This is a genomic window from Paenibacillus riograndensis SBR5, assembly GCF_000981585.1.
GTDB classification, from domain to species: Bacteria; Bacillota; Bacilli; order Paenibacillales; family Paenibacillaceae; genus Paenibacillus_AQ; species Paenibacillus_AQ riograndensis.
In genome coordinates this window covers 2,379,534-2,437,204 of sequence record NZ_LN831776.1, presented here as the reverse complement: position 1 = coordinate 2,437,204, position 57,671 = coordinate 2,379,534, and the positions used below count along the sequence as shown (strand labels likewise).

The window sequence follows — 57,671 nt, the reverse complement described above, 5'->3', positions numbered from 1 at the left end:
GGGCGTTGATGAAGCGCTACAGCCACTGGCCCGCGAGCCCAAGGTCAGCGCCTGGAAATGCCCTTACCATAACAGCAGAGCCTGCTTCGAAATGATCGGGCGGCTTACCCTACATCCCACCATAAAGGAGACAAAATAATGACTACAATCTTTCAAGAACGCAAACAGAAGCTGACTGAACGCTATGAGGCGCTGATCGGGCGCAAAAATGAGAAGGTTCCCTACGGCAACGGCATCTACGACCGCTACCAATATCCGCTGCTCACTGCTGAGCATGCGCCGCTGATCTGGCGCTACGACTTCAATCCGGAGACCAACCCTTATTTCGCGGAAAGAATCGGGGTTAACGGCATCTTCAACCCTGGTGCCATTGAACTGGACGGCAAGTTCTATATTGTGGCCCGGGTAGAAGGCAATGACCGCAAATCCTTCTTTGCCGTTGCCGAGAGCGACAGCGGTGTGGATGGCTTCCGTTTCTGGGATCATCCTGTAGTGCTTCCCGAAACGGAGGACCCGGACATCAACGTGTATGACATGCGCCTCGTGAAGCATGCCGACGGCTGGATCTACGGCCTGTTCTGCACCGAACGCAAAGACCCGGATGCCCCGCATGGCGACCTGTCCAGCGCAGTAGCCCAGTGCGGTATTACCCGCACCAAGGATCTGAAGACCTGGGAACGCCTCGCTGACCTGAAGACGGGGTCCGCGCAGCAGCGCAACGTCGTGCTGCACCCTGAGTTTGTAGACGGCAAATATGCCTTCTATACCCGGCCGCAGGATGGCTTCATCGACGCCGGTTCCGGCGGCGGCATCGGCTGGGGATTATCCGACACGATCGAAAATGCTGTAATTACCAGCGAGACCATCATGGACCAGCGCTATTACCATACAATCAAAGAAGTGAAGAACGGCCAGGGTCCGGCCCCTATCAAAACGCCTCGCGGCTGGCTGCACATCGCCCACGGCGTCCGCAACACCGCTGCCGGACTGCGCTATGTGCTGTATGCCTTCCTGTCCGATCTGGAGGAGCCTAACAAGGTCACGCACACGCCAGGCGGACACTTCATCGCTCCGGACGGTGAAGAGCGCGTCGGCGATGTATCCAACGTTGTCTTCTGCAACGGCGTGATCGCGCGCGACAACGGAGACATTTACATCTATTACGCATCGTCCGACACCCGTATCCATGTCGCCACCACAACGGTTGACCAGATGCTGGATTATGTCCTTAACACCCCGGAAGACCCGCTTCGCTCCTATGCTTGCGTGCAGCAGCGGATTGCTCTAATCGACAGGAATTTGCAGTTGAAGTAGTTGTGGAGTGAACTTGAGGGGGAAGCATTTGGATGTTGGCGTAGCTGCGGGGAATGTTTGGACTTCCGGCCGCTGTTGTATTCAGATGTTTTTGATTATACCGCTTACCGGATAACATCTGAATACAAAGGCGGACGCTATTGCTCCTCCAGTTCCAAACTTCCCCTCCGTTACTTCACCCTTAATGTTGATTTCTCAAGTTCTTTTATAGGAGAGTAAGAAGTAGTAAAAGGCGGCCCCTGTGGAATTCCACGGGGGCCACCTTTTTATGGGAGTCAGAAGCTATAACTGCATTTCATACAACTAAAGAGTTCATTTTTAGGGTTAGAACTGAGTTAGTTGTATTCTGTACATCTAAATGAATAAAATTTCTGCTAAAGTAATCCCTTCGCCCATTTTAAGTGTACGCAATGCAATTAACGTATAAAATACAGTATTATTCCATTTTTTAATTGCACAGAATACACCTATCCGGTTTGCGGCGGCAGAAGCAGCAAAACCGGACGTTTCAATTGCACTTTCTGCAGCAGATCGGCTATCCGGCTCCCATAATCTTAAAGGCTAAATCAGTAAATCTCTCCTTCGTCGCCCTGAACGATAGCTTTCAGCTCATGCGCCGCTTCCTTCATCCTGCCGATTGCGAAATCATCTGCTCCAGAAACGGTAATTCGTCCCTCTTGATAACGGAACGGTACTTTCATGCCCTCACTTTTCCAGATGAAAAAATCCCCGCCCATAGCCATACTTCCAAAAGGGGTCTGCTGCAAAAGTTCAGGCCTGTACTCAAAATCAGTTTTTGTCGCGAAATAGTTTTGGGCATCTTTCAAAGTAATCGGTTTTTCCGCACTATTGCTCCAATGATCCGCCCGGGTGATATGTACCTCATAACTCAAAACTATCCGTCCTCCTTTAGTTCTTTCCCTTGAACTTCCACCCCCCTGCTACTTCCCCGGTCCCGCCACCGAATCCCGGTGAACAATATCGGCGGCGATCAGAATCTTCTCCAGCGGCGCAGACGGATTCTGAATCCGGTTCATCAGCTTCTCCACAGCGGTACGGCCCATTGCCTCCTTCGGTACATGCACGGTAGTGAGCGGCGGAATCCCCCGCATGGCATCCTCAATATTGTCAAAGCCCGTTACCGAAATGTCAGCGGGGATGGCTACGCCTTCTTCCCTCAGCACTTCACAGACGATGAGCGCCGTGGAGTCGTTGGCACAAACGAGTGCGCTGGGAATGGTTTTGGCTTTTTTGCGTTTGGCCAGCCAGAGCCTAAAATCGTCACGGAACGTGCCATCCTCCATCCCCTCCAGCACCAGCATCTCATCATCGCCAGCCGGAGTTTTCATATCATTTTCCTCCAGCGCACTGCGGAAGCCGATCCAGCGGTCACGGAAGCTGCGCGAGTAGCGGATATTGCCGATAAAATGAAGCAACGTATGCCCGATGCCCATCAGATGGTTGCTCAGCCGGGTCATGGAGTCGATATTGTTGGCGAACACGGTATCGCTGGGAATCAGCGGGTCCTCATGGTCAATGAGCACCATCGGCAGCCCGATGCGGTGAACCTCCAGCAGGAGGGAAGTGGAAATCTGCCCCACCCCTACCAGACCGAGCAGCCCGCTAGGATTAAGAATATTGATAAAATTATCAGCACGGTGCTCCGAGACAATCACCATCCCCAGACCCACCTGATCGAGCGCCAGCGCAATGCCGTCGACGATTTTGCCCCAATAGAGGGAATCCTGGGTCTGCGACCGGATATTCGGCATCAGCACAAGCACCGACTGCTTGTTGCGGTCACTGCCACCTGCCGGGGACGGGCGTTTAACATTTTGCACATAAGCATTTTTCTGCGTGAAATATCCCAGCTGCGATGCAGCCTGAATGACCCGCTCCCGGGTGGTTTCGTTGACGCCTCCTTTGCCGGAGAGTGATTTGGAGACAACAAACTTGGAGACGCCGAGATGGTCGGCGATTTTTTGCATGGTCACTTTTTTTGCCACTATACATACCTCCAGAATTTATCTTGATTGCACGGCAGACGCCTGCGGCACGGAAGAAGCCTGCTGTCCCTCCCGCGCTTCCTTCCATTTCTCATTTAATTCGTCAAAAGATTTCTGCAAATCCGGCGCGGCGAGCAGCTCCTGAATATAATCGCCCGACCAGAACGACAGCTTCGCCCGGTTCGCCATGTCGATAAAAGCATCCGTCTGTACAGTAGCCTCAACCAGCTTGGGATGATAGGAGAGAAACTCGCTGTATTGCGGCAAGGCTGGCTCTTCCGAGCTGTCAGAGGGGAGGAAATTTGCTGTATAGGAGGTTTTTTTCAAAAAATACTCCACCCAAGCCATGGCCAGCTCCTTATTCTTGCTGAATTTGCTGACCCCTATGAACCAATCCGGATTCAGCGCTGCGTAGTGGGTAGGCTTGTTATCATAAGGAAACGGGAAGAAGCCGATATCCTCGGACTTCGCACCGGCGTCAAGAATCTGGCGGATTGTCCAGTTCCCCTGCAGGTACATCCCCGCTTCCCCTTGGGCCAGCTTGGTTTTGGAAATCTCCCAATTGTTGGAGAAGAGCTGGTCCTCCACGTACCCTTTGGCAACCATTGTCCGGGCGATCGCAATGGCCTGGCCCCATTCATTGTCAATCTTCCAGGGATTGTTCTCCTGCACCATGTTGTTCAGATAATCCGGATTGCCCGTCATATAATTTACAAGATTGTTGCCCCATTCCCGCAGGGGCCAGACGGCACCGTAATTCATGTACAGCGGGATGATGCCTGCCTGCTTCAGCTTGGCACTGGCTGCGTAGAATTCATCGAGTGTCTGCGGCACCCGCTCAATCCCCGCTTTTTTAAAAGCCTGCTTGTTGTAGACGATACCGCTGGTAGTCGAGCCTGTCGACAGCCCGTATCTTTTGCCGTCATAGATGTTGAAGGTCGTAAATTTCTCCTGTGCAGCCAATTCTGGGGTCAGCGGTTCAAAAAAAAGCTTAAGCTCCTTTGCCGGCAGATTCACCGGAAGCAGCAGCACATCTCCGGCATCCTTGGTGGACAGGCGGACCAGTATGTCGGTGGCATAGTTGGACAGACCTTCGAATTCCACATGGGCTTCCGGATATTTCTTCGTGAACTCATCGGCATAGCTTTTGAAAGTCCCATCCTCAATCAGATCAATCCGGTTCGTCAGCATCACGATGGTCCCGGACAATCCGGACGGGCTCGCGCCGGTGCCGGGAAGCGGCGAAGGCAAAACCTGATTATTGCTGCGGCTGTCACAACCGGCCGACATCAGGAGCAGCACCAGGATGGTAAGCATGGGCCAACGTAACTTCATCCGTTTCAAGCGGATTCCTCCTTATTCTCTTCCCTTCAATCCATAGCGCTCTGGACCTGCAGGGGCAGGGACAAAATAACATCCGTCCCCTCGCCAGGCCTGCTGAAGACCTCAATGCCATAGGCCGCCCCATAGTGAAGCTGTATCCGCTGATGCACATTTTTCATGCCTATCCCCCCATTGATGCTCTTCTTCGGAGGCATCTCATGCTTCAGGCTGTCATTCAGCTTGTCCAGCGTGGCCTGCTCCATTCCGCAGCCATCGTCGCGGATATGGAACAGAAGCTTCTGCTCTGTGACTTCGCATGCGATGCTCAAATGCATCCGGGGTTTCGTGTCATCCAGTCCGTGATAGGCCGCATTCTCAATAATCGGCTGAAAAACCAGCTTAATCATGGAGTAGTTGTCCAGCGCCGCAGGAACATCGATATCCAGGACAAACCTTCCGGGATAGCGGCAGCCCAGCAGTTCAACATAATTGCGGACATACAGCAGCTCCTGCTTCATGGTTGTAGTCCCGGACAAATCACTGGTGCTGTAACGCAGGAGCTTGCCCAGAATGGAAACCATATCGGCAGCCTCCACGTCATCATTGATCTCAGCGGTCATACGGATAGACTCCAGTGTGTTGTAAATAAAATGCGGATTGATCTGGCTCTGCAGCGCCTGCAGCTCCGCTTCCTTCTTCTGCTCTTCAATCCGGTAGATATCCTGAATCAGCTGCCGGATGCGGGCAAGCATCCGGTTGAACTGATGGCCCAGCAGTCCGATCTCATCCCGGCGTCTGACGCGGAAAGTCACATCCAGGTCGCCGTTCTGTACCCTTTTCATCAGCTGGATCATTTGGGTCAGCGGCTTCGTCAGGGCAAAGGACAGGATGATCGAAATGATCAGCGCCAGCACAATAATAATCAGGGTTGCGGCAAAGGTCGCATTGCGGGTAAGCTTCACCCCGCGGGTCAGCTCATCCACAGGAATAGATATGATGACCTTCCAGTTGGTCTTGGCAGAGCTTGAATAAATATTAAGCTGTTCCTTGCCGGATACGGTATCATAAAAGCTTCCGGCATTGCCCACAGCCTGCCGGAACAGGCTCGTGCGGGAAATATCGGTGGTCAGGAGCTTCCGGCCGCTGTCATAAATCACTTTGCCGCCCTCATCCACAATGATTGATTTGCCATGGGTTACGGTATCCAGCTCAGCCACTTGATTTTCCAGATTGCTGATGTTGGCTTCGACTGCGATAAGTCCGATCGGATTCCACAGCCCGTCGACAATTTTGCGGACCACAGTAAAGGCATAACGGGTGCTCTGCAGATTGCTTGTGTACGCCTGAGTGCCAAAGAGCAGCGCCTCGCCGCTGGAATCCCTCGACTGCCCGCTCCAGAACTTGTAGCTCTGCTCCAGGTCCAGCCGGACACCGCCGTCTTTGGCAGAATAATATCCGTTGCCGTACCCGTCAAAAATATACACGGAGTTGGTGCCCCGCTTAATATTGTTAATAAAAGAAATATTGCCTTCAATGCCCCGCTGAATGGACAGCAGCAGATCGAAGTCCCCCGGAGCCACGGGGGTGCTGCCTCCCTTGCTATCCATCATCTGCTTTTGTTCATAATAGCGGTTCGAGCGGATCAGGTTCTGCTTGATATCGTTAACATATGCCGGCATGGACGAAATCCGTTTCATATCCTCTATATAGTCATCAATGGAATCCATCATCTGATCAATCAGCTTTTCCGAATAGGCTACGGTGTTCGCCTGTATCGATTCGGAGTAGCTTTTGAAGCTGATCACACTGATGACTGAAAGCGGAAGCGTAATAATAATCAGAAAGACCAGGAGCAGCTTGCGTTCCATGGCCATGTCTCCGATGTAGGACCACCAGCTGTGACTGCGTTTTGCTTTCATTGGGTCCTTCTCCTCGTTTCAGCATTAACCTAACTTTTCCGCAGAACATAACAATTACCTAACAAAATAATTATACTTGTTAGTCTGCCGATGTACAAGGAATTTGCTTCAGCACATATGGCGATCCTGTTATCCAAAAGCGCCCCGCTGCCAGTTGCTGGCTGCGGGGCGCTTCAGGACAAGAGTTCCGGACTCCTTGACTTCTATTTGATCGTAAACAGTGACAGCTTGTCTTTGAGTTGGGTCGAGGCGCCTTCCAGTTTGCCGGACAGTGCAACGAGCTGGTCACTCACATTCTGCTGTTCATTGCTCAAGGAAGCAACCTCTTCCGAGGTGGCTGAAGATTGCTGTGCCACCGCGCTAACATTGCTCATGGCATCGGACAAGACACCCTGGGAATGATTCAGGCTGTCGATAGCTCCGGTAACCGACTCCAGGCTGGAAATGAAATCATCCATTTGACCTTGTACGGATACAAAGATCTCGCTGGTGCTCTTCACCGAGTTCATCTGCTGCTTAAAGAGCGGTGCAACCTCAGACAATACAGCCACTGTCTCATTCATTTCAGTAATAATCTTATCGGTAATTCCGGCTACAACGGCAATGGACTGTTTGGACTGGTCGGCCAATTGGCGGACCTCATCGGCAACGACCATAAATCCGCGTCCCGCTTCACCAGCTCTTGCTGCCTCTATCGTGGCATTCAGCGACAGGATGTTCGTCTGCTGCGTGATGTTCTTCATCACGTCCAGCACCTTAATGACCGAGGATACCGTTTCTTTCAGATTATTGACCCGGTCCACCAGCGCAGTGGTCATCTCTCCGGTGCGGCTGGTCTGCGTCAGCAGCTCTTCGAGCTGCTTCGCCCCTTGGCCGCTGGCTTCTCCCACGCCGCGTGCGGCTTCGTCCATCTCGGCATTTGCGGCGATTACGCTCTGCATCTGAGTTCCAATCAGGTCGGTAAGCTCATTGCCGCGCTCGGCCTCCTGAGCCAGACTTCCTGCACCGCCGGCAATCTCTTCGGTCGCTGCAGCGATTTCCTTCGCGGAGATTGCTGTCTTGCGGGAAGCATCGCCAAGCTCGCCTGCAGTTTCCAGCACCTCACGGGCCGTATCCGTTGTCTGGGCAACGAGCTCCGTGATCCGCTCCATCATCGTATTAAAGGAAGCAGACAATTCACCGATCTCATCCTTGGATACATATTCGGTACGTACGCTCAGGTCGCCCTTTGCGCCTTCGACCATCAGATCCTTCAATCGGGCCAGCGGCCGGGCGATCATCCGCACCATCACAAACCCGACCAGAACGGCCAGCACCGCTGCAGCTATGGCAGCCAGGAAGGTGGTGAACAGGATTGGAGTAGCCGCCTTCACCAGCTCACCGGTAGGAACAATGCCTGCCAGCTTCCAATCCGCTTTGACCATGGGACTGTAGACCGCCAGAACATCTTCTCCGTTGGCATCTTTGGCATCCTGGCTCTTATTGTTAATTTTGCTCTCCTTGATAAACCCAAGCTCTGATGCTTTGCCATCCTCTTCAGGATTGGACGAAGCAACTACCGTCCCGTCCGGAGAAACAAGCTGGATCCGGGAACCATCACCAAGGGTAACACTCTCAAAAGCTTCCTCCAGCAGGGAATTCTTCAGCTCAAGCATAATGACATAACCTGAATTGGCTCCGAGATTTTTAAGCGATCTGACCATCGCAAAATTTTTCCCGTTGTCTCCTGCTACAGCCGTAGGGAACCAATAATTCTGTGCGGATTTGGCTTCTTTCGAATAGTAGCTCTGGTAGTTTTCAGCATTCGCAACCGCTGTCTTGTACCATTCCTGGTCTCTGACGTTGTCCAGCTTCATGCCGGAGCTTCCGCTTGAAACGATATCGTAATCTGCGGATGTTGGAACCAGAGTAATCGCAACGATATTAGAATCCGTAGTCGTTTGGCTGGAAAGTTTCTTACTGATCGCATCCGTAGCCACGAATTTATCATAACTTGACGATGCAGACACCAGGTCTGTCAGATTATTCTGCATTTGCGGATCAAAAAAGAGCTGCATCGCCAGGCTCTCATATTGTTTGAGCGTAATATCAAGCTTCTCCGAGGTCTGAATAATGGTCTGTCGGTTCGCTTCCGACACATTTTCTTTAATCGTGTTTTTAGCCTTATTATAGGACAACAGCCCTAGAGCCAGTACAACTACTACAATTGAGGATAAAAAGATCAGGAACAGCTTCACCCCAACCGACTTATTCGGATTCACTCTCTTAACCTGACGAACCGAGCCATGCAGCACGCCCTTGAAGGACAAGGCAGACCCTTTTCCATTGGCTGAAGCCGCTTCCTTAACTGCTGCCTGTCCTACATCTGCCTGGTTTGCCTCAGATTTCTGGACGTTTGACGGCGGTTTCTTGCTGGTTTTATTTTTCTTTGTCAATTTCATCCTTCTCTCTTTCTTCTCTTCCCCATTGCTGTCCCGTTTAGGAGCAACCATTATAATCACCTGCCAGTTAGATTAAAAGACATATGTAAGCGTTCGCTCTTCTTTATATCGGCAGACTGGGTATAATTACTTAGATTTCTTTAGAAATTACCACAGATTCTTTATATATTTTAGCGATTTCCCATTTTATTCTATATGCAAAAAGGAGTGCCCCTCCTCTCAGAGGTGCACTCCTGTAACGAACGTAAAAAGCACTATTTTTTCTTGCGCATCATGTCGAAATAGGCAACCGGCTGGTCCACCTTCATGCGCACCCGCTGCAGCGGATGGCGGGCCGCATCCAGCGGCTGGCCTTCCTCATCCCAAATTTCGCCTACCGTCTGCTTGAAGAACGTGTTGTCAGGACCAAAGAACTCCACTTCCTGTCCCGGCTTGAAGTGGTTGCGCTGCTGAATAAGCGCGGTTCCGCCAGCAGCATCATACTCCAGCACCAGTCCGGCAAAGTCATAAGGGGCCGCCTTTTCCTCAGGCTCATAAATATGATCCTCGTGATCCGGCGTATCATAGAAAAACCCTGTATTCAGCGGGCGGTTCGCCGCTTTCTGCAGCTCTTCCAGCCATTCGGGCTTCAGCACATACCCTTCCGGGTCGGCCATATAAGCATCTATCGCTTTGCGGTAAGCGTTGACGACTGTTGCGACATAGTGGATGGACTTCATCCGCCCTTCAATCTTGAAGCTGTCAATGCCGGCTTCGATCAGCTCCGGGATACTCTCCAGCATGCACAGGTCCTTCGAGCCCATCGAGAATGGATTATCCTCCGGCTGATGCAGCGGAAGCTGGGTGACTCCCGGCTGCAGCGGCAGTGGCGGCTGCTGCGCCTGGGCCTGGTCTTCTTCGGATACCCATGTGCCTTCAGGCCGGGCATCTTCGAACAGGTCGTATTTCCAGCGGCAGGACTGGCAGCAGCCGCCGCGGTTCGAATCGCGGTCCGTGAAGTGGTTGGACAGCACACAGCGGCCGGAGTAGGAGGAGCACATCGCTCCATGGATGAAGCTTTCGATTTCGATATCGACATGCTGCTTAATTTCAGCGATTTCCTCCAGGCTCGTTTCACGGCCAAGGACCACGCGCGGCAGCCCTTCTTCCTTCCAGAAAGACACTGCCTGCCAGTTGAGTGTGGACTGCTGGGTGCTCAGATGCACCTCAAGGCCCGGCACCAGCCGGCGGGCGGTATCCACTATGACCGGATCGGCCACGATAATGGCGGCGATCCCCACTTCATAGAGATTGCGCAGGTATTCTTCAATCCCGGCGATATCTTCATTGTGGGCATAAATATTCGTGGCGACAAAAACCTTGGCGCCGTATTTTTTGGCAAACTCCACGCCCTCGCGCATTTCCTCGAAGCTGAAATTATCCGCTCCCGAGCGCAGGCCGTATTTCTGTCCTCCAATATATACTGCATCCGCACCATAATGCACGGCGAATTTCAATTTCTCCAGATTACCCGCCGGAGCAAGGAGCTCCGGTTTGTCCAGACGGTAACGTTTGCCCTTGAATTGCGGCTTGGTCATGGTTCCCATTCCTGTTCTCCCCTCCATTGTCTCAGCTCATAAAAAGCTTGAATGCTCTGCATTTAGGTGTTGCACGCAGCTGCGGGGAATGTTTGGACTTCCGGCCGCTGCTGCACCTTTAATGTAAACTTCTCAATCTATTTTAAAAAAGCTGAGTCATTGCTTATTTATATTTTAATACACCTGCTCCTTATAAAAGAAGCCAAAGGACAGCTCGCGCTCAGGGTCCTGCAGCGCACGGATGCCATCCATCCAGCTCTCCTGGAAGGCATAGCCCTCCGGGTCAGCCGCATAGAGGTCAATCGCATGACGGTAAGCCTTGACGACGGCTGCGTTGTAGGCAACCGGCTTCAGCAGCCCTTCAATCTTCAGGCTGTGCACACCGGCCTTCAGCAGAAAATGCAGATCCTCCAGGATGCAGATATCATCGGAACTCATAATATGCGTGCCGTTCTCATCCTCATAGATCGGGAACTTTTCATTCGGGCGCTCTGCCTCGATCAGGAACAGGCCGCGCTCCTTGCCCAAGCTTCCACCATCGCTCGGACGGCCCTGATGAGACATATAGCTTGCGACCAGCTTGCGCTTGGAGTGATAAATATTCGTCATGCCATGGACCTGCACCTGGGCTTCAACTTCCAGCAGCGGCACCATTTCCGTCATTTCGTCCATGTTCAGCTCACGGGCCAGAACGACCCGCGAAGCGCCCTTGCGGCCCCAGTAATTGGCTGTAGCGTAGTTGGTTGAGGTCATTTCCGCGTTCCAATGCAGCTTCAACAGCGGGGCTTCCCTCTTTACGGCGGCAAGCACTGCCGGATCGCCGAATTCAACGCCGTCTACACCCAGCTCCCCAATCGCTTTTACATAAGCGGGAAGCTCGTCCAGCAGGCGGTTCGGCATCAGGCCACCGAGGCTTGCATAGACCTTGCATCCCTGCTCATGAGCCAGCTTAACGGCCTCCGCAGTATCTTCCAGCGAGAAGTGGCCTGCCAGCCGCATGCCAAAGCGGTCATCGCCAATCAGCAGCGCATCGGCCCCGGCCTTCAGCAGCACAGCCGCTTCTTCCAAGGAAGCCGCTGTCGCCAGCAGCTCCGGTTTGTTATTCATGTTGCATCCTCCTACTTCACGGTTATGTTATAACCGTATCACACTCTATTTTAATGGGTTACCAGCTAATTTTGTTCACTTTTTTTGATATTGGCTAAATGTTCCTTGTAGGTTTTGCCGAATAAATGGCCTTGTGAGCCGTCCTTTTTCGTCACGTAGAAATAATAATCCGAAGCTTTCGGCTCAAGCGCAGCCTTGATGGAAGCAAGTCCGGGGCTGCTGATCGGCCCCGGCGGGAGACCTTCATTTTTATACGTATTATAAGGGCTGTCTACCTTCAGATCCTTCTCATACAGCCGCTCCTTCTGCTTATCCAGGAGGTACTGGACAGTTGCGTCGATCTCCAGCTTCTGCCCTTTATCCAGCCTGTTATAGATCACACCGGCCACAATCGGACGCTCACGGTCCACTACAACCTCCCGCTCCACAAGCGAAGCCACCGTCAGCAGCTCATGCAGGGAGAGTCCGCGTTCCTTGAGCTTGGCCTGCCAGCCCCCGACCGAGTCCAGCTTCTTCTCAAGCTGCTCCAGCATCGCTTCAACAACCTGCTCCGGGGTGCTCTCCTTCACCAGCTCATACGTTTCCGGGAACAAGTAGCCCTCCAGGCGGTGGCGCAGCTGGCTGTTCTCAGGAATCCCCAGCCTGCTTACGGCTTCAAGCCCCGCCCCCGAATCTATTATTTTCAGGAATACTTCAGGCTTCTGATTCCAGGCGACAGCAAGCTTGTCGGCAATCTGCCTGGCGGTATATCCTTCAGGAATCGTAAAGACCACTGTAGCCTTCTTCACCACGTCCCCTGCATTCAGACGGGCAATAAGTGCATCATAGGTATCCCCGGGAGCAGCGGTATACGTGCCGGCCTTGAAGCTGGAGCCTTCCTTGACCCATTTCAGGTAGCCTTTAAAAAACAGCCCTTTGCGTATAATGCCGTTGTCTTCGAGCAGATCAGCAATTTCCGAGCTGCCCATCCCCTTCTCTATCGTAAACGTTACCGGTTGACCCGGCTTCGCGGGCTGCATGCCATTCCAGACGTACCAGGCTCCCCCTCCCCCCAATGCTGCCAGCAATAGGATGATAATGAGCACAGTACGGATTGCGGCTTTCAAATGTCACTCCTCACTTTCCGACTATAAAGTATAAAATTGTATTGTCTCAAATTCAACATATATTTTGCGGACATACGCTTTACAAGCAAAAAGAGCGCGGAAAAATCCCGCCCTCTTCCGTGCCAAACTTTGATAAAAGCCTATCCAGCTCCAGCTTAATCGCTCTCGTCAGCGGGAAAAGTCAGCTCGTCGTACAATTCGGAGACATCTTCCCATTCCTCGTCATCCACGATACTCTCCAGCTCAGGAAGCCCGTCAGGAGACACCACAATCCGCAGAATCTCCTGTTCGGCACCTTTCCCGGAACCGGCCAGCACCGCATACGCGCGGCTGCCGACTTCAAACTCGGCAATAATATCGTAAATGGAAGATTTGCCCTGCTCGTCTTCCAGTTCTACTGTTTCTCCATATGCTTCTTTCAGTTTGGAAGTCCAAACCACCTGATCGGCGGAAAAATCAGTCATTCCCCGCTCCTCCGTCCAGCTCATCCACCAATGTATTGAAGGTCTCCTCAACAATCGCCCATTCCTCGTCATTCTCGATCATAAAGAGCTGAAGATCGTCACCGTCTTCTTCATAACGGAACGCGTACACTTCATCGCTCTCTTCATCCTCGGAATCCAGCGGAACCACCATCATATACTTGGCATCCGAACCGTCAACTTCAAACTTCATAATGACCTCAAATTCCTCTTCATTACCTTCCTCGTCGGGAATATAGATAATTTCCGGTTCTTCTTCTTGGCCAATCTGCTCGTTTGTCAATCCAACACACCCCTCACCTTTTACTGTTAGCATCCAAAAAATTTTGCAAAATCAGGGCTGCGGCCATTTTGTCCACAATCCCTTTGCGTTTCTTCCGGCTGACGTCCCCTTCAATCAGCATCCGTTCGGCGGATACCGTCGTCAGACGCTCATCCCAAAGGTGTACGGGCATTTTGAGCTCTTCCCGCAGCTGATCGGCAAATTCGATACAGATCTCACCACGGGGTCCTACTGAGCCGTTCATATTCTTCGGAAGGCCGACCACAATCTCTCCAATCTCATGCTCCTTGACCAGTTCGCGGATACGCTCAAACTCATTGCCGTTGCCGCGCCGTTCAATCGTCTCCAGAGCTTGCGCCGTCCAGCCGAAAATATCGCTTGTGGCGACTCCGATTCTACGGTCGCCGTAATCCAGACCCAGCATCTTCATCATTTCGGATTATCCACCCGGTGATTGACGAGGTAGAATCGAACCAGTTCCTCAATCAGCTCATCACGTTCTTTTCTCCGGACCAAACTTCTCGCATTGTTATGGCGCGGAATATAAGCCGGATCTCCGGAAATAAGATACCCTACGATCTGATTGATGGGATGATATTCCTTCTCCACCAGCGCATCGTATACTGCGAGCAGGATTTCCTCGGAAGAAGCTTCCTTCTCATCGCCCTTCACATTGAATTTGACCGTTTTGTCCATGGAGTCCATTTGTGACACCTTCCTTCTGCAAAATCACCCGCTTCTTGGGCGGCTTCGCAAAGTTGCTGCTGTACAGCTGACTTGCTGCCCTCATCATAACATATTCATAGCCCAACCAGGAAATCCCACAACTGTGATAACGCTTTTTTTGGCATTTCGTCTACAAAATTAGTGATTTTTTTGGTTTTTAAGCTATTGCAGATTATCGCTGAAAGTGAATATTACCAAAAAATATACATTTCCCCGCTTCTCCTGAACAAAGCAGCGGTACCGAGAAATCACCCTCAGTACCGCTGCGGCAAACCTGCAACTCCCGTCGTCTTCATCCCTTGATCCAAAGCTGCAAAACCCCGTAATTCCTGGTGTTATGCAGCAGCCTCAGAAGCCTGCTTCAGCAGCTTTAAGCCAATGCGGCTACAAGCTCTTCTGCCTTCACAAGGGCTTCGCCCAGCTTGGAAGCGTCCTTGCCTCCGGCTTGCGCCATATCCGGACGTCCGCCGCCCCCGCCGCCGCATACTGCGGCGATTTCCTTCACCAGCTTGCCGGCGTGGAAGCCTTTTTGGACGAGGCTCTGCGGAACCGATACGACAAAGTTGACTTTGTCGTCCATAGCTGCGCCCAGCACCAGCACGGCATCCGGCAGCTTGGATTTCAGTTCATCGGCCGTGGAGCGCAGTGCGTCCATATTGCCGGCTTGAACGGCAACCGCGAGCAGTTGTGTTCCGCTGCCTACTGTTTTCACACTGCTGGTTAGCTCGGCTGCAAAGGTAGCGCTCAGCATGGACTGCAGGGATTCATTTTCGCGTGACAGTTCACGCACCTGGGCATGCAGGGCTTCAATCCGCTTCGGTACATCGTTTAATGAAGATTTCAGCAGTCCTGCCGATTGCTTCAGCAGATCCAGCTGGCTTTCGGTGAACTGGTACGCATAACGTCCGGTGACCGCTTCGATCCGGCGTACACCGGAACCAATGCCGCTCTCGCTGACCAGCTTGAAGATACCGATCTGTGAGGTGTTCAAGACATGGATACCACCGCACAGCTCCAGGCTGTAATCGCCTACCTGAACCACGCGGACGATATTGCCGTATTTCTCACCGAAAAGTGCCATCGCCCCCATAGCTTTGGCTTCGTCAATCGGCTTGTTCTCAATGACCACATCCAGGCCGCGCCAGATTTGCGCATTTACCCGGTGCTCGATGTCGCTCAGCTCTTCCGGCGTAATGGCTCCGAAATGCGAGAAGTCAAAACGCAGACGTGCGCCTTCTACTAAAGAACCGGCTTGATTCACATGACCGCCGAGCACTTCTTTGAGCGCTTTGTGCAGCAGGTGTGTTGCCGTGTGATTCTTCACAATGTCTTCGCGCTGCTCACGGTTCACTTCAGCACGGACGCTGTCGCCCACTCTCAGCTCACCGGCTTCCACAGTGACCAGGTGAACATGCTGGCCATGCGGAGCCTTGAACAGCCCGGTTACCTTGGCCGTGACCGAACCTCCGGTCAGAAGGCCGGTATCGCTGACCTGGCCGCCGCTTTCGGCATAGAATGGCGTTGATTCGAGAATAACCTGGCAGTCGGTACCTTCGCCTGCGGTTTCCGCCAGTTCCCCGTCTACCACAATAGCCAATATTTTAGACTCTGCTACGGTGTCATTATATCCAACAAATTCACTTTTAACCGTCAGCTCAGCCAGCGGTCCGCCTTGAACCTTCATGCTGCCGCCGTCCTGGCGGGCGGCTCTGGCACGGTCGCGCTGCTCCTGCATTGCAGCGTCGAAGCCTTCCCGGTCCACGGTAAGGCCTTGCTCGGAAGCAAAATCCTCGGTGAGGTCAAACGGGAAGCCGTAGGTGTCGTACAGCTTGAACGCGTCTGCACCGGCGATGGCACTCCGCCCGTCAGCCTTAGCCTTGGCGCTGATTTCGCCCAGAATCGCCAAACCGTCGGACAGCGTTTCGTGGAAACGCTCTTCTTCCGTGCGGATGATTTTGGCGATGTATTCGCGGTTCTCGACTACGGACGGGTAGTAGACCCCCATCACTTCGCCTACGGTTTCGGTAAGGCCGAACAGGAATGGACGGTCCAGACCCAGCGTCTTGCCGTAGCGCACTGCGCGGCGGAGCAGACGGCGGATAATATAGCCGCGGCCTTCATTGGAAGGAAGCACACCGTCACCCACGGCGAACGTTACCGTACGGATGTGGTCGGCAATGACCTTCAGCGCAATATCCTGCTCCAGATTGTCCTTATAGGTGACACCGGCAAGCTTCGCGGTCTTCTGAATAATCGGCTGGAACAGATCGGTGTCAAAGTTAGAGTCCACATCCTGCAGAATGGATGCGAAGCGCTCCAGACCGGCACCGGTATCAATGTTCTTGTTCGGAAGCGGCGTATAACTGCCGTCTTTGTTGTGGTTGAACTGCGAGAATACGAGGTTCCACACTTCGAGCCAGCGTTCATTTTCCCCGCCCGGATACATTTCCGGATCGGATAAGTCGCTGCCGTAGGCTTCGCCGCGGTCATAGAAGATTTCCGAGCAAGGGCCGCAGGGGCCTTCGCCGATATCCCAGAAGTTGTCGTCGCCCAGCTTGATAATGCGCTCGGCAGGCAGTCCGACTTTTTCATTCCACAGCTTGAACGCTTCTTCATCCTCGGCATATACCGTTACGGAAATACGGTTCGGATCAAAGCCGATCCATTCCTTGCCGGTCAGAAATTCCCAAGCCCAGGTAATCGCTTCTTCTTTGAAGTAGTCGCCGATGGAGAAGTTGCCCAGCATCTCAAAAAACGTATGGTGGCGGCGCGTTTTGCCGACATTCTCGATATCATTGGTACGTATGCATTTCTGCGAGTTGGTCAGCCGCGGATTCTCCGGAATTTCCCGCCCGTCAAAATAAGCCTTCAGCGGCGCCATCCCGGCGTTGATCCACAGCAGCGACGGGTCATTATGCGGCACGAGCGATGCGCTCGGCTCGATGCGGTGGCCTTTGCTCTCAAAAAACTGCAGCCATTTGGAACGGATTTCACTTGCTTTCATCATGTACAACCCCTGTCTTATAGTTATTGAAAACACAAAAACGCCCCTGAATAAATTCAGGGACGATGATTATCGCGGTACCACCCTGGTTATCGCCATGATCCGTGATGTTACGGAGATGAAACAGACGATCGCCTTGTGCGGCTGTTAACGGGCGCCCCCGGCGGGATTTCCCCGCACTCCGAAATCAGCTTTCCGCCGGCCTGTCTTCAAGGTTCTCACAGCCATTGCGGCAACTGCCGCAAAGGAACCTCTTCTCTGATCAAGCCATTCTCCGGCGTACTCCATTTCATCAATGTGTTGTCCGATTTGCATTTTAACATTTCAAGTATAGCCAGCGCCCCTATATCTGTCAATCTCGGGCAGACAAACCGCACATAAAAAGATTATTTACAGCGCTTCCTTACAGGCGTATAATGTGGATTGTTTAGAACCCTTCTGCGGTTAACAACGGGTGAACCCGTACTGACGAGACGTGGCTCAGCTTGGTAGAGCGCTTGCTTCGGGAGCAAGAGGTCGCAGGTTCAAATCCTGTCGTCTCGATTATTAAAATGCTAGAGCCGCAAGGGTGTATAACCTTGCGGCTCTAGCATTTTAATCGAACTTTCCGAAAGTACACAAATTAGTACACCGAGTATCTAATAGACGCTAAATCCCCAAAAATAGAGAGCCGGAACATGATTGTATCTGGCTCTCTTTCGTAGCTCGCGAGGACTACTTATCAGCATAAGTATCAGTGATATAAACTCATCTATATTTTCACTATTAAATCTAATTTTATTCAATCAAAATTAACATTAGCAAAAATAACCATTGTATTATCTATCAAGGGAAATTATAATAAAACAAAAATTTGATTAGGGAATGATTGTATGGAAAAGCAACAAATGGAGAAAGAATTATTAGTTGTTTTAGAACAATTCGAAAACCTTTTAAATAATAAGCTGAAGTCTAATTACATGCCTATTTTAAAAAATACTTTTCTTCCTTGTCTAGTTAGTGCTCATAGTGAAATAAGTAATATCGACGAATTATTTATGCACGAAATAACCCGTGCAAATATAGTTCAAGCTGGAATTCAATACGTAGATACCACTAAGAAGGTCAAAAGCGTTGCAGCAGTCAAAAAATATTTGACTGCTGTAGCCGAATTTCACAAACGTGTTATTATAAAGAAATATCCTAACACACCATTGAACAGTATTAATGAGTTCCAAGGACTATTTGAAGAAATTGTTGAGAAATCACAGAAGAACCTGATGCCTAAAATCTCTCATGATCAGATAAAAGACAAAGAAGCTAAGTTCATATTAGAGTACTTGAGTTCGCTTTCTAAAAATTCTTATAAAGAACAAGTTATCTGTATTGTCTTTGAATTAATGCTTCTCTATGGATTTAAAATAGGTACTATAGCTAGCTTAAAAAAAGATGATTTTTCACAAGAAAGGCGCACATTAATGATTTCACTTCCATCACTACATTCCCCCATAAAACTTGAATTGCCTTATAAGCTTTCAAAACAGATAAGTGACTTAGAAGCTAATTATATGAATGAAAGTGAACTGCTTTTTCTTGCAGATGATAACAAAAAACTTGATTCATCTTACTTTTTTGAATTTTTGAAGAATCTTGAAAAAGATACAACAAAAACTCTTGGTACACAGTGTACACACTTAACATTGTCAGGATTGTCAAAATACGCAGTTACAAATATGTTCATCAAGGGTATGAATCCTATTACAATTAGTAATATTTCTGGCATGAAGGATGTAGATTTGAAAAATTGTCAGCAAGCAGCAAATAGAGTGCTTAACAGCGATAACTTTGGAAACTCATATATTAACTCAAATTTTAGAGGGATGGAATTTTATGAATATTTAAACTAAGTCACTTAAAACTTGCTGGCTTGCCTTCCATGTTTAAAAGCAGTAATTATGTATGTAGAGCCATCCTCAGATGGCTCATAGGAAACGATATAACGATCAATACGAATATAGTAAGTATCTTTATAAGTTCTTGACGGAAACAACTTTCCTGACCGAATCACCTTTTCTTCAATCCGCATGAACAGCTTTAATTTATACTCTGCTGTTTCCTGTGGTGAGAAGTGGATGCTTTCGATCTTGGAAAAGCTCTGAGCTGCACTTTTAGTCCAGACTACCTGCATCACAGTTCTCCGTTTCTTATCATCTCGATCATTTGCTTAGAAGAAATTATTGAACCATGCATAATATCCCGTTTGGATTGCTTGATCATTTCTGCAATTTCAGGATCAGTATCAAGCTCAGCAATTTGCGCAGCCGAAAGAGCATCTGAGTTGTCCTGAGACTGGATTAATTCGAACACTTCATATTCTGTGTCATTGATTACAATTACAGGTTTCTGACGGTCATTCATAAAAGAACGATACACTTTTCCGCTCTTATCCTTTAATTCCAGATACATGCTCATCAACTCCTTTGTTCAATATTATACCCTGAATTCAGATAAACGGATACAACGTCATGATATAGCAAAAGACTGATAATCCCAATGTAGCACATGTAGTAATTATATAGTAACGCCGATAATACTGAACAACACACCTTACTACTCAACAGCAATAACAACTTTGTTTTTATACTATATAATACCATTCAAGACCCCTTAACACGCCAAAAGACCCCCGCCCCACACTTCGGGAGCAAGAGGTCGCAGGTTCAAATCCTGTCGTCTCGACCATATTACTTATTGGAGTCCCAACTATAATGTTACTACCATGGCGGATTTCGCTAATGCGTTTGGTTAGGGGAGCGTAATCTTGCCATAAGATTGGGCACCGATTTTGTGAAGTCCATCGTACGTCCCATAATGATCGATGCCAAGAAAGTGTAGAATGCCGTCGTGATATCCATGACCACCGCTCCAAGTATAAGCACAAAAAAATCAAATCCAATATGAATCGTCCCCATCTTTAGTTTAGGATAATGAAGTTGAATTAACCGCGCCAGTAGCCCTACGCCCCCGCTAGTCAGCCCTTGCCGAAACACGATTCCAGCCCCCAATCCCATAAAAGCCCCTCCAACCACAATGCCTAACCATAAAGGCGGATGCACCCAGTTCCGAATGGGATACAAAAGGTCAAGGAAGACCGACAAAACTCCTGCAACAATTATCGTCTGGATAACGAAGGAACGCCCAATACTTTTCCAAGCCAGTAAAAACAAAGGAACATTAAGAGCAAATACAACTATACCTGTATTCCAGTCTAAAACATAGAGAGCAAGAACCCCGATTCCCGGAAATCCTGTGCTGAACAGATGAACAGGAACATAGCCGAGATTTACACCCAACCCCATAATAAAACACCCGATGAACGAAATCATAATGTTGTTCAGCTTCAATATTAAAGAACCTCCGTCTTGTCTAGGCCAACTGGTTATAGGAGATCAGTCTGTGAATATGCACAGCCAGATAGGTGAGCTCCTCGTTAGGAATGGTCTTTCCATACACTTGGTTAATATACTCCTTGATCTTGAAAGCCCCGTCCATCGCCTGCGGATACAGGCTGGCGATTTGCTCAAACAGGATGTTGTCCGTAACCTCCAGCATTTTATCCGTATACAACCGCTCCACAAAAAACTTCACATGAGTTACAAAGCGGGTATAATGGACGTTTTCTGTATCCATGTCGATATTCATCGAATACCTCACCAGATTGACGATGCTGCCGATCATTTTGGCCATCTTCATGCCGTCCTTGGATTCCTTCTCCCCGCTTTGGGCATTGATCAAATGAAAAGCGATGTTGGCCGCTTCCTCCTTGGGCATTTCGATCTGCAGCTTTTCTTTGATCAGTTTCAAAGCAAACAGTCCGATCTCGTATTCCTCGGCATAGTAATTTTTAATTTCCCAAAACACTTTGTTGGTAATCGCGATTTTTTTGTAATACCGTTCCACTGCAAAAAGCAAATGGTCCATTAGGGTAAAATAGATCCCCGTGTTGAGTTTGGTTTGCAGTTTTCTTTCCGCGTAAGCCACAATCCGCCCGGTCAGTTCCGCGTATACCGGAGGAGTGGTATCCAATACACTGAGATACTCTTTGACTTTAACATTTTCGACGGGCACGAAGACTTGGTCGGCTTTATGTTCCTCGACGATATTGCCTTCTTTTTGGCCGTAACCAATGCCTTTGCCAAACAGAATGTATTCTTTGTTCTGCTCATCCTCTACCAAAACTACGCTGGAATTCAACACTTTTTTGATTTTGATCACACGGGTCACCTCCCTAACCGTAAGATGGGGAACTAATCCAAATCTTCGCCATTGCTTTCAATCACTTTTTTATACCAGTAAAAAGAATCCTTGCGGCTGCGCTGTAAACTGCCGTTCCCTTCGTCATCCTGATCGACATAAATAAATCCGTACCTTTTGGACATCTGGGACGTGGAGGCGCTGATGATATCAATCGCTCCCCAGCTTGTGTAGCCAAACAGGTCAACGCCGGCTTCCACTGCTTCCTTCATTTGTTTAAAGTGTTCTCTAAAATAATTAATCCGGTAGTCGTCGTGGATGGAGCCGTCGCTTTCCACCCGGTCCACGGCGCCCATGCCGTTTTCCACAATGAGCAGCGGTTTTCTGTAGCGGTCGTATAACTCGATTAAGGAAATTTTCAGGCCGACCGGATCGACCTGCCATCCCCAATCCGTTACGGGCAAATAAGGGTTCTTCACCCCTGTGATCGTATTGCCGGACGTTCGCTCCAGACCTTCTTTCGCAGACTCGGTTAATGACATATAGTAGCTGAAAGAAACAAAATCAACCGTGTGCTTCCGCAAGATCTCCTTATCTCCCGGTTCCATTTGCAGATGAATATTTTTCTGCTCGAGCATGGTTTCGATCAGGGGCGGGTATTCTCCAAATACCTGCACATCCGCGTAAAAATAAGTGTGCAGATTCCTCATCAGCGTAATTTCCACATCTTTGGGATGGCAAGTATTCGGATAGGTCGTCAGCATCGTCAGCATGCAGCCTACCTGGCTGCCCGGAATGATGCGGTGGCAATCTGCGGTCACCAGCGCCGAGGCGACAAACTGGTGATGCAGCGCCTGATAAATGGTTTCCTCAACCTTGCCCTCCGGACAACGCTCCGGGACAATGCCCGCGGTCGTGAAAGGATGGCGGATGATGCTGTCGATTTCGTTGAAGGTCAGCCAATACTTCACCAGGTCCTTATAACGCGAGAAGCAGACATTGCTGAATTTTACGAAATAATCAATGACCTTTCTTTCCACCCAGCCGTTGTATTTGACGCTTAAAGCAAGAGGCATTTCATAGTGGGAAAGCGTGACGATCGGTTCGATGCCGAGCCGCCTCATTTCCGAGAACAAACCGTCATAAAACTTCAGCCCCGGTTCATTGGGCTCGTTCTCTTCACCGGTCGGAAAAATCCGGCTCCAGGCGATCGAAACGCGCAGCGCTTTGAAGCCCATTTCGGCAAACAGGGCCAAATCTTCCTTATACCGGTGATAAAAATCGATCCCTCTGCGTTTGGGATACTTATTAACGTCCGGATCTTTCATCGCCCGTTCAATCATTCCGGTGGTAACGACCTGGTGCGCTTCGTAATCCTCAACATTTAAATGCGGTCTATACATGGCTATGTCAGCGACGGACGGACCTTTCCCATCCACGTTCCAGGCGCCTTCCGCCTGATTGGCGGCAATGGCGCCGCCCCATAAAAAGTTTTCCGGAAATCCTTTGCTCATTTCTATTCTCTCCCTTGGTTTAGTTTTCTAAAGCGGTTACAACCATCAAAGTATCCTGGCGGTTCACCTGTTTTAATTCCGCAACCTCGACCGCATACTTGTCCTTATTGGTTACGATGGCAATGGTTACCGGATCATAACCTTCTTCAATAATCTTTTCAAGATCGAACTTCAGCAATAAATCGCCGGCTTTCACTTCATCCCCGGCCTTCACCTGGGGTTCAAAATATTTGCCCCGCAATCGGACAGTATCGATTCCTACATGGAACAACAGCTCCATACCGTTAGCAGTACTCATGGCAATCGCATGGTTTCTGTTGTACACCACTTCAATTTTGCCGTCCACGGGCGCGTACAATTCGCCTTTGGCGGGAATGACCGCAATTCCCTCGCCCATCGCTTTGCTGGAAAAGACCTCATCCTTCACTTCGGACAAAGGAATCACTTCCCCGATTACCGGACTTTTGAACTCCTTCACCGCAGTCAGCGGGTTAGCTAATTGCTGCTCTTCCTCCTTGGCTTTGTTGTCTTTGCCGAGAATAAAGGTTGAAACGAAGGCAACCACAAAAGAAATGACGAGCGCGATGACGGCATTGATGATATTTCTCGGCAAATCTTCCGAGATAAACATGGATAAACTGGCAATCCCGGGTCCGACGAGTACATAAGCCTGCAAGCCGACGATTCCGATGAACGCCCCTCCGACAAGAGAACTGAACATGACGCTAGCGAGCACTTTTTTATTTTGCAGGGCGACCCCATACAAGGCCGGTTCCGTAATGCCAAATAAGGCGGATATCCCGGCGGAAATCGCCGTGGCTTTTAGCGCTTTATCTTTGGTCCGTACCGCAACAGCGAAGCAAGCGCCACTTTCGGCGATATTGTGAGCAAGCGAAGCAGGTAAATAAAGCAATTCCTTGCCGGTGCTCCCCATCGCGGTGAGAGCGTAAGGAACGAGCGCTTTGTGCATGCCGATGGATACCATCAGCGGCAATACGGCGGCCAATAACGCTACGGCAATCCAGCCAACCTTATCGAACAAGGTTAAGATGATGGCTGAGAAACCTTCGCCGAGCATATAACCGAGCGGACCCAGAAATAATAATGAAACCGGAACAGTAATAAGCAGCGACATCATCGGGACAAAAAAGGTCCGGATCACCTTCGGCGATATTCGTGTAAACCATTTCTCCATTTGAGCGTAAAGCAGCACGGTTAGAATCGCCGGGAAGACCTGGTAGGCATAGGAGATGCTTTTGATCTGAAGGCCGAATAACTGAGCGCCTTCCCCGAGCATGGCCGTCATGTTCGGCAGAAGCAAAGCGCCGACGGCAGCCAGGGCCACCAATGTACTGACTTTCAGTTTGTTAGCTGTGGTAACAGCTACCAATAGTGGGAGAAAGTAAAGAGCGGCGTCTCCAATTTGAAACAAAATTTTATAAGTCTGACCGTTTGGGTCCAGAACATTCATTAACCCAAGCAGCAGCAGCAGCGACTTCACCATCCCCGCGCCGGCAATCGCTGGAATCAGCGGCTGAAATACACCTACGATAAAATCCAAAATAACGCTGCCGAGTTTTTTCTTCTCCTTCGGTTTAGCGGCGGATGCCTCAGCGGATTCGGAGTTAAGGTTCGGCGAACCCAGCAACTGATTGACCGCATCATAAACTTCAACGACTTCATTGCCGATGACGACCTGGCACTGGCCGGCCATTTTTACGGCAATGACGCCGGGAATGCTTTCAAGCCGCTTGACATCGGCTTTCGTATTGTCGATCAAGGAAAAGCGCAATCTTGTCGAGCAGTGTTCAAAATAGGAAATATTCCCCTTTCCGCCTACATGCTTTAGAATCTCCTCGGCAGTCTGTTTGTAATTCATGTCAATGCCCCTTCCTTTAGTAAAATTTTGTGAAAGGAAACAGGCTTTTATACAAATAAAAAAGGACCTAAAACGACAATAGAATACTTGTCATTTTAGATCCTGCCTGCATTACCAGTCACATGTCTAATAGGTGTATTTGATTAATTGAATTATATATCGGATGTTTGAAAGCGTCAACATTTTTTCTCAACCGGCTTGTTACATCATATGTCAGCAAACTCCGTAGTAGAAGGAAACCCTTTTGAGGCTCGGGCAAATTCGGAGCCTATTCATCAGCCCCCTGTGTTGCCGTATCCTCTTCCAGAATCACTAGGCCCCAAGCTGATAGTTCAAGCCCGTCCTTCGGCGCAACCGTCCGTCCCGATAGCAGCTCTTTCGCAGGTCCATGCGGATACACAAGGGATTGCAGCGAGTCAGAGTAGTTGAAGTAGTAACGCACCTTCCGGTTCTGGGGATTAACGCCTGTCTTGACGATCAGCGGAAAAGCCAGCTCCTGGTCAGGCCCCCATAATCCAGCCTCCTGTACAGCCGCTTTCAGGATGCTGGCCGCCATCTCTCTGCTGGTCATGCAGCCGATATAGGTTGCACTGCCCTGGCCGTATCGGTTCCGTGTCACTGCGGCATATTCTCCCCAGTGCGGATGCTCGTACCGGAGCAGCACCTCCGCCGTCGCCGGTGTAATCAGCTCCATCCACGACTCCACCTTATTATCTTCCGCGCTGATCGCCGCGCGCTCACTCTTCAGCCGCACCTCATGCGGCGTCACAAACAGGCTGTAGCTGATGCCGCAGGCCTCGCTGATGATGCCCGGCTGCACAGCAGTGCGCACCTTGACGGTTTCGTCCGCGAACCCGCTTTTGAAGGTGTACACGGCATGGCCGCCTTGCTTCACGTATGCATTCAGCCGTTCCAGTGCCTCATCGGAGACCGCGTACAGCGCCGGAACGATAATGAGACTATACCCGGACAGTCCCTCATCCCCCGGCTGAATGAAGTCGCATTCGATGTTCATCCGGTACAGCCCGTCATAGAGCCAGCGCACAACATCGTTGTAATTTTTGCCGTCCGGCAGCTTGAACCATTCCAGCGCTGTCAGGGCTTCGTTGCTGATCATTACAGCAGCCTTATTTTTTTTGCGGAGACCGTACAGCGAACCGCTTAAGCGCGCAAAATCCCTGCCGATGGTGACTGCCTCATTATAGACCGGATTTGGCTGAAAGTCATGGCTGAGCAGCCCTTTCCAATACGTCTCTATCGAATTGTGGATCGAATGCCAATGCCAGTAGGCAACCATATTCGCCCCCGAGGCCAGATGGCTGAAGGCCTGCAGCCGGAGCTGGCCCGGATAAGGCGTCCAGTGGGGAAAAGCCTGCGCCTGTGTCTCCAGCACCAGGTAATTGCTGCGCTTCAGCGAGCGGGCTATATCACCGCCGAAGGCGATTTCCGTACCGGTCAGCTCATGCTGTGAGGGATGGTAAATATCCACACCGGCAATATCGAACGCCTGGGCCGCGGCAAAATGGTCCACGGAGGGCTGCACCCCAAACGAATGCCCGCGCCATTCAAAATCAAAGTTCTGCGTGACGAACTGCCCAGGCTGCTTATACTCGTTCACCAGCGCCGCCTGCCAGGCAAGAAAATCCGTGACCAGCCCGCGCTGGAAGCGGGCGAACTCTGCCCCGAGGCTTCCGTTAATGGTGCCCACCACTGAAGGGAAGTCCTCCCAGCTGTTGATCCGGTTGCTCCAGTAGTCCAGCCCGAACCGGCGGTTGATCTCTTCCAGTGTCCCGAATGTCTCCCGCATATATTTGACGAACAGCAGCTGTACATTCTCTCCGGCTGTATCGTAGTGTTTGGTCTCGTTGTCCGTCTGATAGCCAATTACCGCCGGGTGCTTGCAGACCCGGCTGATCAGCTTGCGGATGATCCGCTCCGCATGGAACAGATAGGCAGGGTTCGTGATATCCATGATCTGACGCGCGCCGTACTTGCCCGGTCCCTTAGGTGTTACAGCCAGGACATCCGGATGCTCCTTCACCAGCCAGGCGGGTACGGCATAGGTTGGTGTTCCGACGATCACTGCAATCCCCGCCGCATGCATCGCGTCCAGCACCCGGTCAACCGAGGTGAAGTCGAACACGCCGTTCTGCGGTTCATGTGTGCTCCAGGTGGATTCGGCAATGCGGACCGTGTTGATGCCCGCCTCCTTCATCATGGCAATATCCTCGTCCAGCCTCTCGTAAGGCATATATTCGTCGTAATAGGCTACGCCGTAGCGAAGTGTACTCATTTTTTGTCTTCTCCTCCCTAGTATTAAGATGAACTTAAAAACATAAAAAGGGTAAAAGTACGGAGGGGACGTTTGGAACTGCAGGAGCGTTAGCGTCCGCCTTTATGTTTGGATTTCTACCGCAAACCGCGGTTACAATCAGGAAATCCAAACATAACAGCGGCCGGAAGTCCAAACAGTCCCTGCAGTACGACGAGACCCGATTATTAAATTTTAGGTTTACCTTATTTCACTCAGCCCTTAATTGCCCCCTCGGCAATTCCCTGCATAATAAACTTCTGGAAGAACCCGTAGATGACAATGACCGGAAGTGCGGTCAGCACCAGTGCAGCCAGAATGAGCGACCACTCCTTGTTGTATTCGCCAAACAAAGTATTCGTCGACAGAATCAGCGTGTATTTGTTGGCATCCGTAAGCATCAGCAGCGGCAGCAGGAAGTCATTCCAGATCCACAGGAAGTCGAGAATCGCAATCGTCACCGTAATGGGTACCAGCAGCGGGAAGATAATCCGGAAAAAGGTCTGGAACTCACCGCAGCCGTCCATGCGCGCCGCTTCCTCCAGCTCACGGGGAATGGACTTTACAAAGCCATGATACAGGAAAATCGCCATATTCACACCAAGGCCGATATAGATCAGGGCGAGGCCGTAGGTGCTGCCGCTGACATGCAGTGCTTTGGCCATCCGGGTCAGCGGAATCATGATCGAATGAAACGGCACCAGCATCGAAGCGATGAACAGTGAGAAGATCGCGGCGCTCAGTCTGCCGGAGGTCCGGGACAGCTTGTAGCCGGCCAGGGCTGCGCAGAAGATGATGCCTCCAATGCCGATTACAGACACAATCACCGAGTTCACCGTGCTGTGCAGCAGGTTGATTTTGTCAAAGGCCTGGCTGTAATTCTCGAAATGCAGCTTGGTCGGCAGCGCTATGAAGGAAGCGAACATCTCCCCCTGGGTTTTGACGGAATTGATGATGGCCAGATAGATCGGGAAGAAGGAAATCACCGCTCCGACACAAAGAAACAGGGTAATCAATAACGAAGCCCCTTTTCTTAGTCTCATGCTTCCACCTCTTTTCGTTTCATGACACCAATCTGGATGAAGGTGAAAATCAGAATGATCACGAACAAAATGACCGATTTGGCGCTGGCATAGCCGTAACGGAAGTTGTTGGAGAACGCCTCTTCATAAATATTCATCGTGATGACCTGTGTACTGCGTCCCGGACCGCCGCCGGTCAAGCCATACACCGCCTCGAACACCTTGAACGTCCCGTTAAGCGTCAGGAAGAAGCAAATGGTCACTGCATGCGTAATCATCGGCAGCGTCACCTTGCGGAATGTCTGGAACGGGCTTGCGCCGTCAATGACAGCGGCTTCCTTAAGACTTTGCGGCACACCCTGCAAGGCGGCCAAATATATAATCATCATATAGCCGACGCCATGCCACAGCGATACGATTATGATCGAATAGAAGGATACCTTAGGATCTCCGATCCACAGTTGGTCCAGGAAGGACATGGCTGTTTTTTCGGCAATTTGCGGCAGCACTTGAGAGAACACGAAGGTCCACATGAAGGCGCCGATAATGGTACTGATCATATTGGGCATGAAGAAAATGGTGCGGAAGAAGCCTTTGGTCCGGGTCTTCGTCTCAATGAACACAGCAAGCACAAGCGCGAATACATTTTGCAGAACGATCATGAACAGCACATATTTCAGCGTAAACAACAGCGAATTCACAAAATCAGGGTCTTCACGCAGCGCTTCAATGAAGTTGCCGAGGCCGGTGAAGGAATAGTTGGGATTGAGTCCGTTCCAGTCCGTAAAGCTGTAATACATACCGCCAATCGTGGGAATCAGCAGAAACAATAAGTAGATAATAAATGCGGGTGCGACGAAAGCAAGCAGTGAAAGAACATTTTTGTATCCCTTAATCGGCACAGTAACCGCTCCTCTCTATATAATGTGGGCAGCAGCAAACAGGGATGGATGAAGCCGGGGTCGCCCTCTTCCATCCCTGGCAGTCTGCAGCAGCTTATTTATTTACTTTGTTGTAGGACTTCCAAGCTTTGTCAAGCGCCTTCAGAACATCATCCTGCGACATTTGTCCGGCATAGTACGCCTGCAGCCCCTTGCCCACTTCATCCTTGACCGATTGCGGAATAGCCGGGTCCTGCACGGATTTGCCCGCTTTTACATAGGTGGTAGCTTCAGTGATCCAAGGATAGTTTTCATAGGTGTGGACCGTGGATACCGGGTTGAATTTGAGCGATTGGAAAAAGGCATTGGAGGCCTGATCGTCCAGCACATAGTTCAGGAAATCACGCGCCACTTCTTTGTTCTTGCTGGTTGGCGATACGGCAAGCGATGTCGAAGCGCTGAGATTGATCAGGGTGGCATTGGCATCATCGTTGATTGGCAGCGGAGCTACGCCGAAGTCCAGATCAGGATTCGATTTCAGGATCGTTTCAGCATACCATGGGCCCATCAGCCACATCGCTCCTTTGCCTGCCGCAAAGGCTGCTGCGCCATCATCGCCGCCGACCTCGGTGGCTTTTTCCGTGCCGTTCGCATTGATCAGATCGAACACGTCGAAGATCGCCGATTTCATCTCTGTAAAGGAGCCTTCATCCTTGTTCATTTTGTTCACGAATTCAGGATCTTTTGTCTTTATCATCCCGCCTACGGCAAGCGGCAGCACGAGCTGCGGAATCCAGGATTCTTTATAGGAGAGTACGAATGGGGTGATCTTTTTGGCTTTCAGTTTCTCAATGACCGTCTTCATCTCTGTCAGAGTTGTTGGCGGGGTCAGTCCCTGCTCGCGGAAAATTGTCTTGTTGTACAGATATCCCCAGGAGAGAGTTTCCAGCGGCAGCGCCACAACCTTGCCGTCTGTAGTGGTCACTGAAGGCTTCACGCTATCAAGGAGTTTGCCGACAAACGGCTGGCTGCTCAGATCCTCCAAGTATCCGGCTTTATAGTAGGATGGGATTTCGTTGATGGCATGAATGGCAAAAATATCCGGTGCATCATTGGAGGCAAGCCGTGTCTTCAGAATCTGTTTGGCGTTGTCCGCCGTAGGCATTTCCAACTGTACGGAGACATCGATGTTCTTGTCCGTTTTTTCCTTCTTCACGAAATCAGCGATGTAGTTATCGTATTGCTCCTTGAAGCGGGGCTGAGCGATGAACATTTTGAGCGTTACACTTTTGGCGGCAGCGCTGCCGCTGCCTGTATTTTCTCCGGTTGAAGCCGCTTCATTTCCACCACTGTTGCTGCTGCAGCCTGCAAGCAGGGCAGCGGCGAGGAACGTGCAGAGTAGACCTTTGTTCATCTTTTTCATGATGTAAGACCTCCCAATATCTATGTTTTGTTTACGCTTTCATTGTATCTTGATTATGAAAGCGTTTAATTGGACGGAATTATCCTTCGGAGTTGGACATTTTTAAACTGGAGTTTTGCTTGCGCATTTCACCCGGAGCCACGCCGTAATGCTTTTTGAACACTCTGTAGAAATAGCCCACGTCCTCGTACCCGGCAAGCTCGGCGACCGTCTTGATTGGAATATTCTCATCGGCCAGCCACTCCTTCGCCTTTTCCATGCGCAGCCCCAGAATGTAGTCCGTAACGTTGCAGCCGTACTCCTGCTTGAACACTTTGCTTAAATATTCCTTGCTGACAAAAAAAGCTCTCGCCAGCCCGTCCAGCGTTACCGCCTCAGCGAAATGCCCGTCAATATACAACCTCACCTCATCAAGCTTCAGCTTATTCTTGAACTTGCGCTGCCCGATCAGCAGCTCAAGGGCGGCCCCATAGAGCGCCTTCAGATACGCCTCGACATTCGCCGCTGAAGCCAGTGCTTCATGAGATATTTCCGCCTTCAGCAGCTCATCCTCCAGCCGGTTCCCCCGCATAAGCTCCTTGAGCAGCAGCAGCATCTCGTTTGCCGCCTGCCGGAGTGCTCCAGGTCCTTTGGCTCCCCCAAGCTCCAGCTCTCTGCGTATCCCTTCCAGAACCGAATTTACCCCCTCGGCATTCAATTCGTTGAAATGCACCCGCATTAGCTGCTTGTAGGAAGACAGGCACAACGACACATCAATATCCAGCGCATATGCCTTCTGCCCCCGCTCAGCCTCCTCCAGCTCCCTCCGGCATTTATCCAGCACAGCATTCAGCTCCTTAGGGTCAACCGGCTTCAGCAAATAATCCACCGCACCGTACCGGACAGCATTCTGGGCATATTTGAAATCATCATAGCCGCTGACCACGATGACCTTAATCTCAGGGTATCTTGCATGAAGGTTATTCATCAGCATCACGCCGTCTGCGCCAGGCATGCGCATGTCGGTAATAACGATCTGCGGGGACAGCTCATCTGTCAGGCGCAGCGCCTCCCGTCCGTCCTCCGCTTCGCCGGCAATCTCCATCCCATGCTCCTCCCAGGAGCCGAACGTCCGCACAATGTCCCGGTTCCAGCTCTCATCATCCACCAGCAGCACTTTAATCATGGAGTCATTCCTTTCGGTTATAAAATGAGCATAAAAATCTAATAATTCGGGTTCTGCCGTGTCTGCGCGGAATGTTTGGACTTCCGGCCGCTGTTGTCTGCAGATTTCTTGAATTCATACCGTTTTTAACGGTTGAAATCCGCAGACAAAGGCGGTCGCTGCCGCTCCTCCAGTTCCAAACTTCCACTCCGACACTTTCGCCTGTATTTATTTGAAATTCACAAACTCAATTTATATTTTGTTTGTTTTTATAATGGAATGGTCACGGTCACTGTAGTTCCCTGCCCCTCCCTGCTCTCCACCTGAATGCCGTAACTGCCGCCAAAATGCAGATGAATCCGCGAAGCGACATTGCTCAGCCCGATCCGCTCGCCATACGTCCACAGCTTTCCGCTGCGGCTGGTAAGCCTGCGCTGCAGCTCGGCAAGCTTGTCCGGCTCAAGACCCACGCCATTGTCACGGATAACAATGAGCGTGTCCTCACCGGTGCGGCTCACTTTGACCTCCAGCTCCCAAGGGCCTTCCTGGCGCTCCAGGCCATGAAAAAAAGCATTCTCCGTAATGGGCTGCAGGGTAAGCTTTGGAATTAAGCTGTTCAGCGCTCCTTCATCCACCTGGAGCCTGTAGTCCAGCCGGGCAGCGAAGCGCTGCTGCTGGATCTGCATGTAGTTGTTCAAATGGTTCAGCTCCGCCCGCAGCGGCGCCAGATCCTCCGGCTCACGGATGATATAACGGAACATATCGCTTAACGAGCGCAGCACTCCGTAGCTTTCCGCCGGACTGTTCTTGAACAGCATGCTGCCAATCATCTGCAGCGTATTCTGCAGGAAATGCGGGTTGATCTGCGCCTGCAGCGCCTTAAGCTCGCTGCTCTTTTTCTCCAGGCTGATTATATATTCCGTGCGGATATGCTCACGGATGCGATGCGACATTTGATCCAGCTTCGTCTCCAGCAAGCCGATCTCATCCACACGGTTGCTAAGACGAACCTCCCGCTCCTTCATCATGCCGAAGCCCTGAACGTAACGGGCAAGATTGACGATTGGCGTAGCCAGCCGCCAGGCAAGAACAACGGCAACCAGGACTGCCACGCCTATGGAGACAGCGCCTACGATCAAACCGAAGTTCATTGTCGCCATTGCACTCTGGTTAATAAAGCTGTCAGGGATTACTGTTACCAGCTTCAGGCCCACGGGATCAATGGTATTGTAGAACACATATTCATGGTCGCTGCGAAAATATCCCTGGCTCTCGCCGGTGTCTGCGATACGGGACAAGGTTCCGGAAGCCGGGGCGCTGCCCCAGGGCTGGTACAGCACCTTGCCGTCAGCCCCGGCGATAAATACCGTATGCTCGTTTCCCCGCCCCAGCAGGTCCAGTGTCTGGTCGAGCACCCCCCAGCGGATCTGTAGTGAAATGCCGCCCAGCTTCTCCTGATTCTCAAAACGGTTAATGCTGCGGATGAGCTGGAACTTGGTCCCATCACTGCTGTCCGTAGTGATCATGAAGTCCTTGTCCCGGTCGAACAGCTGCTTATAGGGAGCCGGAACAACTGCCGGTGACTGGATATCATTCCTTGAGGCATTGACAGTGAACAGCTTGTTGTATTCCTTCAAATACATCTCCACCCCGACCACATGATTCCCGGCTGAGTAGAACAGATTCGTCAAGGTATCAATAATATTCCGCTGTGCAGTGAACTGGCTGGACAGATTCGGCTCTTCGGCGCTTGCCAGATAATCGCTTAAATGCGGACTGATCATCACTGTGTAGATCAGATTGTTAAGCTGGGTGAACTGGTCGCCCAAATAAACGCCTGTCCATTTCATATTGGAAAGATTCGTATTAATGACTTCGGTCTCCATGGAGCGGCGGCTGTTCTCGGCGGCAAGCCCCGTTATGGCTACAATGGGCAGGGTGGCCAGAAGAATCATCGTCAGAATGAGCTTATTGCGGATACTGCGCCGGAAAGGACCGGACAGCTTCATCATCCATTTGGCAAACATAACACGCCCCAGCCTCCTTGTTTCTCACGCCGTAGTTTACCCAAGGCAGAGCAGATTAATATAGACAGAAGCGGTCTCCTCTTCCTTTAGAAGAAACCGCTTCCTTTCTCAAAGTATAGAGGGACAGCTTGCAGCTTGCAGCAAATTTGCAGTAAAAAACTAACGCCCGGTAAACCGGATGTTAGTTCTAAGAGAAAACTGCCTATTCACTAAGCACAAGGGTGTGAAAAGATTCCGCTTCAAGCTGAAGAGAATACTGTGCTGATCCGCTGTCTAAATGCAGCATCCGCGCTTCTTTGTAGGGATTGGCAATAACGAGCACCCTTTCGCTCTCCGGCGTGCGGAACGCGATGGCATGTCCGCTCCATGGTCCTTTAAGCCCTGCTCTTACCGAAGCCGGAGAAGCGAAGCGGGAGAAATGCTTCATTACATAGTACTCCGGATTGTTAATGGCTTGTCCCGATACGGGGTCGATGGTCAGCATGGAGTTCTGCTCCCAGCCCCAGGTGCTGCGCCCTTTCGGCTCAAGTGCCATATTCCAGTAAATATAGGCATTTACACCGTTCATGAAATAATGCTGATACAGGCCAAAAATATACTTGGCGTAGAACCAGGTGTTCTCGCCGTCGCCGCATTCATTTTCGGTCTGCATGTACCGCAGTTCGGGGTAGCTCTGGACCGTCCGCTGGATCGCATGCTTGCCGGCCCATTGATAGCCAACGCCCTTGACGTACTTGTAGGCCTCGGGATCACCCAGCACCACTCCGGCAAAAGCATCGTGATCGCTCGATTTCTTCTTCAGCCATTCATCCCACGGCTCCGGGGCGTTGATGGTGCCCAGCCAGATTTCCGTATCCAGCCCATGCTGCCTGAACGCCGGTCCGAGATAATCGCGGATAAAAATCTTCAGCTGCTCCCCGGTCCAGACACAGGACGGGAATTTCTGATCGGCAACCACTTCGTTCTGTACATGCACCTGGTGAATGGTGATCCCCTCGGCCCGGTACGCCTCAACGAACTTCACGAAGTAAAGCGCGTAAGCGGCCAGAATCTCCGGCTCCCAGCGGAGCGTACCGTAATTATAAGCCTTGGGGAATTTCATCCACGTCGGCGGACTCCAGGGCGAAGCAAATAATTTAAGCTCCGGGTTCAGCGCCAGAGCTTCCTTAATATAAGGAATCAACAGCTTCCGGTCACGTTCTATAGAGAAATGCTCCATGGCATAATCGCCATCCGTTTCATTCAAGCTATACCAGTCCAGCGCATAATCACTGGCCCCGATCGGCAGCCGGCAAATGCTGAAGCGCTGTTCTCCCTCGGGATGGAACAAATTATGCATCACTTTGGCCCGTTCCTCATCCGTGAGATGGCCCAGCGCGACATAACCCAGTTCATTGAAGCAGCCGCCAAAACCCTCCAGCGTTTGATAGGTGTCGCCTGTAAACGTCAGGTTTGCCGCCGCAGTGTTCTCTGCTCCAGGAGCTTGCGTCTCCGGCACGTCACGTTCAGTCCAGGGCGCCAGCTCCGTACTGGAGAACCATTTAAGCTTTAGTGTAGACATCGTGTGAAACCTCCATTGCATTTTTATATAATTTTATTGCCCATATTGCCCAATCAATTGAAATGGAAATAGATTCTGAATGGTTGCGCTTTCATTATAACTTGAGATTGAGCGCAGGTGAATTGGACAATCTGGCTATCCGGGATTGGACTATTTTAATCTTATGTATCGGCTATGCCGGCAAATGAAATGGCCGAAATCATCTTTAATATGGCACAAAAACACCGCCCATAGTCTCACTAAGGCGGTGTTTTTGTAATATGATAGCTTCATATTTTATCTTAGCTCTTCATTCACATGACATCCCAGTTCTTCAAATATCCGGCGTGCAGCGTCATCTACGGGTAAAAAGACTTGCACTTTGGGAGTCATCAAATTCCCCGTAGTAATCGAAACCTGCTTATACTGAATGGGGATGAACTCGCCGTTACTCTCACTTCTGGTTAATAGGGTCTGCGTCAACTCCCCATTGTCTATATCCCCGGTGACCAAGGCGTCCTCTAGCCATTGCTCTTCAGCAAGATAATGTTCAAATCGGTTTAAGACCCTTTGATACCAATCGTCATAGCGGGAAAGTATATGATTGTTCTTAAACAGCCTAATTCCTTGGACAGCATGAGTTTTCCACATCTCAAAGGATGAGCGGTCAAACGTAGAACGGAGGTATACAGGCAGATCCGGATTAAAATGCAAGTCGATCCGATTCATCAGATGATCGTAAGCATGGCTCTCAGGAAAACCAAACAAGCGGCGAAAAGACTCATTATATCCCTTAATATCTTCTGTATGTGTAACAATCATCGCAGGATAAGGCAGCACATTCATCGTATGCTGCGCCTGTCCGATTGCCTGCTCTAATGCGTTCCCGGATATTTCTGTCTGGATCGGCAGATATCCGGCTGCCAGCAACAAATCGTTGCGCCCGTCAGAGCTAAGTTCCAAATAATCGGCAATGGTGAGAATACGATTGCGATCCGGTATACGAAGAGAGCGGCCAACTAGCAAATTCTTATATGTTGCACAGGCCTCATCGTTCAACTCCTGTTGAGTAAATCGCTTCCAAGGCATGTATTTCCCCAGAGATATCTCCCGTTGGCGGGCAATGCGGAATTGTTCAATCATGTATAAAAGCTGCTGTAGTCTCGTATTTTTTGTATGCACATCTATCCCCTCCTACTTATATCAAGGTGTAGTTCTACACTTGGTTTGAAAATCTCCTATGAGTATACTCTTGAATGAAAACTAAGATCAAGATAAGCAGAGCCTATCAAGGTAGCCAGAACAAAGGAGAGATTGATAAATGATACGTGCGATAGTTAGTGATCCAAATTCCCCGTCTAATTTAACCATTCAAGAGGTAGCCCCCCCTCAGGCACAGCCTTGGGAATCTATTGTAGAGGTGCATGCTATTTCTCTGAACCGCGGGGAAATAAAAGATGCCGTCAACCAAAGGACTTCTTCCCGGCTTGGCTGGGATTTTGCCGGAGTGGTAGCAAAATCAGCTGAGATGGGGAATGGTCCCAAAGCAGGAGCACGTGTGGTTGGTTTATTACCCATGGGTGCCTGGGGCGAACGGATTGCCGTCCCTTCCTCTGCTCTTGCTGAAATTCCTGACAACGTTAGGTTTGCTGAAGCCGCTACTCTGCCAGTTGCTGGTTTGACAGCACTGAATGCACTGCGAAAAGGAGGTCTGTTGCTTGGCAAGCGCGTGCTCATCACAGGATCGACGGGAGGCGTTGGCTTGTTTGCTCATCAGCTGGCCAAATTATCCGGAGCCTTCAATGTCGGAATAGCCAGTACAGAAGAAAAAGCTGAACTCGTGCTGGAAGCCGGAGCAAATGAAGTCCTTGTTGGTGCTTCAGTTCCTTCACATGTGAGCCAGTTCGGACCCTATGACTTAATTATTGACTCAGTAGGCGGCGATACACTGGCTGCTTTGGTACAGCTGCTTGCCGTACAAGGTTCCTGCATAGCAGTGGGATTTTCCTCATCACCTTCGTCAACACTTGATATGAGTAATTTCATAACCAACGGTGGACGAACGCTGTACGGATTTTTTCTCGGTGAGGAGCTCACACGTCACCCGGCTGCATCCGATCTGGCTATTCTGACCAACCTGGTCTCAACCGGTTGTTTGAAACCGAAAATCGCTGTCGAAGCACCATGGACAGAAATTAGCAGCGTTGCCCAACAACTCTTGGACAGGAACATTTCCGGCAAGGCCGTGCTTCACCTTAAATAAGTATAACTCCCCATTTCTCACTTTACCCAACCATTTCATTCAAATAAGCAGAACTATTCGCTCAAATTTGCATGGCACAGAATAGTCGCTTTTGCGTATTAATAGTGTTATTTTATTAAAAACCAAAAAACTATTAATAGTAAGGATGGGATGGTAAAGAAATGGCACCTTTCGTCATTAATCAAGAGATACTAACCAGCGGGGCGTTCTCCCCGTTTTACCTAGCCGTAGGCGATTTCCAAGCTACGGCTATTTACAGTGATCCCGATATACAGAATGAACTGGTAAAGGACCTGCGCAGCAATACAGACATCCCGGTTTTTGATCATCAGGATGGATTGTATATGCGTCTTACGGTTGAAAACAATATTGCCTTTTTCCACAAATGGTTCGGGTGCAAGGAGCCGCTATCTGAAATTCTTGTCCGGTTTGAACTGCAGCACGATGCGAAGAAACCGCTGCACAAGTGTTCGGAATCCGAAATCCGGCGGGTCTGCTTTGCCAAATATTATATGAGCGGCGTTCCATCAGCGGTGTTCTGCGAGCCCATCCATGGCGCCGATATTAAGACCATCCATACCTTTGTCCGAATGCTTCAAACCATGAAAGAGCAGCCGGCAGCCGTGCTCATTTTAGTATCCAACCTGGAACACGCGCTGTTAGTTGGGGACGTTGTATACAAGCTTCAGCCAAGCGGCATCAAGCCCGTTGAAACAGAAGAGGACGCCGCAATGCCTGAGCCGGAAAGCGCAGCTGCGCCGGCGTTTGCAAAGCTGTTCAAGATTTCAGCAAAAGTGGACGAAAAGATGATTTTGTTCGACCCGCCTGAAATTGATTACATCGAAAGCCAGGATGGCAAGGCGATGATCGTCATTAACAACGAGAAATATGCGATGGATGCCACCATGCTGGAGACTGAGAAGAAATTGGAGGCTTACGGATTTTATCGCTGCCACCGTTCCTACATCGTGAATCTGCAGAAGGTACGCGAGATTATAACCTGGTCAAAAAATGCCTATTCGCTCCGGATCGATAACAAGATTCAATCAACCATTCCGCTATCACGAACCAAAATTCAGGATATTCAGGAGAAATTCAACCTGGAATAGGTACCGTTCACCCTCCAGATCGTACATTACGATGCAAAAAGCCGGTATTTTGCGGCTCCTTTCGATAAGATGAGAGCAGTTAACCAAAAGGGAGGCTTACAGATTGGAGCATGCAATTGAAGCAGTAGGAATGCGGAAAGCATTCGGCGACAAGACCGTGATTAAAAATCTCAGTTTTAAAGTAAAGCAAGGTGAAATTTTCGGATTCCTTGGGCCAAGTGGATCAGGTAAAACAACGACGATCAAAATGTTGACCGGAGAACTGGCACCGACTGACGGTAACCTGGAAGTGCTCGGTATGGAGCCAGCCAAGTTTGGAACGGCGGATTTCAAATCTGAAATCGGGATATTATCGGATAACAGCTCGTTATATGAGCGTCTCACCGTGTACGATAACCTGAAACTATTTGGCAAATTATACGGTGCACCACTGAACCGGATCGAGGTGATCCTGCGCGAGGTTCAATTACAGGATGAACTTGCGAAAACCGTTTCAAAGCTGTCAAGAGGGATGAAACAACGCGTACTGCTGGCCAAAGCGCTTATTCATAAACCCAAGCTGTTATTTCTGGATGAGCCGACATCCGCGCTAGACCCCGGAAACATGGCGCACATTCACCGTGGACTGAAGAAACTGAATGAAGCGGGAACAACGATCTTCCTGACAACCCACAATATGGAGGAAGCGACGGCATTATGCGACCGGGTGGCCTTTCTACATCACGGAGAGCTTCAGGATTTAGACAATCCTGCCGCACTCCGCTACAAATACTCAACCCATGCCTTTCATATCGAAACGTTTGCCGGTCAAAGACTGGTCATTGAAAACGAGCCGGAGAAAGCTGATCAAGTCAGCGACCTGATTGCAAGGGGACAAGTGAAAGCGATGCATACAGATAACCCGACACTGGGTCAAATCTTCTTAAAAGTAACTGGAAATGAGCTGGAATAATGAACATTCGACGAATAAGTGCCATTTTTGAAAAAGATATCAAAGATCTGATGAAAAACCCAGAGTTGTTAATTATGTTGACGGCTCCAATCCTGCTCTCTTTTATTTTGAACCGGTCTATTCATGGGAAAATTACGATTGCCTTACTCTATATGATAATCGGGGGGATTTTTACCTTGGTTACGGCAGGCACCATTATGACTATGATGGCAGAGGAAAAGGAGAAGAAGACATTGCGTGGGCTGATTCAGTCTCCTGCTTCGCTTCTGGATATTATTGTTGGGAAGAGTCTGGTCACCGTAATAGGGACTTTGATTACCCTTACGGTGTCGCTGCTCCTCGTGGGGATTGAGCCGGTAATGAACTTCAGGGCTATCCTTGGACTAATTTTGCTGCTCTTGTTCTTTTTGTTGATTGGCATCAGCATTGGGTTATTCACAAATTCGCTTGCTTCCGTATCCGTTTATTTGATCCCGATGACTTTTCTGTTCGGTTTCACACCGCAGATTAGCACTTTGGGCGCTCTTGATAAAGGCAGCATAGCCGTTACCATCATCGATAAGTTTCCGATTGTGCAGGCGATGGCCATCCATAAAACCAGTTCGTGGCTGCCACTCGGAATCATGGCCATTTGGGTCATTGGCGCTGCAATCATTACGTATGTTTGTTTTCGAAAGGCTATGACGGACAACTAACTTCAATTTAAACTGGAGGTTTTTAGCATGAGTAAACTGAGTAGCCCTTCCACGTCCACTATCCCCCAAGCCCGGCCTGGCTGGCCTGAGATCCTAACTGCACTGTTCCTCTATCTGATCGGCATTGTTATACTCGGTCTTTGGATGTCGCAAATCACTGATGAGCAAGCCAGCTTGCGAATTAACATCGGGGGTGTAGGCAATGGTCTCGTTGGCCTCGCCGCCTTGTTCGCAGCCTACGCCCTGCGGGTTCGCAATCTGCGCGCTTTTGGTTTCCGGGTGCCCGAACGGAAATGGCTGCTTGTAGGAGCCGCCCTCGGTGTTGCCGCGTTCGGCGGATGCTTCATTATAGAAGGGGTGTATTTTCACTTCATCACCGAGCCGAACAACCAGGCAGACTTTCAGACGGCGGCGCAAGGCGGCGCGCTCTCACTCTTCATTCTGATTATCAGTGGCGCCATCCTCACACCGCTCGGCGAAGAGTTTGTATTCCGTGGCGTTATTGCCAATGCGCTGAACCGTTACGGAGCATGGGCCGGCGTGGTCGGCAGCGCTGCGATCTTCGGTCTCGTTCATGGATTCAACGTCATCCTGTTCGACGCATTCATGGTCGGCATCCTGACAGGCATACTGTTCCGTAAGACGGGCTCCATCTGGCCCGGGGTCATGGTGCATATCGTGTATAATGGCCTCAATCTTCTCTACTATTCTACGCTATAGATCTAATTCCATGTGATATTGTAGCAGAGACACACAGCCCGGTCAGCTGCGCGCGGCCGGGCAGTCCATGCCTCTTTTCCTGACAATTGGGAAAGTACCGTTGCAATGTCTACACTCGTTTTTTAAAATTCAAAAGGAATCAGTTACCTGGAGATCGACTCCTTATGAATCCTACGGCAACTCTTTAAGTGGAAAAAGGGAGACTAATTTGCCGGAGTACCCTATCCTCGGGCAGATGAAGTGGAAAAAGGAACACTAATTCAGCCCATTTCGCCATTATTCAGGAAAAGTGGGCCAATTAAGTTTACTTTTTCCACTTCAATCTCAGGATTTCTTAATTTCCGGAAAAATAAGTTCCCTTTTTCCAACTAGCACCTGCGAAGAAGCCGGTAAAGACGGATCGTCCTATTCCTTCGCGATCGATCCGCAGCCGTTACGGACAGGAGAGCCGTTATGGATAGAAGATTCGGCTATTCCACAGGACTACGGACTCAGATGCCCTTATTTCTCCCTTTCCCCTTTATTCCAGGCTCCATCGAACGTTATAACGGCTCCTGAGTCCGTAACTGTAGATAAAGTTAGATTTTTGGCAAAATAAGGGCTCCTCTGTCCGCATCAGTCCGCGGATGGAGCCCTATCCTCCTGCATCGCGTATATTCCTGTGAGGCTTCCAAGATATCCACATTTTTCACACTGTATTAACTTTATGGCGCTCAGCATATAAAGTCTTATATTTAAACAAAGGGAGTGCCCGCAGCCATTACATGGCTTGGGACACCCCCCTGTTTGCTGCCTGGAATTTGAACCCCTCCGGCCCAAGGTTGCGCAGCTTAAGCTTTATCTATCCAACGGTCATAGGCAGCCAAGATATGCTCTGCGCTAAGCAGCTCAGTAGCCGTCACCAGATAATCTGCCTGACGGAGCGTTTGAGCTGAACCGATGCCCACGGCGAACATCCCCGCCCGTTTGATCGCCTCAACGCCAGCGGCAGCATCCTCTACCCCGATGCAGGACTCATAGGGAACCTTAAGATAATCTGCGGCATTCGTAAAAGTCTCCGGGTCCGGCTTGCCGCGCTGGATGCGGCCGGCATCGACCACATAATCAAATGCGCTGTCCAGCCCCAGGCGCTCCAGCACGAACGGGGCATTCCGGCTCGCCGAACCGACCGCCAGCTTCAGACCCGCTGCCCGCAGCGCCTGGAGCAGTGCAGCGATGCCAGGCAAAATGTCGTTTGGCGTGACAGAGGCGATCAGCGCAGTATAATGCGCATTTTTTTGGGCGGCCAAATGTTCCATTTCCTCTGCTGTCAGCACCGGAGGAACAGGCGCCGCCGCCAGAATCCGCTCCAGCGACTGCAGGCGGCTGACTCCCTTCAGCTGCTCATTCAGCGCTTTGTCCACTTCTATTCCCAGCTCCGCGCCGAGCTGCTTCCACGCCAGGTAGTGGAACTCCGCAGTATCTGTGAGAACGCCGTCCAGATCAAAGATGACCGCTTGGGGAAAAGTGCTCAAGAGGAAACCACTCCTTGCCGCAGCCATTTCACACTAAGGTTAAACCACTCGGAGAGATGCAAATGCTGTACCTGCTCCGGCGGTTTGACCGTTTCATCGCCAAGCGACATGCCATGCGGCCCTTTTTCGAACATATGCAGTTCACAAGGCACATTATGGCGGAACAGCGCCTCCGCCAGACCGAATAAATCCGTCGGCAGGATCACCGAATCTTCATAAGTGCCCCAAATAAACGTACGGGGCAGCTCTGAATGAATTTTATGCAGCAAATTTAACGAAGCCTTCTCCTCGTCCGTCAAATTCTCTTTGCCCATCAGGATCTCGCGGATGTTCGGTCCTCTCATATCGGGCATCAGTCCCTTTTCCATCAGTTCAATGACAAAGTCGGGAGTTTTCTCCGAACGCGGCTCCAGGGTAACCGCCGGATAGCCAAGCAGCAGCTGATTAGGCTTGATCTGGTCAGCGCTTAAGCCTGTATTGCCGGTAAGCAGGGGCTGATTATAATAAATCCCGAGGCTCAGCGCCAGATTGCCGCCTGCGGAAAAGCCGATGACTGAAATATTGTCCTTGTCCACAAGCCATTCTTCCGCGCGTTCCCGAATGACGGCCATGGCATATGCCAGCTCAAGCAGAGCGGCGGGGAACGGATTGTCGATTTTTACAGAATAGGTCAGGACAAAGGCGTGGTATCCCATTCGGGCATAAGCCAGCGCCACTGGTTCTCCTTCATTTTGCGAAATAACTGTATAACCGCCTCCAGGGCAGATCAGAACAGCCGGACGGACTATGTTTTTCCGGTCGAATTCCCCGTCGTCCTGGATATAAGTGGTAAGTGTGGCCGCTGAGTTCTCCAACAGCCGTATGGTTTGATGAATCACGGGTATGCCCCTTTCTATAATCTTGTATCCCATTTGCCGCAAAACGGATCAATAGGGCTCTTGCCTGTAAACTGTGATCTCCCCATCAATTTGGCAAGCAGCTGCGGCAGCGTATAATCGTTCACTCCATAAGTATTAATGTAGGTTTTGACCCTTGGCACATCAAGAAGATGATACGGGTTCTCTGTAGAAATAAACAGCGTCGGAATGGAGTGGATATAATTCGGAACATTGAGTCCCATCGGGTTAAGCCATTCGATCCGGACAGTTGTCTGGTTGGACTTGGTTGCCAGATTGCATAAATAGAGGATCAGATCATAGCTTTCCTTCATTTCTGTAAAAGAGCTCTGCAAGCCCTCATAGACGCCCGCAGGCTCAAAGCGTGTTACCTTGAACCCCTCATTTTCCAGCAGGGGGATAAAGGCCGCTGCCAGGCCGTTCGTCTTGCTGTAGCCCAGTGCATTAGCCTCGCTTTCGATATCATAGAGCAGCACACGCGGATAACGTCCGGGGGATAACGGAAGCACGCCTGCTTCCTCTTTGACAAGCGTTATGGACTGGTCGGCCACAGCTCTGGCAATCTCCAGATGACTGTCCTGTCTCAGCACCGCGGAGGACTCGGCAAGCACCGGAACATTCTCCCGCTCATGGAGCTTGAGAGAAGCCTTCAGCCCCAGGATGCGCAGGACAGCATCGTCCAGTCTACCGGGAGACAGCCAGCCGGCTTCCAGGCCTTCCTTCATGAATCTTACATCCTCTTCCAGATTTTTAGTGAACAGAAACATATCGCAGCCGTTCTCAATCGCCCGGGGGACCAGTTCATTTCTCGGCAGCGGGATGTTCATTCCTGCCATCGTGGTCGCGTCGGTAATAATCAGCCCGTTGAAGCCGAGGCGTTCCCGTAACAGACCGTCCAGCAGCTCGCTTGCCAGGGATGCCGGCAGGATCTCCTCATCCCGGAGGGATGGATTCAGCAGCTTGGAATATTCAGGGAGGGCGATATGGCCCACCATTACCGTCTTGGCTCCTTCTTCAATCAGATGGCGGTACACCATGCCATAGGTATCGTCCCACGCTTCAGGCGTCAGGGAATTCACGGAGGTCACAAGATGCTGATCCCGCTCATCCACGCCATCCCCGGGAAAATGCTTGACCGAAGCGGCCATTCCTTGTTCCTGGCAGCCCTTCACATAGGCGGCTCCCATCTCCATGACCACCTGGGGGCTGCTACCGAAAGTCCGGGTATTCGTGATCGGATTGCGGAAATTATAGTCAATGTCGACTACGGGCGCAAAGGCGTAATTGGCTCCAACGCTGCCGCCTTCAACGGCGCATATTTTGCCTAATTGGTAGGCCAGGTCACTGCTCCCGGTTGCGGCAATCGCCATATTCGAACCGATTTTGGTACCGTCTCTGGTAATTCCCTGTCCGCCAGCCTCCAGATTGGCGGCAATCAGCAGCGGAATCCGCGCCGATCTCTGCAGGGTGGCTACAGTAGCGACAACTTCTTCTTTCGCCATCGAGCGGCACATCAATCCGCCGATCCCGATCTCTTGAGCGATATGCTTCAGAAAGGGCTCATCCTGCTTATAGCCGACCATGAAGAACAGCTGTCCGATCTTTTCCTGCACCGTCATTTGCCCGAAGGCGGCTCGTACCCATTTCACATCCTCTTCACTCAAGTAGAACGGCTTCTCTCTCAACCGGTTAATATCCACTTCTCCCACTCCTATCCTTGCTGCGGTTGCCTTACTGAGGCTCTAAGCCTCAGTACGTGCACCGAATCTTTTGAAAAATGCGCGTATCTTCTCCTGATTGGAGGTGTAGCCCATAAAAGCCACGATGAACACGCCCAGGTTGACGGTCTGCATCGAGCTGTCGATCCCCAGGATGACCATGCCGTAGGATAAAGCGTTCATTCCCAGGGCACCGGCGAAAATGCCGAGCGGGATATTCGAGAAACGCGCCAAATAAAGTCCTACCAGCACCGGGCCCATCGAAGAAAACATCAGCGAGGTAGAGCTCAGGTTATTGGCGGGAGACACCAATACTGTAGAAGCATTGATGACAGCGGCCACCCCGAGCAACACACCGACGGTCAGATAAGTAATCATGATATTCTTTTTCTCTTTCACACCCATGTTGACGGCCAGACGCGGATTCGCTGCAAGGGAACGCGTATCGAACCCGAATTTGGTCCGGCCGAGCAGGAAGTAGAACAGCACCATAATGACCGCCAGCACCATATAAATCCACGGCGACCGGGCAAATACCGTCAGCTCCGGATGCATGTACAGCTGAGTCCCGGACCCGCCGTATACGACGCCCGACAGCGCTTCGTACACCATGACTACACCAAGTGAAACAATGATGGTCGGAACTCTGATTGCGAGATACAGAACACCTTCCAGCAGACTGAGCACTACCGCAATTCCTGCCGTTATAAACAGCAGCGTCAACGGTCCCGCATTCAGATCAATAGCCAGATTGCTGCCGATGATGCCGGACAGGATGATGATGATCCCCGGCGCAAAATCCCACCGCGCTCCCGACAGGGGCAAGGCGATGGCATAGGCAATAATCGTGGAAAGCACACTGCTTCTGATGATTCGGTCAAAGGCCCCCGGTGTTGCATAACCCGACCGGTCCATCATGACAGTGACCAGCAAAATAATGGCATATACCAATACAGGGAACAAAAAAGTTCTCAGCAAACCCCAAGCTCCCTTGATCAAAAGCTTCTTCATGCGCTCACTCCGTTACATTGGGGCAGGCAAGCCCATTCCCCGGTTCTATTCATTTCTGGCTGCTTGAATTTCGGACAAGGTGCGGCTGGTTAACTTCTGCAGCGATTCCCAGGTCGCGGATTCGTTGTAGCTCAGCATAACTTCCTTCAATTCGTCAGCGGTAACCGAACCTTCCGATTTGTCACCCGGAATCACATATTTGTTGAAACTTTCGGCCTCCTCTACAGAGCTCAGCGTTACATAATTGACCTTTCCGTTAAGCTGCCAGTCCGAATAAGTTTTTCCGTTGATCCGGTCGTATAGCTGGGCAAAGGCGTTGGCCAAAATTTGTGTGTAGTTGTTCGTTCCGGCCATCAAGATGTTGCCATTCTGAAGACCTGCTGTTGTAGAATTGTTGTATCCCAGCGCAAGCAACCGGATTCCGGGAGTAGAGCTGTTAAGAATTGCCGGATAGACAAAATCCATGCCTGAACCCAGACCAAAGATCGTATCTACCTCCGGATGCTCGGAGATGATTTTGGTTACCGCATCACTTGCATTCTCAGGTGCAAAAGAATGATATTCCGTCGGATAAATGACAGCCTCATGCTTCACATCCAGCTCTTTCATCTTCTCGGTCAAGCCGGAAATGATTGCCGGTGCGTCCCGGAAGGCAAACTCGGGGAACGAGGTAACGCCGATATTTCTGGCACCTGCACTGTAAGCCTTCTCTGCGTAGCGGGCTCCAAGATCCGCCGGATTATCCCCGAATTGCTTGATTCCCCCGACCAGGTAGTCGCTTTTTACACTTCCGTCCACATCGCCAAGCATGACCATATAATATACACCGGCTTCTTCTGCCAGGCTTACGCTTTGTTCGAGCGCAGTGTCATAACCGCTGATGATGCCGTCCACCCCGGAGGCAAGCAGATTTTCCAGACCTTTGATATGGTCCTCCTCACTTGAGCCGACAGTTGCATAGTTAAATTTCACATTAAAATTATTTTCCAGGTAGGACCCGTAAGATTTGATCTCCTGGCCCTGGATATCCGTATAATTGTAGAGCATGACCCCAATGTTGACCGTGTCCTTCTCTTTGCCGCCTGCCTTATTGGCCTTGTCCCCGCAGCCGGTCAGAACGATCCCGATCAGCAGCATCAGCACACTCAGAGTAGCAGCCAGTTTTCTTTTTCTCATAGTCTATCCCTCTTTTATTATGAATTTTTAAACATTAACGGGGCATAACCTCTGAAGATGGCCGCTTAAGCAGCAGGAACACTACCAGCAGGAACACGATCCCCTTGACCAAAGAGACCACTTCCGTAGCCACCCCCACCATGACCAACCCGTTATTAAGCAAAATGTAAGTAATGCTGCCAACAATCGCCGAGCTCATCTTCGCCTTGCTGCCGCCATTCAGGGACAATCCGCCCAAAATAAGAGCTACAATGACATCCATCTCCATACCTGATCCCGTGTTCTCGCTGATCACCGTCGAGCGGGCCAAGGATAAAATGGAAGCGAAGCCTACCAGCACGCCCGCCAAGGCATAGCCGGTGATCTTGGCTTTTTTCACCTGCACTCCGCTTTGCATCGCCGCCAGGGGGTTATCTCCAACCGCCCGGTTATGCTTGCCAATCTTCGTGTAATGAAATAACACAATCCCGATCAGTCCGACTGCCGTAAGAAAAATCAGAAGAAACGGAATGTTTCTGCCCAGCAGCTTCAGCTGTTCCGCATCCATGACACCAAGCTTCTCAGTGGTCGTGGATACGTTATAGGTCACGAGCCCTCTTGCAATAAACATAATCGACAGAGAGGAAATGACCGACATCAGTCCAAACTGTATGGCAATCAAAACATTCAGCAAATAACAAATGACAGAGACGGCAACGGCAGCCAGGATACCGACTGCAAGCGGAGCACCGGCATTCAGCGTATATACGGCCGTCATAGAGCTCAGCGCCATAACAGCGCCTACTGAAATATCCATCCCGCCATGGGAAAATATAAAGACCATGCCCACTGAAATCGTGAACAGAACGGCGAGCTGCTTGATAATCGTCCGGAGATTGAAGCCGGACAGCAGATCCCCGCCGGTCAGGATAGCAAAGACCACGATAACAAGCGCCAAGCCTGCATATTGAATGAGGGTATTTTTATTATTTTTCAGAAAGCCGGCAATGCCGGGGGATTCTCCCATGCTGCTGCGCTTTCCTTTTGTAGCCGTATTGCCCTGTTCCATTAAGTCTCCCGCCTTTACGCTAAATCATATGCTCAATCAGCATAGCCTCACTGAGATTCTCCGAACGGGCGAATTCCTTGCGGATTCTGCCGTCCTTCATCATCAGAATCCGGTCGCTCATGCCGATCAGCTCCGGCAGTTCCTCGGAAATCATCAGTATGGAATACCCCTCCTGCTTGAGTGAATAGAGCAGCTGGTACATGGTGGTTTTCACCCCAACGTCCACCCCCCGGGTAGGGCTGTCCAAGATCAGAATTTTGGAGTGGTTCCCAATCCATTTTCCGAAGGACACCTTCTGTTTGTTCCCTCCCGACAATTCCCCGACCTTCTGGTTCATGCCGCTGGCTTTGATCTGCAGTTCCTCCATCTGTTCCGCAGCGAACCTTTTTTCTCTGCCGGGCAGGATCAAGCCGAACCGGGAAAGCTGGTCCAGCGCAGACAGCACCAGGTTGTCCTTGATGGAGGCTTCCATGATTAACGTTTCCTTGTCTCTGTCTTTGGAAACATAACCGATTCTGCTGGCCATTGCCGTTTTGATGCTGTTCAGTTTACGCGGAATTGCCGGAGCGCCGTCCTCCCGCTCCTCATAGACAATGACCTCCCCCTGCACAGGCTTCAGTCCTCCATACATTAATTTGCCCAGCTCGTGCATTCCGCTTCCCGACAGCCCGCCGATCCCCAGAATCTCCCCTTTATGCAGCTCCAGATCAATGTCCCGCAGGACGGAAACGCTGACATTATTGACCGAAATCAAGACCTGTTCACCGTAAGAACCGTCATAGTCGGTCCGGTAATAATTCCCTTCAATGACCCTGCCTACCATCGATTGTTTGATATGATTTTCATTAAAATCCTGCTTCTCAATCGTTGTAATGAGATTGCCGTCCCGCATTACCGTGAGCACATCGCAGACTTCCATCAGTTCGGGAAGATCGTGGGAAATAAACAATACGGCCTTATTCTGGTCTCTAAGCCTGCGCATGATTTGATGGATCAGAACTCTGCCTTCATGCGATAAAGCGGTTGTGGTCTCATCGACAATGAACAATGTGGGATCATAATATAAGGCTCTGGCGATTTCGATCAGTTTCCGTTGTTCAAACCCAAGCGTATACATGGGTCTGGTCACATCCAGTTCATGCAGGTCAATCAGCTCCAGCGCACGCTTGGCCTCCTGGTTCATCCGCTTATGGTCAACGAATCCGCGCTTGACAAACCGCTTCTCCTCGCCGAGAAACATATTCTCTGCGATCGACAGCTCAGGAATGGTGCCTGTCTCCTGCACGATCATAGAAACTTTATGCTCTCTGGCATCAAGTGTGCTTTTGGGACGGTAGAGAGCGCCCGCAATCCGCATGTCTCCGCCCGTAGCAGGCAATAAGCCGCTCATCATCGCTGAGATGGTTGATTTCCCCGAGCCGTTCTCTCCGATGAGCCCCCGGATTTCACCGAGCCTGATATTCATGCTTACCTGATTAACAGCAGTTACATCATTAAATTTCTTGCTTATATTCCGGGTCTCCAGAAATACTTGCTTGTCCATATCCAACATTCCTTTTGCCATATGTTATCGCTTACCTCCCACTGCTATATCGTAACATTTGCCACAACCAATCTTAACTGTTCATGTTAACTAGATTAGGGCGGATTTTTAACCTATAATAAGTACAGCTACGCTATCTTCATTAAATTTTTAAGTATTAGATTAAATATTTGCATATAATAGCAGCATGAAAGATTAAATATTTGCCTATAAATAGATTGAACTTGTGATTTTTCTCTTTAGGGATTGGGCGTGACTCCAGTGAATGTTTGGACTTCCGGCCGCTGCCCATCTGCAGATTTCTTGATTTATACCGCTGTTCTCGGTGGAAATCCGCAGACAAAGGCGGACGCTATCGCTCCTACAGTTCCAAAATTCCCCTCCGCCACGCTCCCCTTTTTTTGTATATTTTTAAGTTCAATCCATATAGCAAAGGAGCACACCTATGGAATTTCGCCATGAAGTCATTAGTTTTCCCAAACAGCTCCCGATCAAATTCTTCCTCCACCGCATCGGCCAGGTCAACCGCCATTGGCATCAATCGCTGGAGCTCATTATCAATATCAAAGGCAGCGTACACATTACCGTCAGCAACCAGAGCTATGAGCTTGGAGCCGGTGATATTATTCTGATTAATTCCAATGAGGTTCATGAACTCCATGCAGAGGATGCCACCATGATCGCGCTGCAAATCAAACTGGAACTGCTGAAAGAAGTCTCGACGGATGTTCAAAAAATGTACTATGACTGCAATTCGGCCCGTTCCGGCCACCCCGACAGATTCAAACCTTTGAAACGGATCGTCGCCCAAATCCTGAAGTACAATATCCATCCCAACGAATATATCGATCTCAAAAATATTTCACTTGTGTACGAGCTGATTTATGAGCTAGGATCCAATTTCAGCACGGACGGCAAGGACATTAACAGCTACTCCCAGGAAAATCTGGACCGGCTCAGCCGGATTCTTGATTACGTCAACAGCAAATACAGCGACCCGATCTCCCTGCAAAATATGGCTAAAACCGAATATTTATCCGTGCCCTATCTGTCAAAATATTTCAAACGGAACATGGGGATGTCCTTCAGTGACTACTTGAAGGATATCCGGCTGCATCATGCGGTAAACGATCTGCTGAACGAGTCGTTGACGATAGACAAGGTTGCAGCACAAAACGGCTTCCCCAATGTCCGGTCATTTGTCGTGGCCTTTACCGAGAAATACGGAGAGCTCCCCAGTGTCTGGAGAAGGAAACATGCGGGGGAAATGTTGGGAAGCATCGAAGCGACCAAGGAAAAATCCGTGAATTACTACCAGGATGAGCCTCTCTCTTATTATGAGGATATTACGGCGTTCATCGAAAGCAATCTGGAATCGGCACCCGTTGACCTGCCGCAGCGGATCGGCAGCAGCAGAACTTCATTGATAAAAGTTCCTGCTGCCGGTTCCGGCCAAGGGCTTCGCCATCATTTTAAGAACTTTATTGGGGTAAGCCGGGCCAAGGAGGTGCTGCTGGCCGATGTGCAGCAGGCGCTGCGGATTGCCCAGGCGGAAATCGGGTTCAAGTATATTAAGATGCACAGCCTGCTGGATGATGACATGATGGTGTACAACGAGGACGCTGAGGGTAAGCCTGTCTATAATTTTCAGTTTATTGAGAGGGTGTTTGACTTTCTGCTCTCCATCCGGCTGAAGCCGCTGGTGCAGTTCTCCTTCATGCCAAAGAAGCTCGCGAGTAATCTGGAGAAGACCGTCTTTTACAATCACATCAATACCAGCCCGCCAAAGAGCATAGACAAATGGAACGGGCTGATCCGGGCGCTTACCCAGCATCTGATCCAGCGTTACGGCCTGGAGGAAGTAAGAAGCTGGCTGTTCTGTGTATGGAATGAGCCCAGTTCCTCCAATCTCTTGTTTGGATTCAGCCATGACGACATTTTTAATCAGCTGTACCAGAACACCTATACAACCGTAAAACAAATCGATTCTGCCATCCCCTTCGGGGGACCCGCCGCCTTCTCGACCTATAACAAAAATGAAGACTGGCTGTTCCAGTTCCTGAATTTCAGCAGAGAGCAAGGCTGTACGCCTGATTTCATCACGATCCACTACTACGATATCGACTTATGGAATTACAACGGTCAGGACAACCAGTTGAATCTCAGCCCGGTAAGCCATTCCTTCTCTGAATTTATTGACCGGCTCAAGCAGCGGCTGCATGAATCACGGTTCGAGTCCCTGCCGGTGTATCTGACAGAATGGAATTCGACAGTCTCCCATAAAGACCTGATGAGCGATACCTGCTTCAAATCAGCTTATATCATTAAAAATCTCACCGAGAACTATGACCGCCTCGATGCTTTCGGCTATTGGCTGCTGACCGATCTCCATGAGGAAAACCTGCTGCCGCAGCAGCTCTTCCACGGGGGTCTCGGCCTCTTTACCTATAACAATATCAAGAAACCGTCCTATCACGCCTTTTCCTTCCTTAACAAGCTGGGCAATGAGCGGATTGCGGGCGGCGACGGATATTTCATTACGAGATCAAGCACCGGCTTTCAGATTCTGCTGCACAATTATCATCATTATGATGAAGTCTACGCCAAAGGCGTTTCCATCAGCATTTCCTATCATGAGCGCTACTCCCATTTTCCGGCGAAATCGCGCAAGGAATTCAATTTCGAGCTGGCACCTGTCAGCGGCACGTATGACCTCGTAGAGCACCTGGTGAATCAGCAGTTCGGAAGCGCCTTTGACAACGAAAACAACATCGGGGGCGCGATGGAGCATTCAGCCGATGAAATCCATTATCTGCGGAGCATATCCGTGCCTAAACTCAGCAAATCGCGTGTACACGCGTCCGGTGCGCTGCCGATCCAGGCGATTCTGGAGCCTTTCGAGATCCGCCTGATCGAGATTATTGAGCGGATTGTTCCGTAGCAGTGGCAGCCGTTCCTGCCGATCCGGTGAGTTCCACAATGTGATTGCATTTTGTACAACAGATTGTTCCACTCACTCCGGTAAAAAAGAAATCTATTGTATTTCATGCAATTGAATTCCAGGAATTGAGGTCCTAAGGACCATTTTCCTGAAATCTGCTGCACAGAATACAATAGATTTTGTTTTTAAGCTTATTTCAGACCAATCTGCTGTAAAAAGTGCAACCGGTTGGTCAGGAGAAGCGGCACTCTAATGTTCCTTGATTATTGACAGAGTGTGCCTCGCTCAGTCTGCAATCAGGTCGGTGACCTCCCGTCTCATGCTCAGCGGCGTATCCTGTGCCGGCTGGCCCAAGCGGATCAGAAACTGGATCGTTTCGCCACCCGGAGCATACTCCTGATGAATCCGGGTATACGGCGCCTTCATCTCCGGATACTCCTCCAGCACCTGGCTCAGCGGCTGCATCACCAGTCCCTGCTCATGTCCGGCGAGAAGGAGCCGGCTGTAGAGCATGCCGGCTTTTACCTGGCTTGTGCGGCTGTTGTCCTTACTGAGAATCAGCGCATACGCCGGAGAATGTTCAGCTGCCGTCCGGGCCGCATCGACCGCGAGCTTCGTCGAAGCTTCCTCATTATTAAAGGATGGGACGATCGTTATCATGCCTTGCAGCAGATGCTTTTTCACGCCCGTGGTTCCTTGCCCTTCAAACGAAAAACCGGACCGGTATTTGTTCTTCTGGCTCTCATTCGAACGGAAAATATCTGCTGACTCATCGTTCATGCGCTTAAGTCCGGTTTCGATGTCTGTACCCTCCAGACTGTATTCTCCCAGCTTCTTGATGTCCTCCGGAGCATCCAGGAAGATTAACTTCAAAGCCCCATCCGCATTAGTCTGCTCCAGACGCTGGCGCTGCTCCGCAGTCAACGGGTCGGGCTTATAGGCCATCCGGTTGGTATCCGGCAAAAACATATAATCAAACAACGGATTGGCCGCAGGCTGCGCCTTAGACAGCGTTATTTCCGCTACAGGCTTCTGGTCCATACTCCCGCTAAGCTTCTGCTCATCATATTCCCCTTCCGGAAAAAGTCTGATCGCCGCCCGATAGCCCAGCTGTTCTCCCCCAACCCTCAAATATTCCAGAAAGGTGCCCTGGGAAACCATGGTTTGCCGGGCCACCGGATCGGATTCCAGCGCAAGGCGTGAACTGTCCGTATACAAAGAGAATTTAAGCGGGTTCTGCTTGTCGAGACGAATCTTCCAGGGCTGCAAATTGTGTCCGTTGGGAGCAAGCAAGCCATAGGCCGCCAGCTTCACTCTCGGATCTTTGAATTGGTCAACGTAATCACGTTTCCAGGGGTCCAGATACTTGGCTTTCTTAAATACGCCGCTTGCCGTGAATAACGCTCCGGCAAGCAGGATGAGCAGAATAACAACCGATAATAGGATAATCATAGATATTTTGGCGCGCTTGCTCATGGCCATCTCCTTTATACCTCTATTTTTTTGAGTCCTTTTCTGGAATTCGGATCAGCGTATGGAGTCCCTGATGCTTGAGGTTGCAGAATTTCATCCTCGTACGACGCCTTATAGGCCGCATATTCAAATGGATAAGTCGGCAGGGGCAGGGTTCGCCCGCATGGAACTGACAGTCCTGCCGGATCAAACGGCACACCCAGCACATACAGCTCTGCCATGGCCCGCAGCAAATGCTCCACAGGGTCATGCTCAAGCGGCAGGCAGAGGGTATGCACTCCACGGATGCCCTCTAGGGGCAGGCTATTCCGGCGGTGTTGGCTGCCGCAATACAGCAGCGTATCGCCCGCTTCCAAGGAGTGTTCATAGTCTGTAAGCTCCAGACTGTTCACCATGGACTCTGCGATCTGCGGCCAAAGACCATCCATGAACGGCTGATCAACGGTTCCTGAAGGAATGACCACCGCACATTTCACAAGCCCTTCGGGAAGAGGCGAAGAATCTCCTGCCGGTTCCCGTCCGTCCTGAATGAACAGGACAGCCTGGCGCAGCGTAATTCGTCCCGTAAGCATCAGGGCTGCGGGAATGCCGGCCCCTTCAGCCAGAATAGCCGAAGGACGGAGGCCAGCATCGAGAAGCAGCTTGCCAAGCGCAAACTGGCTAGCCAGGCATTCGATCTGCCCACTTGCTCCACCCGCTGCTTCCATGACCTCCCGGTAAGCCAAGCCGAAGCCAGGGAACCGTGCGCTGACAGCATCCAATTCTTGGCCGCTCAAGGCTTTTCCGCCGTCAAGCACCCATTGGACCGGAGTCGTTCTGTTCGGATTAGCCCGGCCTCTGAGGATCTCCGGCAGGCTCCCGCCGTCTGCGACAGCCGAGAGAATGCCGGCCAGGTGCTCCCTGGAGGTTACGACAGCCGCCGCCTTGACCGGCAATTCCTTCTGCGAACGGTTCATCGCACGGCAGACGGCAGCGGCGCTAAGCTCTTGATTATCCGCAAGATAGGCCCGGAGCCTGCCGGCAACCTGTCTGAGTCCAAGTTCGTTTCTGCCCGTAAGCAGCAGAAGCTGCGGGGCAAGCTGCGCCGGATCAGGGACAACAACCATCTCCGGCGGCGCCTGCTCCAGAATAACGTGGGCATTGGTTCCGCCAAATCCGAAGGCGTTTACGCTGGCCCGCAGCGGGGCGTCTCCGGCGGCTTCCCACCGCCGGGGATGCTTATCGACGACATAAAAAGGTGAATGCTCGAAATCGATATTAGGATTAGGCTGCTCGTAATTTACCGTATGCGGAAGTATCTGATGCTTCAGAGACAGCACCACTTTGATCAGACTGGTCACCCCTGCGGCAGATAACATATGCCCGACAGAGGATTTTACGGAGCCGATGCCGCAAAACTGCTTCTTGTCCGTAAAGCTGCTGAACGCCCGGGTCATGCCTTCAATCTCAATCGGATCTCCCAGCGGTGTGGCTGTGCCATGGGTCTCGATATAGGATACCGTCTCCGGATGAATGCCGGTCCGCACAAACGCCTCGCGGATTACCTCCGCCTGCCCCTGCGGCCGGGGCGCAGTAATTCCCTGGGAGCGCCCGTCATTGTTGACCGCCGAGCCCTTGATCACCGCGTGGATATGGTCGCCGTCCCGCAGTGCGGCATGAAGCGGCTTCAGGAGTACAGCACCTGCCCCTTCCCCCAGCACCATTCCGTTCGCCCGCTGGTCAAACGGATAGCACTCGCCTGTTGGAGACAGCGCGGTTACCCGGCTTAGAGACACAAACGGCGTCGGGCTGAGGTTCAGATTCACCCCTCCGGCAAGCGCCATCTCCGACTGTCCGGTCCGCAGGCTCTCGCAGGCCATATGGATGGCCACCAGGGAAGAGGAGCAGGCGGAATTCACGATCAGGCTCGGCCCGCTCAGGTTGAGGCAATGGCTGACCCGCGCGGCCACTTCATTCAGGCCGTTCCCTGCGACGACATCGGCGACCAGCCGTGCAGGCTCCAGCACGCCGGAGATCCGGGCGAGAATTTCCTGCCGCTCAGCAGGCAGCATCCCGAGGAAGGCCGGACTGTCCAGCAATCGTTCCTTAATCAGCATATAGGAACGGTAATTGGCAAAATGCTCCATGTAGGTGTTCTGCTCACAGCCTGCGAACACCCCTATTTTGCGGGTGCGGTATTTTCCGCCGTATCCCGCCTGCTGCAAAGCCTCCCAGCAAATCTGCAGGAAAATTCTCTGCTGCGGATCTGCAGACTCCGCTTCCTTGGGCGACATGCCGAAGAACAGCGGATCAAAATCATACGGGGCATCGATGAACCCGCCCTTGCCGGTATAGGAGGTATGAAACACGCCTGCATCCTCGTTCACGTGCTTGTCATCCGACCATCTGCCGGGATCCACTTCACGGATGGCGCTTCTGCCGCTGTACAGCAGCTCCCAGTATTCCTCCAGGCTGTTCGCCCCCGGTATGCGCAGACCCATGCCGATGATGGCGATGTCCTGCCGCTCTTCCGGGCCGGGTTCAGCAGCTGGGCCCGCTGTTTCCAGGGCTGTAGCGGCATAAGCCGCTGAATCCTCCGTCAGCTGCTCCGCAATATGCGAGGCCAGGGCTTCCGGCGTCTGATATTCAAAAATCAGGGTCGGGTAAAGCTCTGTCCCCAGTTTGCCGCCAATGTCGGCAACCACCCGCGTCGCTCCCACCGAATCCAGGCCCAGCTCCGTGAAATTCATGCCCGTTTCCAGATGGCGGACGGATATCCGCAATTCCTCACCGATGGCCTGATAGACAATATCTCTGATTTCTCTCGCGGAGCGATGGATGAACTTCTGTTCCGCCAACCGCGCAGGCTCCTGCCGGCTGGGAGGAAGCGCGAAAGCTTCCTTGTGCGCTTTCGGCTCCACGAGATCGAGCACATGGACGATATCAGACCCGGGAGAGGACAAGGCTCTGAGGAAAACAGCCGCTGCTGCTTCATGGGCAAGCGGCTGCAAGCCTTGCCCCTTAAGGGCGAGCTCAACCAGCCTGCCAAAATCCGTTCCGGCCCCCGTATCCTTCCAGAGGGAATAGTTAATGGATAAGGAACGCCCCGGCGCATTATCCCCTGCCCGGTAAATGCAGTAGCCGTTCAAGAACGCGTTCGCCGCGGCATAATCCCCAAGACCGGAAGCCCAGGCTTTGCGGGAAGCCGAGACAGAGGACAAGGCGGCAAAAAACCGCAGCGGCTCCTGCCGGGTGACGAGGTCCGCAATAATCGTGCCTTGCCACTTGGGAGCCAGCACCTGTTCGATCTCGTCCTGGCTGCGGGTCAGCAGCTTATGCGGAGCATATTCCATCTGTCCGGCTGCATGAAT

Annotated in this window: 46 protein-coding genes and 1 tRNA gene (2 of these 47 cut by a window edge); 10 read left to right on the top strand and 37 right to left on the bottom strand. The window is 50.9% G+C overall.

Going from position 1 to position 57,671, the window contains the following annotated elements; all coding sequences use genetic code 11:
* Positions 1-139, top strand: partial view of an AGE family epimerase/isomerase gene (locus PRIO_RS09865; protein WP_046502125.1) — the 3' end only. The gene continues 1,082 nt to the left of window position 1, outside the view; only the last 139 of its 1,221 coding nucleotides appear in the window; the start codon falls outside the window, past its left edge; the stop codon is at positions 137-139.
* Complete coding sequence (locus tag PRIO_RS09860; RefSeq protein ID WP_020428265.1) at positions 139-1,314, top strand: glycoside hydrolase family 130 protein; 1,176 nt, start codon at positions 139-141, stop codon at positions 1,312-1,314. Before PRIO_RS09865 ends, PRIO_RS09860 begins: the two co-directional genes overlap by 1 nt.
* Positions 1,315-1,880: 566 nt before the next feature.
* Here PRIO_RS09860 and PRIO_RS09855 read toward each other — a convergent pair.
* From PRIO_RS09855 to PRIO_RS35995, 14 genes are all read right to left on the bottom strand, one after another.
* Complete coding sequence (locus tag PRIO_RS09855) at positions 1,881-2,207, bottom strand: hypothetical protein (RefSeq protein ID WP_020428264.1); 327 nt, start codon at positions 2,205-2,207, stop codon at positions 1,881-1,883.
* A gap of 48 nt (positions 2,208-2,255) precedes the next feature.
* Complete coding sequence (locus PRIO_RS09850; protein ID WP_020428263.1) at positions 2,256-3,320, bottom strand: LacI family DNA-binding transcriptional regulator; 1,065 nt, start codon at positions 3,318-3,320, stop codon at positions 2,256-2,258.
* Positions 3,321-3,338: 18 nt separating this feature from the next.
* Positions 3,339-4,655 carry an ABC transporter substrate-binding protein gene (locus PRIO_RS09845; RefSeq protein WP_039788030.1) on the bottom strand — a complete coding sequence of 439 codons (1,317 nt, stop codon included), beginning with the start codon at positions 4,653-4,655 and terminating at the stop codon, positions 3,339-3,341.
* A gap of 35 nt (positions 4,656-4,690) precedes the next feature.
* Positions 4,691-6,562, bottom strand: a complete 1,872-nt coding sequence (locus tag PRIO_RS09840) for a sensor histidine kinase (RefSeq protein WP_020428261.1) — start codon at positions 6,560-6,562, stop codon at positions 4,691-4,693.
* A 203-nt stretch (positions 6,563-6,765) separates the two neighbouring features.
* Positions 6,766-9,003: a methyl-accepting chemotaxis protein gene (locus PRIO_RS09835; protein WP_039788027.1), complete on the bottom strand. Its 2,238-nt coding sequence runs from the start codon at positions 9,001-9,003 to the stop codon at positions 6,766-6,768.
* Between the two features lie 254 nt (positions 9,004-9,257).
* Positions 9,258-10,589: a peptidase U32 family protein gene (locus PRIO_RS09830; RefSeq protein ID WP_046502118.1), complete on the bottom strand. Its 1,332-nt coding sequence runs from the start codon at positions 10,587-10,589 to the stop codon at positions 9,258-9,260.
* A gap of 165 nt (positions 10,590-10,754) precedes the next feature.
* Positions 10,755-11,687, bottom strand: a complete 933-nt coding sequence (locus PRIO_RS09825; protein ID WP_020428258.1) for a peptidase U32 family protein — start codon at positions 11,685-11,687, stop codon at positions 10,755-10,757.
* A gap of 65 nt (positions 11,688-11,752) precedes the next feature.
* Complete coding sequence (gene mltG, locus PRIO_RS09820; RefSeq protein ID WP_020428257.1) at positions 11,753-12,793, bottom strand: endolytic transglycosylase MltG; 1,041 nt, start codon at positions 12,791-12,793, stop codon at positions 11,753-11,755.
* A 155-nt stretch (positions 12,794-12,948) separates the two neighbouring features.
* Entirely contained in the window at positions 12,949-13,257 is a 309-nt protein-coding gene (locus tag PRIO_RS09815) for a DUF1292 domain-containing protein (protein WP_020428256.1), read from the bottom strand.
* Positions 13,250-13,558, bottom strand: a complete 309-nt coding sequence (locus PRIO_RS09810) for a DUF1292 domain-containing protein (protein ID WP_019912423.1) — start codon at positions 13,556-13,558, stop codon at positions 13,250-13,252. The genes PRIO_RS09815 and PRIO_RS09810 overlap by 8 nt, the downstream gene beginning before the upstream one ends.
* Before the next feature lie 13 nt (positions 13,559-13,571).
* Positions 13,572-13,988: a Holliday junction resolvase RuvX gene (gene ruvX / locus PRIO_RS09805; protein ID WP_039788023.1), complete on the bottom strand. Its 417-nt coding sequence runs from the start codon at positions 13,986-13,988 to the stop codon at positions 13,572-13,574.
* Complete coding sequence (locus PRIO_RS09800; RefSeq protein ID WP_020428254.1) at positions 13,988-14,263, bottom strand: IreB family regulatory phosphoprotein; 276 nt, start codon at positions 14,261-14,263, stop codon at positions 13,988-13,990. Before PRIO_RS09800 ends, ruvX begins: the two co-directional genes overlap by 1 nt.
* Before the next feature lie 391 nt (positions 14,264-14,654).
* A complete protein-coding gene (gene alaS, locus PRIO_RS09795) occupies positions 14,655-17,288 on the bottom strand; it encodes an alanine--tRNA ligase (RefSeq protein ID WP_020428253.1) in 2,634 nt (877 codons plus the stop codon).
* A gap of 147 nt (positions 17,289-17,435) precedes the next feature.
* A complete protein-coding gene (locus tag PRIO_RS35995) occupies positions 17,436-17,603 on the bottom strand; it encodes a hypothetical protein (protein ID WP_020428252.1) in 168 nt (55 codons plus the stop codon).
* A 154-nt stretch (positions 17,604-17,757) separates the two neighbouring features.
* On the opposite strand from PRIO_RS35995, the gene PRIO_RS09790 reads away from it, so the two are divergent.
* Both PRIO_RS09790 and PRIO_RS09785 read left to right on the top strand, forming a co-directional pair.
* A tRNA-Pro gene (locus PRIO_RS09790) sits at positions 17,758-17,831 on the top strand.
* 329 nt (positions 17,832-18,160) lie between these two features.
* On the top strand, positions 18,161-19,174 hold the full coding sequence (locus tag PRIO_RS09785) for a site-specific integrase (RefSeq protein ID WP_046502110.1): 1,014 nt from the start codon (positions 18,161-18,163) through the stop codon (positions 19,172-19,174).
* A gap of 5 nt (positions 19,175-19,179) precedes the next feature.
* Here PRIO_RS09785 and PRIO_RS09780 read toward each other — a convergent pair whose 3' ends face one another.
* The 14 genes from PRIO_RS09780 to PRIO_RS09715 all read right to left on the bottom strand — a co-directional run bounded on the left by PRIO_RS09780 (position 19,180) and on the right by PRIO_RS09715 (position 36,444).
* Complete coding sequence (locus tag PRIO_RS09780) at positions 19,180-19,455, bottom strand: type II toxin-antitoxin system RelE/ParE family toxin (RefSeq protein WP_046502107.1); 276 nt, start codon at positions 19,453-19,455, stop codon at positions 19,180-19,182.
* Positions 19,455-19,733, bottom strand: a complete 279-nt coding sequence (locus PRIO_RS33810; RefSeq protein ID WP_020430060.1) for a hypothetical protein — start codon at positions 19,731-19,733, stop codon at positions 19,455-19,457. Before PRIO_RS33810 ends, PRIO_RS09780 begins: the two co-directional genes overlap by 1 nt.
* Before the next feature lie 326 nt (positions 19,734-20,059).
* Positions 20,060-20,671: a YitT family protein gene (locus PRIO_RS09770; RefSeq protein WP_020430059.1), complete on the bottom strand. Its 612-nt coding sequence runs from the start codon at positions 20,669-20,671 to the stop codon at positions 20,060-20,062.
* A 22-nt stretch (positions 20,672-20,693) separates the two neighbouring features.
* The gene (locus tag PRIO_RS09765) at positions 20,694-21,542 is read right to left on the bottom strand and encodes a PRD domain-containing protein (RefSeq protein ID WP_046502104.1); all 849 of its coding nucleotides are present in this window, start codon (positions 21,540-21,542) and stop codon (positions 20,694-20,696) included.
* 32 nt (positions 21,543-21,574) lie between these two features.
* Positions 21,575-23,035 (bottom strand): glycoside hydrolase family 1 protein, encoded by a 1,461-nt coding sequence (locus tag PRIO_RS09760; protein ID WP_020430053.1) that lies wholly within the window; start codon positions 23,033-23,035, stop codon positions 21,575-21,577.
* A 19-nt stretch (positions 23,036-23,054) separates the two neighbouring features.
* On the bottom strand, positions 23,055-24,914 hold the full coding sequence (locus PRIO_RS09755; protein ID WP_020430051.1) for a beta-glucoside-specific PTS transporter subunit IIABC: 1,860 nt from the start codon (positions 24,912-24,914) through the stop codon (positions 23,055-23,057).
* Between the two features lie 268 nt (positions 24,915-25,182).
* Positions 25,183-27,207, bottom strand: a complete 2,025-nt coding sequence (locus tag PRIO_RS09750) for a beta-galactosidase (protein WP_046502100.1) — start codon at positions 27,205-27,207, stop codon at positions 25,183-25,185.
* A 233-nt stretch (positions 27,208-27,440) separates the two neighbouring features.
* On the bottom strand, positions 27,441-28,268 hold the full coding sequence (locus tag PRIO_RS09745; RefSeq protein ID WP_020430045.1) for a carbohydrate ABC transporter permease: 828 nt from the start codon (positions 28,266-28,268) through the stop codon (positions 27,441-27,443).
* Positions 28,265-29,149: a carbohydrate ABC transporter permease gene (locus tag PRIO_RS09740; protein WP_046502095.1), complete on the bottom strand. Its 885-nt coding sequence runs from the start codon at positions 29,147-29,149 to the stop codon at positions 28,265-28,267. The genes PRIO_RS09745 and PRIO_RS09740 overlap by 4 nt, the downstream gene beginning before the upstream one ends.
* Positions 29,150-29,243: 94 nt before the next feature.
* Positions 29,244-30,551 (bottom strand): ABC transporter substrate-binding protein, encoded by a 1,308-nt coding sequence (locus PRIO_RS09735; RefSeq protein WP_046502091.1) that lies wholly within the window; start codon positions 30,549-30,551, stop codon positions 29,244-29,246.
* A 79-nt stretch (positions 30,552-30,630) separates the two neighbouring features.
* Positions 30,631-31,716, bottom strand: coding sequence for a response regulator transcription factor (locus tag PRIO_RS09730; protein ID WP_039789680.1), 1,086 nt, complete (start codon positions 31,714-31,716; stop codon positions 30,631-30,633).
* Positions 31,717-31,964: 248 nt separating this feature from the next.
* Positions 31,965-33,722 carry a sensor histidine kinase gene (locus PRIO_RS09725; RefSeq protein WP_020430035.1) on the bottom strand — a complete coding sequence of 586 codons (1,758 nt, stop codon included), beginning with the start codon at positions 33,720-33,722 and terminating at the stop codon, positions 31,965-31,967.
* A 202-nt stretch (positions 33,723-33,924) separates the two neighbouring features.
* Positions 33,925-35,283, bottom strand: a complete 1,359-nt coding sequence (locus PRIO_RS09720) for a glycoside hydrolase family 30 protein (RefSeq protein ID WP_020430033.1) — start codon at positions 35,281-35,283, stop codon at positions 33,925-33,927.
* Between the two features lie 276 nt (positions 35,284-35,559).
* Entirely contained in the window at positions 35,560-36,444 is an 885-nt protein-coding gene (locus PRIO_RS09715; protein ID WP_020430032.1) for a hypothetical protein, read from the bottom strand.
* 139 nt (positions 36,445-36,583) lie between these two features.
* Here PRIO_RS09715 and PRIO_RS09710 point away from each other — a divergent pair, with 139 nt between their 5' ends.
* The 5 genes from PRIO_RS09710 to PRIO_RS09690 all read left to right on the top strand — a co-directional run bounded on the left by PRIO_RS09710 (position 36,584) and on the right by PRIO_RS09690 (position 41,001).
* Positions 36,584-37,525 (top strand): zinc-binding dehydrogenase, encoded by a 942-nt coding sequence (locus PRIO_RS09710; protein ID WP_020430030.1) that lies wholly within the window; start codon positions 36,584-36,586, stop codon positions 37,523-37,525.
* 161 nt (positions 37,526-37,686) lie between these two features.
* A complete protein-coding gene (locus PRIO_RS09705; RefSeq protein WP_020430028.1) occupies positions 37,687-38,634 on the top strand; it encodes a response regulator transcription factor in 948 nt (315 codons plus the stop codon).
* Between the two features lie 103 nt (positions 38,635-38,737).
* A complete protein-coding gene (locus PRIO_RS09700) occupies positions 38,738-39,586 on the top strand; it encodes an ABC transporter ATP-binding protein (protein ID WP_020430026.1) in 849 nt (282 codons plus the stop codon).
* A gap of 74 nt (positions 39,587-39,660) precedes the next feature.
* Entirely contained in the window at positions 39,661-40,281 is a 621-nt protein-coding gene (locus PRIO_RS09695) for an ABC transporter permease (RefSeq protein ID WP_231869852.1), read from the top strand.
* A gap of 27 nt (positions 40,282-40,308) precedes the next feature.
* Positions 40,309-41,001 (top strand): CPBP family intramembrane glutamic endopeptidase, encoded by a 693-nt coding sequence (locus tag PRIO_RS09690; RefSeq protein WP_020430022.1) that lies wholly within the window; start codon positions 40,309-40,311, stop codon positions 40,999-41,001.
* A gap of 830 nt (positions 41,002-41,831) precedes the next feature.
* On the opposite strand, the gene pgmB is transcribed toward PRIO_RS09690, so the two are convergent.
* Genes pgmB through PRIO_RS09655 form a run of 7 tightly spaced genes read right to left on the bottom strand, consistent with a single transcriptional unit; the run spans position 41,832 to position 49,928 of the window.
* Positions 41,832-42,515 (bottom strand): beta-phosphoglucomutase, encoded by a 684-nt coding sequence (pgmB, locus tag PRIO_RS09685; protein WP_020427774.1) that lies wholly within the window; start codon positions 42,513-42,515, stop codon positions 41,832-41,834.
* Entirely contained in the window at positions 42,512-43,393 is an 882-nt protein-coding gene (locus PRIO_RS33805) for an alpha/beta hydrolase (protein ID WP_020427775.1), read from the bottom strand. Before PRIO_RS33805 ends, pgmB begins: the two co-directional genes overlap by 4 nt.
* 14 nt (positions 43,394-43,407) lie before the next feature.
* Positions 43,408-45,111, bottom strand: a complete 1,704-nt coding sequence (locus tag PRIO_RS09675; RefSeq protein WP_020427776.1) for a glycoside hydrolase family 3 protein — start codon at positions 45,109-45,111, stop codon at positions 43,408-43,410.
* A 42-nt stretch (positions 45,112-45,153) separates the two neighbouring features.
* Positions 45,154-46,140: an ABC transporter permease gene (locus PRIO_RS09670; RefSeq protein ID WP_020427777.1), complete on the bottom strand. Its 987-nt coding sequence runs from the start codon at positions 46,138-46,140 to the stop codon at positions 45,154-45,156.
* Between the two features lie 45 nt (positions 46,141-46,185).
* Complete coding sequence (locus PRIO_RS09665) at positions 46,186-47,316, bottom strand: sugar ABC transporter substrate-binding protein (protein WP_020427778.1); 1,131 nt, start codon at positions 47,314-47,316, stop codon at positions 46,186-46,188.
* Positions 47,317-47,350: 34 nt separating this feature from the next.
* Positions 47,351-48,364, bottom strand: coding sequence for an ABC transporter permease (locus tag PRIO_RS09660; RefSeq protein WP_020427779.1), 1,014 nt, complete (start codon positions 48,362-48,364; stop codon positions 47,351-47,353).
* A 19-nt stretch (positions 48,365-48,383) separates the two neighbouring features.
* Positions 48,384-49,928, bottom strand: a complete 1,545-nt coding sequence (locus tag PRIO_RS09655) for a sugar ABC transporter ATP-binding protein (RefSeq protein ID WP_020427780.1) — start codon at positions 49,926-49,928, stop codon at positions 48,384-48,386.
* 424 nt (positions 49,929-50,352) lie between these two features.
* Between PRIO_RS09655 and PRIO_RS09650 the strand changes: the two genes are divergently transcribed.
* On the top strand, positions 50,353-52,848 hold the full coding sequence (locus PRIO_RS09650) for a GH39 family glycosyl hydrolase (protein WP_046502079.1): 2,496 nt from the start codon (positions 50,353-50,355) through the stop codon (positions 52,846-52,848).
* 285 nt (positions 52,849-53,133) lie between these two features.
* Here PRIO_RS09650 and PRIO_RS09645 read toward each other — a convergent pair whose 3' ends face one another.
* Together PRIO_RS09645 and PRIO_RS09640 are read right to left on the bottom strand one after the other, a co-directional pair.
* A complete protein-coding gene (locus PRIO_RS09645; protein WP_020427783.1) occupies positions 53,134-54,324 on the bottom strand; it encodes an Acg family FMN-binding oxidoreductase in 1,191 nt (396 codons plus the stop codon).
* Positions 54,325-54,335: 11 nt separating this feature from the next.
* Positions 54,336-57,671, bottom strand: partial view of a type I polyketide synthase gene (locus tag PRIO_RS09640; RefSeq protein WP_046502074.1) — the 3' end only. 5,883 nt of this gene lie beyond the right edge of the window; 3,336 of the gene's 9,219 nt are visible here — the last part of the coding sequence; its start codon lies off the right edge, out of view — the gene reads right to left on this strand; its stop codon occupies positions 54,336-54,338.

Coding starts and splice junctions, on each gene's coding strand:
- PRIO_RS09660 (WP_020427779.1), bottom strand. CDS start 48,364: ATGGAACAGGGCAATACGGCTACAAAAGGAAAGCGCAGCAGCATGGGA.
- PRIO_RS09835 (WP_039788027.1), bottom strand. CDS start 9,003: ATGAAATTGACAAAGAAAAATAAAACCAGCAAGAAACCGCCGTCAAAC.
- PRIO_RS09710 (WP_020430030.1), top strand. CDS start 36,584: ATGATACGTGCGATAGTTAGTGATCCAAATTCCCCGTCTAATTTAACC.
- PRIO_RS09665 (WP_020427778.1), bottom strand. CDS start 47,316: ATGAGAAAAAGAAAACTGGCTGCTACTCTGAGTGTGCTGATGCTGCTG.
- PRIO_RS09750 (WP_046502100.1), bottom strand. CDS start 27,207: ATGAGTACACTTCGCTACGGCGTAGCCTATTACGACGAATATATGCCT.
- PRIO_RS09815 (WP_020428256.1), bottom strand. CDS start 13,257: ATGACTGATTTTTCCGCCGATCAGGTGGTTTGGACTTCCAAACTGAAA.
- PRIO_RS09725 (WP_020430035.1), bottom strand. CDS start 33,722: ATGTTTGCCAAATGGATGATGAAGCTGTCCGGTCCTTTCCGGCGCAGT.
- PRIO_RS09825 (WP_020428258.1), bottom strand. CDS start 11,687: ATGAATAACAAACCGGAGCTGCTGGCGACAGCGGCTTCCTTGGAAGAA.
- PRIO_RS09655 (WP_020427780.1), bottom strand. CDS start 49,928: ATGGCAAAAGGAATGTTGGATATGGACAAGCAAGTATTTCTGGAGACC.
- PRIO_RS09645 (WP_020427783.1), bottom strand. CDS start 54,324: ATGAGCAAGCGCGCCAAAATATCTATGATTATCCTATTATCGGTTGTT.
- PRIO_RS33810 (WP_020430060.1), bottom strand. CDS start 19,733: ATGTATCTGGAATTAAAGGATAAGAGCGGAAAAGTGTATCGTTCTTTT.
- PRIO_RS09705 (WP_020430028.1), top strand. CDS start 37,687: ATGGCACCTTTCGTCATTAATCAAGAGATACTAACCAGCGGGGCGTTC.
- PRIO_RS09650 (WP_046502079.1), top strand. CDS start 50,353: ATGGAATTTCGCCATGAAGTCATTAGTTTTCCCAAACAGCTCCCGATC.
- ruvX (WP_039788023.1), bottom strand. CDS start 13,988: ATGAAGATGCTGGGTCTGGATTACGGCGACCGTAGAATCGGAGTCGCC.
- PRIO_RS09780 (WP_046502107.1), bottom strand. CDS start 19,455: ATGCAGGTAGTCTGGACTAAAAGTGCAGCTCAGAGCTTTTCCAAGATC.
- PRIO_RS09760 (WP_020430053.1), bottom strand. CDS start 23,035: ATGAGCAAAGGATTTCCGGAAAACTTTTTATGGGGCGGCGCCATTGCC.
- PRIO_RS09720 (WP_020430033.1), bottom strand. CDS start 35,283: ATGTCTACACTAAAGCTTAAATGGTTCTCCAGTACGGAGCTGGCGCCC.
- PRIO_RS09830 (WP_046502118.1), bottom strand. CDS start 10,589: ATGGGAACCATGACCAAGCCGCAATTCAAGGGCAAACGTTACCGTCTG.
- PRIO_RS09785 (WP_046502110.1), top strand. CDS start 18,161: ATGGAAAAGCAACAAATGGAGAAAGAATTATTAGTTGTTTTAGAACAA.
- PRIO_RS09800 (WP_020428254.1), bottom strand. CDS start 14,263: ATGGACTCCATGGACAAAACGGTCAAATTCAATGTGAAGGGCGATGAG.
- PRIO_RS09735 (WP_046502091.1), bottom strand. CDS start 30,551: ATGAAAAAGATGAACAAAGGTCTACTCTGCACGTTCCTCGCCGCTGCC.
- PRIO_RS35995 (WP_020428252.1), bottom strand. CDS start 17,603: ATGCAAATCGGACAACACATTGATGAAATGGAGTACGCCGGAGAATGG.
- PRIO_RS09840 (WP_020428261.1), bottom strand. CDS start 6,562: ATGAAAGCAAAACGCAGTCACAGCTGGTGGTCCTACATCGGAGACATG.
- PRIO_RS09695 (WP_231869852.1), top strand. CDS start 39,661: ATGTTGACGGCTCCAATCCTGCTCTCTTTTATTTTGAACCGGTCTATT.
- alaS (WP_020428253.1), bottom strand. CDS start 17,288: ATGAAAGCAAGTGAAATCCGTTCCAAATGGCTGCAGTTTTTTGAGAGC.
- PRIO_RS09755 (WP_020430051.1), bottom strand. CDS start 24,914: ATGAATTACAAACAGACTGCCGAGGAGATTCTAAAGCATGTAGGCGGA.
- PRIO_RS09730 (WP_039789680.1), bottom strand. CDS start 31,716: ATGATTAAAGTGCTGCTGGTGGATGATGAGAGCTGGAACCGGGACATT.
- PRIO_RS09690 (WP_020430022.1), top strand. CDS start 40,309: ATGAGTAAACTGAGTAGCCCTTCCACGTCCACTATCCCCCAAGCCCGG.
- PRIO_RS09745 (WP_020430045.1), bottom strand. CDS start 28,268: ATGAGACTAAGAAAAGGGGCTTCGTTATTGATTACCCTGTTTCTTTGT.
- PRIO_RS09845 (WP_039788030.1), bottom strand. CDS start 4,655: ATGAAGTTACGTTGGCCCATGCTTACCATCCTGGTGCTGCTCCTGATG.
- PRIO_RS09860 (WP_020428265.1), top strand. CDS start 139: ATGACTACAATCTTTCAAGAACGCAAACAGAAGCTGACTGAACGCTAT.
- PRIO_RS09670 (WP_020427777.1), bottom strand. CDS start 46,140: ATGAAGAAGCTTTTGATCAAGGGAGCTTGGGGTTTGCTGAGAACTTTT.